We start from the raw sequence: 55853 nt of genomic DNA on the forward strand, positions 1-55853 counted from the left end.
CGGTCACCCCGACGCCCGGGCGCGGGCATCGATGGCGAAACTGCTGTGCAGCGACAACGCCATGTCGGTGACGACGGACGCCGTCCAGCTCTTCGGCGGCTACGGATTCACGCGCGACTACCCGGTCGAGCGCATGATGCGCGATGCGAAGATCACCCAGATCTACGAGGGGACCAACCAGATCCAGCGCCTGCTGGTGGCCAAGGCCGCGTATGCCCGGGCGGGTGTGGCGTGAGCCGCGCGCTCGAGGGCGTCCGGGTCGTCGAACTGTGCGAAGTCATGCAGGGGCCGCTCGCCGGACAGACGCTGGGCGATCTCGGCGCCGACGTCGTCAAGATCGAGCGCGGGCTCCGCGGCGACATGATGCGCACACTCGATCAGCAGGCGGCCGGTCAAGGCCGAATTTCGGCCTACTTCGTGGCCCTCAACCGCAACAAGCGCAGCATCAGTGTCGACTTGAAGTCCCCCGAAGGGATCAAGATCCTGCACCGGCTCCTCGCAAGAGCGGACGTGCTGGTGCACAACTACCGTCCCGCTGCGGTCCGCAGGCTCGGCCTGTCCTATGAGGACCTCGCCGACCGGTATCCACGGCTGGTGTACGCCAGCGCGTCAGGCTTCGGCGACACGGGGCCGTTGGCCCACAAACCCGGACAGGACATGCTCGCGCAGACGGTCAGCGGCCTGGCACGAGCGGTGGGCGACGCCCGGCTGAGCTCGTACCTCAACCCGACCGCCCAGGTCGACTACGCCTCGGGTGCCGGCCTGGTCCAGGGCGTTCTTGCGGCGCTTTTCGAGCGGGAACGTTCGGGCCGGGGCCAGCAGGTCAGCGTCAACCTCCTGGACACGGCGCTCGCCATGCAGATGATGGAGGCCGCAGCACACACCATGTACGGTGCCGAGCTCAACTGGGTCACCCAGTGGTACAGCGGCACTTTCGCCACCACCGACGGCGTCGTCACCGTGGTCGGCCTGTTCCGTGACAACGCCGTCCGCTTGCTGTGCGCTGCGTTGGACGTCGCCGACCTCAGTACCCGCCCGGAGCTGGCGACCACCGAGCTGCAGGCGCGAAACCGCGATGTCGCCAATGCCGTCCTGGCTCCCGTGGTCGCTGAGCTGAGCACGGACGAAGTGATGGCGCGTTTCGAAAGCGTCGACCTCCTGTGTGCACAGCAGCTGAGCCTGGCCGAAGCGTTGCAGCAGCCGCAGGTCGCGGCGAACGACCTGCTGGTGGAAGTCGCGGTCGCGGGAGAGAAGCCGGCACGAGTGGTCGGCTACCCCGTCAGGCTTTCACGAAGTCCGGGTGACGTGCGCCGTGAGGTCCCCGCGCTGGGACAGGACACCGGGGAAGTCCTCGCAGAAATCGGTTTCTCCACCGGTGAAATCGAGGCGTTGGTCGCGGACGGTGTGATCCACACGAGCGAGCCGCGCCGAGCCACTCATGAGGTCCACCACTGCGCGTCGGGATACCCGGAATGACCACTGGAACAGACAAGATCGCCACCGCTCGCGCACTCATGCTCGCGCGGTTGGAACAAACCCTCGATGCCCGGCTGCCGGGGCTGCCGCACTTCGCGGATCCGCGTACCGGGGAGTGGACCACCACACCGGACGGCGATTGGACCGGCGGTCACTTCGTCGGACAGTTGTGGCTCGCGGCCTCGCAGGACGAGCGGTTCCTGAACGCCGCCCGCGAGTACTCCGCGCGCCTCGACGGACGCGAGGACTCGCCGACTGTGTTCCGCGGCTTTCTCTTCCACTATGGCGCTTTGCTGGGCGGTCGGCTCCTTGGCGACGACGGCGCGTGGAAGCGCGCGATCCGCGGAGCGAAGGGTCTGATGACGGCGTACAACCCGGCGTCGGGCATCGTTCCGCTCGGAACGGCCGCGGAGGAAGCGCACAGCGTCGGCGACACGGAGACCAGCATCGACGCCGTCGGGGCGGTCGTTTCCCTGCTTGCCACGGTCGCCGATCGCATCGGCGACCCGGCGATGGCCGAAGCGGCCGTCTCGCACGCACTCCGGCACATCGAGATCTGTGTGCGTCCTGACGGTTCGGTCTGCCAGTCCGGGACTGTCGATGCCGGCACAGGTGCGGTCGTCCGGCGATACAGCCACAAGGGTTACTCAGCCGAAAGCACTTGGGCACGCGCCCAGGCGTGGGCGATGCTGGCCTTCACGATGGCAGCGCACCGCTTGCCCGGTCGGCCGGTGCTGTTGGACGCCGCGATCGTCGTCGCCGATTGGTGGATCGCGAAGATCCCGGACGACCTGGTGGCCTACTGGGACTTCGATGATCCGGCTATCCCCGGCACTCTCCGCGACACGTCGTCGACGGCGATCGCGGCGGCCGCACTGCTCAAGCTGGCCGGACTCGTACCCGACAGCGAGGCCTACCGCCTGTTCGCGCAGCGCACGGTGCACGCACTCGTCGACGGTTACGTGCGCCCGGTGCCGGTATTGCCCACCTCGATCGGGGTACTGGGGCATGGGTGTTACAACAAACTCATCGGGCTGGCCACCGACCACGAGCTGGTCTGGGGGGATTATTACTTGACCGAGGCGCTGTCCGTGCTGGCGGGCGAGCTGGACCCGCTCGCGGTATGACGCTGTTCTTCCTCGTGGCGGAGCCACGCGGCATAGCCGCCGAGGAGGTCGGACACATCGGGGTGGTCCGCGCGTCGCAGGACGCAGGCGGCGATCGAGGAGCGGTGTCCGCCCGCGCACTGCAGCACGACGGGACGGTCGTGCGGGATTTCGCCGGTACGGCCGGGCAACTCGGCCAACGGGATGTGTACCGAACCTTCGACCACAACACCACCACCGCGCCCGCGGTCAGCACCGCGATCACGGTCTCGGTCGGCCGCATAGTCTTCGACGACAACTCCCGCAACCGCACCACCCGCATCGGCGCGGCAGGCGCGGGAACGCCGATGGGAGGGGAGGGCGGAGTGGTGTTGTCGGTCATGCCCTCAACGTCGCCGAACCCAGCCAGGATGTTGCGGACCGCGCTCACGACACGGCTGTCAAACACTTACGAGTACATCCATGTGGTGCGTCATGGGAGCCTGTGAGCAGGGCTTTCTCGCGCCAGCAAAAGAATCTTGTCACTGGGGGTGTCCATTCGCTGGCCTACAGGACGATTCCTGGTTAATGGAGCTGCGGAGGGCGAAGGACCACGTCGGCCTGATCATGGACGGCAATCGGCGCTGGGCCCGGCAACAGGGCATGGCCAACCCCAGTCTCGGCCATCCCTGGGCATCCGCTACGTCACGGTCTTCCTGTGCTCCACCGAAAACCTGACCAACCGCGCCGACGGCGAAGTGGCGTTCCTCATGGACGTTGTCGAACGGCTGGCCACCGACCGGCTGGCCCGGCCGGGCGCACGGTGGCGAGTCCACGTGGCCGGTGCGGTCGACCTGCTGCCCGCCGGCACGGCACGTGCGCTGAAACACGCCGCCGAAGCCACGCGGGACTGCCCGACCGGCGCCCACGTCACCCTGGCGATCGGGTACGGCGGCCGCCAGGAGATCGTCGACGGCTTGCGCGACCTCCTCATCGAGCGCGCGACCTCCGGCAGCACGCTCGCCGAAGTTGCGGACACCCTGACCGTCGACGACGTCGCCGCGCACCTGTACGCGCCGGAGCACCCGGAACCCGGCCTGATCATCCACACCAGTGGCGAGCAGCGCCTGTCGAACTTCCTGCTCTGGCAAAGCGCCTACGCGAAACTGCACTTTTGCGACGCCTACTGGCCGACCTTCCGCGAGATCGACTTCCTCCGCGCCCTGCGCAACTACGCCGGGCGGCAACGCCGGCGGTGACCTGTCGTACCGCGGTACTACGCGCCGCGCCGGATTGCCTCCCGCGGTACCACGAAGCGGCCCGAGTCCCCTCCTATCGTTGAGGGAGAACGGGCCGGGGCGACCGGTCCGCGGATCCAGGGGATGAACGATGATCGAGGCACACCAGCTGACCAAGCGGTACGGGGAAAAGACAGCGGTCGACCACCTGGACTTCACCGTCCGGCCGGGCGCCGTCACCGGGTTCCTGGGGCCCAACGGCGCGGGCAAGTCCACCACAATGCGGATGATCGTCGGACTGGACGCGCCGACCAGCGGCTCGGTCAAGGTCAACGGCCGCCGCTACGCCGAGCACAGCTCGCCGCTGCGGGAGGTCGGGGTCCTGCTCGAAGCGAAGTCGGTCCACAGCGGACGGTCGGCGTTCGACCACCTGCTCGCCCAGGCCCAGACCCACGGGATCCCGCGGCGGCGGGTCGACGAAGTGATCGAAATGACCGGGCTGCAATCGGTGGCGAAGAAGCGCGCGGGGAGCTTCTCCCTCGGCATGGGCCAGCGGCTCGGGATCGCCGCGGCCCTGCTCGGCGACCCGGCCACCATCATGCTCGACGAGCCGGTCAACGGCCTGGACCCCGAAGGTGTCCTCTGGATCCGCAACCTGCTCAGCGGGCTCGCGGCCGACGGCCGCACCGTGTTCGTCTCGTCGCACCTGATGAGCGAGGTGGCGCTGGTCGCGGAGCACCTCATCGTCGTCGGCCGGGGCCGCCTGCTCGCCGACACCACCGTGCACGACCTCGTCCGGGACGCCGGCGGCGACACCGTCCAGGTAGCCACCGCGGACCCCGCGCGCCTGCGCGAGGTCCTGGCCGGTCCCGGCGTCGAGATTGCGGGCCGCACCGGTTCCGAGGAGCTGCAGGTGAAGGGCCTCTCGGCGCGCGCCATCGGTACCAAGGCCGCCGAACACGGCATCGCCCTGTTCGAGCTGTCCGCCCGGACTGTCTCCCTCGAAGAAGCCTTCATGGACCTGACCCGCGACGCCGTCGAATACCACGGCGTCACCACCGGCATCGACGCGCTCGGGAGGGCGGCATGACCACCTTGGCCCCGGAAGCCCCCGCCCGCACCGTCCGCCCGGTCTACCGGGTGACCGGGCGTCACGTCCTGCGCTCGGAGTGGACCAAACTGTGGTCCCTGCGCTCCACCTGGATCACCCTGGGCCTCGGCCTGGTGTTCCTGGTCGCCTTCGGGCTGATCTCCGCCGCGCGGTACAAGTCGAACATCAGCTCCGGCCAGCCGCTGGACCCGGACTTCGCGCAGGCGACCGCCCTGAGCCTGTCGCTGTTCGGCACGAACTTCGCGCAGCTGGCGCTGGGTGTGCTCGGCGTGCTGGTGACCGCCGGCGAGTACTCCACCGGCATGATCCGCTCGACCTTGACCGGCGTCCCGCGCCGGCTGCCGGTGCTGTGGTCCAAGTCGGCCGTGTTCGGCGTCGTCGCCCTGCTCGTCGGCACGGTCGGCGCGTTCCTCGCCTTCGTCTTCGGCAACGCCATCGTGGCCGGGACGCCCGCGGCGATGTCCCTTTCGGACCCGGGTGTGCTGCGCAGCCTGCTGGGCACCGGCCTCTACCTGGGCCTGGTCGGGGTGATCGGGGTGGCGCTCGGTGCGCTCCTGCGCTCGGTCGCCGGGGGCATCTCGGTCCTCGTCGGCGCGCTGATGCTGATCCCGGGCCTGGTCTCGCTGTTGCCGAAGTCGTGGCAGGGCGACCTCAGCCCGTACCTGCCCAGCAACGCCGGGCAGGCGATGTTCGCGCTGACCCACGACGCGACCACGCTGGCGCCGACGGCCGGGATGCTGGTCTTCGTCGGCTGGACGGTCCTCGTGCTGGGCGGCGCCGCCTACCGGCTCGCGCGGTCAGACGCCTGACGACGCCCTCCGCCGGCGCGGCCCCCTGGTGCCGCGCCGGCGGTTTCCGCAACGATGAGCAGGTGACGCCCGTGCCCGACGACCCAGCCGCGGTGCCGTCGTGGACCGGATCCCCGCTGGTCGCGCGCCTCACCTCGTACGGCCCGCGGTTGCGGCAGTCCGACCGGCGCCACCCGTGGGTTCTGGACCTGGCGGTGGTCGCCGCGCTGTTCCTGCTGTTCTGCGTGCCGGACCTGGTCCAGCACGACGACGGGCCCGGTCCCGACGAGCTGCGGCTCGCGTTCACCCAACTGCCGACGGCCGGCACCCTCGCGCTGCAGGCCGGTCTGCTGCTGCCGCTGTTCTGGCGGCGCCGGGCCCCCTCGGTCGCGCTGGCCCTGACCGCGGCGGTGTTCGTCGTCCAGTGGTCGCTCGGGGTCTTCCTGCGCGCCGACGTCGCCCTGCTCGTCGCGCTCTACAGCGTCACCCTGCACGGCCGGCTGCGGCACCTGCCGTGGGCGTGCACCGGGGTGGTCACGCTCCTGCTCCCCGTGGCGGCCCGGGTCTCCCGCGCAGTGTCGTTCTGGGAGGCGCTGTTCTTCCTGCTCACCGCCGTCACCGCGGCCGTCGCGCTCGGGCTGGCCGTCCGGATCCGCCGGGCCCAGCTGGCGAGCCTGCGCGATCGCGCGCGGCAGCTGGAGATCGAGCGGGACCAGCGCAGCCGGCTGGCCGCCGTCACCGAACGCACCCGGATGGCCCGCGAGATGCACGACATCATCGGCCACAACCTGTCGGTCATCATCACGCTGGCCGACGGCGGCGCCTACGCGGCCGACGTCACCCCCGAACGCAGCAAGCAGGCGCTCGAGCTGGTCGGCGACGCCGGGCGGCAGGCGCTGGGGGAGCTACGGCGCATGCTGGGTGTCCTGCGGGAGAAGGCGGACGCGCCGGAGCTGAACCCGCAACCGGGCATCGGCGACCTCGACGCATTGTGCACGAGGATCCGCGCCGCCGGACCGGAGATCGTCCTCCGGTCCGCCGGTGAGCTGGACACCCTCGATCGCGGGGTGCAGCTGATGACCTACCGGATCGTCCAGGAGGCGCTCACCAACACGCTCAAGCACGCCGGCCCGCGCACCCGCGTCGACGTCCTGATCGCCGTCGAGGGTCCGGCGCTGCGCATCCGCGTCCAGGACACCGGACCGCCCGACGCCGCTGCGCCGCTCGATCCACCCGCGGAGGAAGGGCACGGGATCGCCGGGATGCGGGAACGCGCGGCCCTGTACGGCGGCACGGTCACCGTCGGCCCCACCGCCGGCGGCGGGTGGGTCGTGCAGGCGATCCTGGATCTCACCCCGATCTCGGTGCCGCCCGGCGGTGCACTGTGACGACCGTGCTCATCGTCGACGACCAGCCCCTGCAACGGTTCGGCTTCCGGATGCTGCTCGACGCGACGCCGGACACCGAAGTCGTCGGGGAAGCCGCGCACGGGGCCGAAGCGGTGCGCCGGACCGCGGAACTGCGGCCCGACGTCGTCCTCATGGACATCCGCATGCCCGGCATGGACGGCATCGAAGCCACCCGGCAGATCCTCGCCACCGGCGGCCGGTCCCGCGTTCTGGTCCTGACCACTTTCGACCTGGACGAGTACGCCTACGCCGCGTTGCGCGCCGGAGCGAGCGGGTTCCTCCTCAAGGACGCCCACCCCGAAGAACTGCTCGCCGGCATCAGGGCGGTCGCGGGCGGCGACGCCGTCATCGCCCCGGCATTTACCCGGCGGCTCCTCGACACCTACGCCCAAAAGCTCCCGGACGCCAGCGCCGATCCGCCGTCCCGGACCGATCCCCGCTGGCTGAGCTTGACCGAACGCGAGCAGGAAATCCTGGTCGCCATCGGCAGCGGGTGGACCAACGGCGAGATCGCCGAACGTCTGGTGCTGTCGGAATCCACGGTCAAGACCCACGTCGGCCGGGTGCTGGCGAAGGTGGGCGCCAGGGACCGCGTCCAGGCGGTGATCTTCGCTTACGACCTCGGCTTGACCCGGCCGAATCCGCCGGGCTGACCCCTCGTCCCGCGGTCGATCCGAGCTGTAGGCCAACAAGAACGGCAGCTGAGAAGCAGGGAAAGGCGGGTACCATGCGGCCGTATCTCGTGTTCGTGGTCGTGGGCGCGCTCGCCCTGGCGGGGTGCTCGGCGGCGACCCCGGGGAGCGGCGCCCCACGACGTCGGCCGCACCACCGCCGAGCCCGCCGGATACGGCGTCCGCCTCGACTGCGAACCCGGACCCGGCGAAGTTCGCCCACAGGTCGTCGCGCGGGCCCGGGAGGCGGGCGTCGATCCGCAGCTGGTGCTGGCGATCCTCTACAACGAGGACTACAAACCGCACGACCCGCAGCTCGAGCGGGCTTGGCAGAACCTCAAGCCGGACGCGGCGTTCGGGGTGGCGAACATGCACCGCGCGACGTTCGACGAGACCCGCCGCGGACGGCCGTTCGCCTCCCGGCAGTGGACGGAGCTGCCCGACGACCCTGATCTCGCCATCGAAGCCGAAGCCTGGTACCTGCACGATCTGGCCGCCCAGTTGCCCGCGAAACACAGCGGTCAGTACACGACCGACGAGCTGCTGGCCCTGGGCTACAACGCCGGGCCCGGGAACATGAAGGCGTTCGCCCGCGGTACCAAGCCCAGCGCGCAGGTCCAGACCTACCTGGTGGACCTGCGCGCCGCTTGGGCGAAAGCCGGTTGGAGGTCGGCGCCGGGCCACGGGCTGGCGCTCAGCAGGACCGCGCCGCGGTTGCGGACCCGTCCGGCCAGCCGGCGCGCGAGCTGCGGCTGCACACCGTGGGGTGTGACGGGTCCGAGCACGACCAGGTCGAAGCCGTCGATCAGGGCCGAGAGGACTGCGGTGAGTTCGGCGCCCGGGTCGGGGATCAACGCGAGCTGGTCGAGTTTGACGCCGAGTTCCGCGGCGGCGGCGACACCGAGGTCAGGCATGCCGGTGACGGCGGCCCACGAGCCGGCTTGAGTCGCCTCAGTGAGCAGCGCGAGGACCAGCGCCGCCGACCCGGTGACCGCGATGGTGGTCCCGCGGCGCAGCCCGCCTGCCTGCAGCAGACCAGCCAGCGCGGGGGAGACCGGAAGCGTCCCGCCGAGCGCTTCGGGAGTGTCCGGGCTGGGGGCAGTCAGCTGGGCGGCCGTCCGGAAGCCGGGTATCGCGGTGAGCTCGGCCACCGCCTCTGATAGCGCCACGCTGCACCTCCCGCACTGATGGCGCTCTGCGAAGTGGGCCAGAGGCGCTTCCTGAAAATCCCCAGCCGAGGTCTGCAACCTAACCGTGTCAGCGACGGAGTGGGATCACTCCGTCGGGTGCAGCGGCTGGCATCTGTGGGCGGGCGGCTTCCGGGGTGGTGAGCAGAGCCACGATGGTGACCGGGCCGCCGCAATGCGGGCAGTCGCGTTGTGCGGCCGGCTGCGGCAGTGGCGCAGGTGGCGGTGCCAGAACGGCCATCGCTGGTGGCGGGCCGAACGGCCTGCTGGGGTGGCTGGTGCGTTCGACCTCGCGGCGGGCCGCGGCGGTGCGTTTGCACTGCCGCGAGCATAGAGGCGGGTCTTGGCTTGGCGGCCGTTTGCGGTGAAGGCTTCCCAGCAGATCGGGCAGGTCTTGCTGGTCGCGTTGTAGTTCGGATCGCGCGGGTCAGGAGACATGTGCGTTCACCGCCTTGCGCAGCTTGTCCGATGTGGACTGATGAGACCGCAGCCGGTAAGACGGACCGTCGTGCCGACCACCGTCGCCCGATGCAGCAACCGGTCCAGCATCGCCGCCGCGACGGTCGCGTCACCGAACGCTGTTGCCCAGTCAGCAATCCCGACGTTTGTCGTCAAGATCGTCGACGACTTCAGGTAGCGCTGATTGATCACCTGGAACAACGCCGACGCACCATCGCCCGGCAGCGGCAAGTAGCCAAGCTCATCGATCACCAGCAGCTTCGGTCCGGCGAAGAACCGCATGCAGGTCGCCCAGCGGCCTTCGACCGCGGCCTTGTGGCAGCGGGCGGCGAGGTCCGCGGCGGTGGTGAAGTAGACCCGGTGCCCGGACTCGGCCGCGCCGCGCGCCAGCGCGGTAGTCAGCATCGTTTTCCCGACTCCGGGCGGACCGACGAACAACACGTTTGATGCGTCGTCGAGGAAACGCAGTGTCGCGAGGTCCCGGATCAGTTTCTCGTCGACCCCGGGTTGCGCGGCGAAGTCGAAGTCCGACAGCGTCCAGGGATCCGGCAGGCAGGCGAACCGCAACCGGCCGGCGAGGCGGCGGGCTTCGGTGGCGTTGACCTCGATCTCCAGCAGCCGCTCGAGCGCGGCGGTCATGGACAGGTTCTCATGGCGGACTTCGTCGAGGACCCTTGGTAGGGCTTCGGCGGCGTTGTCGAGTTTGAGGTAGGAGAAGTGCGCGCGCAGTTGCTGGTAGCGGCGGGCTTCACTCATCTGTGGTGCGGATTTTCGTAGGAGATCCGGAGCGTCAGGTCGACCCCACGCTCGCCGGACTTGAGCTCGTCCAGCCGGCGTGACTCGTAGCTCATGCGGTCCACGAGGTACCTGATCGGCCAGCGCGGGCGGTTGCCGAGCCGGCTCAGGGCGATTCGCATCGCCAGCGGCAGGTGCCGCATAGTTCGACGAGTTCGGCCACCGCCTCGGCCTCCCTGCGTCGGCTGCCCAGCACTCTGGCGGCCATTGCGACGCCGTCCTCGCTGGTCATCGTGCCGAGCGACAGCCAGTGCGCGCCGTCCAGGTCGATCAGCCGCGCTCGGCTGGTGATCAGCACGAGCGCATCGGGGCTGAGCGGCAGCAGCGGCCAGACCTGACCGACGTCGGAAGCGTTGTTCCAGCAGGAGAACCAGCCGGCTCTCCGCTGTCGTCGTGCGCCAGAGCATGGTCCGCGCCTCGGCGTCGTCCAGCAGCTGGTCGGCCTCCACCCCGAGCATGCCCAGCAGGGCTTCCGTGGCGGTGCGGGGCGACAGTGGCTGTCCGCCCGCGGTGTAGCCGCGGAGGTTGAGGTACAACCGCCCGTCCGGGTAGCGGTCGGCGAGGGGTGCGGCGCGCACGGCCAACGACGTCTTCCCTACGCCGCCCATCCCGTCGATCGCGATGATCCGCGGTCCTCTGCCCTCGGGCTCGTCGAGCCGGCTCAGCAGGCTGTCCAGCTCGGGCTTGCGGCCGGTGAAGTCCGCGAGGTCGTACCGCAGCGTCCGGGCGACCGCCGCGGACGGCGGCTCGGCTGACGGCGGCTCCGCGGCCCGCCCGGGCGCCGACCCCGCCGGGTCCCGGAACGCGGGCGCCTCGAGCCGTTTTGGCCCATTGCTTTCCGAAATGGCATTGGTCACCCGAATTTCGGTGGGTCTCGGCGAATCTCGCGCGAATTTGATGCAACGTCCGCCAGCGTCAGGCACATGTGAAGAGCGAACGCGAGATTGCGTTTCCGCTTTACTTCGTCGCTCTTCCCCATCAGGAGGACAAGTGTCAAGAACCTTCGTCAGATCTGCCGTGCTCGGCGCGGCCTTGGTCGCCGCGATGGCGTGCATTCCGGTCGCTCAGGCGGCCGCCGATCCCCACGCCGTCACCTCACAGGTGCAGTCCTTGCGGGAGCAGGTGCGCAACGGGACGCTCCTCAAGTCACACAGCACCATCGAGTCCTGCGCTTTCTGCCAGGCCAAGGCGGTGACGACCGCACCAGGGTCGGAGACACTGCTTTCGACCACCGTTCCGGTCGGTTACGGCGCCGACGACCTCGCGGCCGCCTACCACCTTCCCGATGCCGGCTCCGGCGCCAAGGGCACCATCGCGATCATCGACGCCGGGGTGTACCCGAACCTCGAGGCCGACCTCGCCACCTACCGGACGCAGTACGGCCTGCCTCCGTGCACCGCGGCGAGCGGTTGCTTGAAGGTCGTGGACCAGCACGGCGGCCCCGCGCTGACGCCGGCCACCGAGATCCCGGGCGTCATCTACGAGGAGCACGTTGCCCTCGAAACCGCGCTCGACATGCAGATGGCCTCCGCGGCCTGTCCCACCTGCAACCTGATCGAACTGCAGGTGCCCATCGAGGACGCGATCGCCGGCGACGCGGCTCAGGACCACGCCGCGATGGCCGACTTCGGTGACGCGGTGAACACCGCGGCCCGGCTGGGCGCGAACGCGGTCAGCATCAGCTACCAGTTCCCCGGCTACTCCGACGTCGAGTTCGGAAAGCCGGGCCTGGACCTGTTCCACCCGGGTATGGCGATCCTGGCCTCCTCCGGTGACTCGGGCTACCAGGGCAACCAGCACACCGGCTGGCCGCAGAACCTGCCGTGGGTGGTTTCGGTCGGGGGCACGTCGCTGCTGCAAAGCGGCAGCAAGTACACCGACATCGTCTGGAGTGATGCCGGCAGCGGCTGCGAGACCGACCTGCCCGGCGCCATCGGCGCTCCGCCGGCGGTCAGCGCCAGTTGCGGCGGACACCGCGCTTCCTCCGACGTGTCCGCGGTCGCCGACGCCGCCACCGGCGTCGCCGTCTTCGACTCGTACTCACCCTTCAGCGGCCAGCCGTTCAACTGGCTCATCGTCGGGGGTACGAGTGCCTCGTCGCCGTTCGTCTCGGGGCTGTACGCCCGAGGTGGCCACACGTCTCAGGTGCTGGGGCCGAACACGCTGTACACCGCGCCGGCTGGGGCGTTCACCGACGTGACGCTGGGCCAGAACGCTCCGGCGCACGTCTGCCCGGCGGCCACGCCCGCGCTGTGCGTCGCGCAGCCGGGCTGGGACGCGCCGACCGGGGTCGGCGTGCCGAACGGCCTGTCCGGGTTCTGATCCGGTCCCGGGGAACGGGGCGGCCGGCGATCCGCCCCGTTCCCCGCTCAGCCAGGGTTCGCGTCTTCTGCGGTGGACAAACCAAGCCTGGCGAACCAGCCGCTCATCGCGTCTGTCGTCGCGGGCTTCGGCGCCGGCGCTGTCCGCCAAGATTCGGGCAAGCCGGCGGAAGCGGTGGACCAGCTGCTGCTCCGGCCTGCTCGGCCGGTGAGCGGTGACGGCTCGAGCGGGTTGGCCCGCCTATCCCGGCCGAACCGGATCGAAGGCGGCCCAGCTGTGCAGCTGATAGCTGTCCCCGGCCTTGCGCACCTCGGCGGCGCCCTGGCCGGGGAAGTGCGCGGGCACGACGAGCGCCCCGGTCCCGGCGGCCTCGTCGAGCAGCCGGATGCGCGTCGCCCGTGCTTCGGCCTGGTTTTCGCAGAAGCAGCTGTTGGCCGCCGGCTCGGCCACCTGGACCGGGCTGTGCAAGAGGTCTCCGACGAACAGCGCCCGGTCCGTGCCCGAGCTCAGCTTGAGGACCGACGATCCGGGCGTGTGTCCCGGTGCCGGGGCGAGGATCAGGTTGGCGTCGATCCGGTAGCTGTCCTCCCACATCGTCGCGATGCCGGACTCGAGGATCGGCGCGACGCTGTCGGCGAAGACCAGGTGGCTGCCCCGGCGGCGCAGGCGATCGGCGTCGGTGCGCGCCGGCGGGCGCCGGTGTTCGTTCTCCGGGTCGAAGTAGTCGCGGTCGACGCGGGGAATCAGGTAGCGGGGGTTGGGGAACGTCGGTGCTCACTCGTCGTTGTCCAGCCGACGTGGTCGTAGTGGACGTGGGTGTTCACCACCAGGTCGACTTCCTCGGGCTCGACGCCCGCCCGGCGAAGGTTCTCCAGGAACGGCGTCTCGAGGTGGTCGAACTGCGGGACCTGGGGACGGTCACGGTCGTTGCCCGCACCGGTGTCGATGACGATGGTGCGTCCTTCGCTGCGCAGCACCCAGCTCTGGATCGCGCAGTGGTACGCGCCGTCGTCCGGATTGCGGAACTCCGGGGCCAAGGCCGCGCGGCCCTCCGGCGAGAGGCGCACTTCGGGCCGCTACGCACCTTCGTCATCGCGGGATCGAACCATCCGAACCACCCGGTGCTGGCCCGGCGGCTGCACAACTATCTGCGATGGCGCAACGCCAACGCCCGACACCCCGACGTGCTCGCCGCCCAACGTCGTGAACGCGCACCAGTCCGCAGCGAGAAGGGCATCCGCTGGAGCGGGCAACGCCTCACCCCAGCCGCCTGACCAACCCGGCGAACCTACCTGGACAGAGCGCTAGTAGTGCTTTGTTAGGTGTGTCGTTGTGGCTGGTCAGGGTACTGGTGTGACCTGCTGTGGGAGTGAAACCGGAGGAGTTGGAGCAGGTCCGTCCGCGGCTGGCGGCGTTTGCCGGCGAGATGCTGGGTGGGTTGGCGCGGGCGGATCAGCGAGCGAAGGGTGAGCTGTATCTGCGTGGTCTGATGCTGGACGGCAAGCGGAAGTCGATGCAGCCGATGGCCAAGCGACTCGGGGTGGATCACCAGCAGCTTCAACAGTTCGTCACGTCCTCGACTTGGGACTATGTCGATGTCCGGCACCGGATCGCCAGCTGGCGTGACGGGCTCGTCGGGAACGAGGCCGTCCGCGTCGTCGGAGTCGGTCAGCAGGCTGGTCATAGCCGCCTTTCGGCTTCGGCATCGGCGTCGAACAAGCCGAACTGGATCACCTCGGCGCCTGGTTGCGCATCGAGCGCGGATGCGTCCACGGTTGCGGTCTCCGGCTCGGCGTCGGCGGCCGGCTCGGTCCGGTGGGCGGCCGCTGCAGTGCGGGTGCGCGCGACGACCCGGGCGCCGGCGCGGTCAGGTCCGTGCTCGGCGCGCGTCAGCAGCTCGTCCAGCGCGCGGGCGATGTCGGTCTCGCTGACCTCGTTCTCGCTGCGGCCGCGGGCGTGGCGCCAGGTGAAGTCGGCGAACGGCGCGGTGACCATTGCCTGGTGGGTCCAGGGCGCGGTGACCCAGCCGCCGGGAGTGCGGACGAAGACCCGGGACAGATCGTAGGGGTCGTAGGGGATTTCCCAGAGCCCGCGTTTGCCGCTCAGGCCGGAGTGCTGGCGGCGGTAGTCACCCAGCTCGGGGCAGTCGTAGGTGCGGTAGTCGATCCGGATGCCGTAGGTGTTGATCGCGCGCCACTTCACCGGCAGGAGTTCGAGGTAATCGGTGCCGCTGAGGGTGAGCGGCAGGTAGCCGGCGATCGCGACGAGCGCGGTGTAGCGGTCGTTCGGGGTGAGCTTGCGCCGTGGGGCGTGCGGGTCGCCCAGCGCGTCGTGTGTGGGCGGTGGGCCCAGCCGACGATCAGCCACTCGTCCAGTAGATCTTGCAACTCGTCCAGCGTCCACTCGGCGGCGACGGCGCGGCCGCGCTGCTGGGTGTTGGCGCCCTTGAACCCGGCGACGTGTTGTGCGAACAGGGTCTTGATCGCCGAGAATGTCGCCTCGACGACGGCCTTGTCGGTCGGGGTGTCTTTGCGGGCCGCTTGGATCGAGATGCCCAGCCGTTCGCAGGCGCGGCTGAAGGTGTCGGAGACGAACACCTTCCCGTGGTCGATGGCGACCTGCTCGGGGACGATGACCGGCCGCGCCGCCGCTTCGCGCATCCGGGCGTCGATGCTGACCAGTCGCTCGAACGGCAGCCGTGAGGCCGACATCCGTAAGGCGTTCGCCCATCCGGGTCGCATCGGTTCCGGGACCAGGCATCTTGGCCAGCAGGGCCGCGTCGACGGCCTTGGTGCCGACCGGGCGCAGTACCGCGGAGCAGATGGTGCGGGTGGCGACGTCGACGGCGATGGTGAGGTCGGCGCGGTCCTGGACGCCGTCGGCGGCCAGGACCATGATGTCGATCGGGGTGGAGTCGATCTGGACCTGCTCACCGGGCCGCGCGGTGGTCGTCGCGGTGAACGGCCCGGAGGGTCGGTTGGCGGTCTGGCGCCGGGTGACCGCCGAGCCGAACGCGTGCTGCCCGACCACCATCCGGTCCACCACCTGCCACTTGACCTCCAGTCGTCGAAGGTCCGGGGTGCGCGCGCAGAAATCGTCCTGCAGCTGCACGGCGAGCTGATCGGGACTGAGCGTGCGCGTGTGTGATGTTGACCGCCGTGGCGTGATTTGCCAGGTGGCGGCCAGCTCGCCCTTTCAGCGCGGCGGTCTGGCAGCCAGCCTGCCAGGCCAGGAACTTCAGGTTGGGGCCGTGCTCGTGGCCGGGCAGCGGCTTCCCGGCGGCGACGTAGGGGTCGAGAACCTGCTGGATTCGTGCGCCGACGCCGGTGTTGTCACCTTGGCGGTACACCACCTGACCGCGCGGTGGACGGGTTCTCCGGGCCCGTACACCGCGCCGCCGACCGTCAAGACGTGACGTGGGCGACGACCCGGCGGACGTATTCCGCACGATCCGCCAGCAGATCCACGCTGACCAGAACGTGGTGGCTCGTGGTGGGGTGGAAGAACGATCCCGTCACCGGCAGGGCCGTCACCTGGAGCCGGAAACCGCCGATGCGGATTCCGGCTCTCTTTTCGTGCTCGTGCACCGCATCGCGCATTCTCGGTGCATTGCGGAACGGATTGCTCACCTGCGCGACTTCGCGTTTGTGAGCCGAACTCCAGCGGTGCAGCGTCTGGAGGTTGTCTTCCACGATCGGGGCCAGCGGCTCAGCCGGAACAAGTGGTATCGACGGCGCGTCCTCCCGGGTGAGGAACAAAGTGGTTTCCCACCACTGCTGCCACAGATCAGGAACGTGCTCGCCGGTGACCTCCGGCAGCGTGGTCAGCGTCGGGTGCCGAACCGCGGGCGGGATTTCCTGCGCGCACGGGATGTCGAGCGCGTCGCGAACGGCCAGGGCGAACGCCAGCGGGTGCGAATACCCGAGAACGACTGTCCACGGCGCGCTCGACATCGAGACCACGTGCTGCCTTTCGGGCTCAGGCGGATGTCACTCAGACGATGTACTCGGTGTCGCCGGGGCCACCGCTCGTGCAGATGTCACCATCCCACAGCAGCGCGTCGCTCACCGGCGTGACGACGCCGGCGGTTTCCCACCCGGGGCCGCCGCCGTGCACGTCCCATTCACCCGTCCACGACGTGTCCAGTCCCAGGCCGCCGCCCCAGGAATTGCTGTCCGAGCCGTACGGGTCCGAGCGGTTGACCCGCCAGTAGAAGCCGATGGCGGCGTCGTCGAGGTCGAAGCCCGTTTCGATCTCCGAAACGTACCCCCCGACCGCGTGGATCCAGAGGTAGGAGTCCCCGCAGTCGCCCTCGACCACGTTGCGGGGGTGCTTCTTCGAGTAGTACGGAGTGCCGTCCGGGTTGATCGCTGCCGGCGTGGGCGCGGCGTGCTGCGTCCCGTCCGGCGCGGTCACCACCTTGAAGCCGTGCGACTCGGCCACCTGCCGGTTCACCCCGGACACCGTCATCTTGACCGTCCGGGCTCCCGCGGGCAGCACCCGGGCCGACCGGCCGGGCGTCGCGGGTGAGGCCTGCGCGAAACCGCTGCCGACGACGACCGCGGAAACGGCGGCGACGAATACGACCGCAGATCTAAAAATTCTCGATTTCATCGAATCCCCTCGAGTTTCCCATGACAGGGACGATCGGCACGGGGTGAAACGATGCCGGGGATTGTGGCACAGATGGCGCGACGTCCTTCTTGATGTCTTCTCCCCTTGCTCAGCAACCCCCTGGTACCCCATGCGTGAGCCCTGTCAGTGAATCAGGTGGCAAGTCACCGGCAATACCGCCATGCGAGGGTAAGAAAAACTCCATGCCGGATATAATCGGCCATAGCGGGCAAAATTCGTGAACTGCATGGTTGACTAATGACCGGGTTTCTTTTTCTTGTCACGCCACCTGGAAGTATACGAATACTTCGCCGGAATTGCTCGCCGAGGACGGTTTCCGCGGCTGAAGCAACTCGGTCGGCAGTGCACGGAGTTGGCGTGCCGGTGGATCGCCCCGGCAAGCACGATCGCGGCCACGCCGCGCGGACCGTCGAGCACGGTGATGAAGGGCGGGGCGGTCGTGCCGCCGGACCCAGTCAGCGGGTGAGGAAGCCGCCGTCGACGAAGAGGTCGTGGCCGTTCATCCCGCCGTTGCGGAGCAGGAAGTCCGTGGCGTCGGCGATCTCCGCCATGGTGACCAGGCGCCCGATCGGGGTGCGGTCGGCTTGCGTCCCCAGGTCGGCGTCGCGCCATCGGGGGCTGTCGCCGACCAGGCCCGGGTGCAGGGCGTTGACCCGGTGCGGTGCGAGCTCGACGGCCAGGGTCTTCACCAGGCCGGTGACGGCGCTGTTGATGGTGGTGACGACCGTGGAGCCCGGGTAGGGGCGTTCCTTGGCCAGGCCGCCGAAGAGGACGACCGACGCCTCCGGGGTGAAGCGCTCTCTCAGCACCCGGACGGCTTCGGTGTAACCGACCAGCTTGGTGGTCGCCGCGGTGATCGCGGCGGCGATGTCGAAGTCCTGCAGCGTGTTCGGACGCTGGTGGCTGGCGGTGATCACCAGGTGGTCGAGTGGCGGGACGCCCGCGGCCGAGGCGGCGATGGTCTCCGGATGGGCGAGGTCCAGGCCGAGGCCGGTCGCGGTGGGACCGATCTCCTTCGCGACCGCCTCGGCGCGGCCCGCGTCGCGGCCGGCGATCACCACCGTGCCGCCCTGGTCCGCGTGCCGCTCGGCGATGAAGCGGCCGAGCCCGTCGGTGCCGCCGATGATCATCGTGGTGCTCATGGTGGGTCTCCGTCTCCGTTTTGTTGACCACTTGGTCATTAACGAGCATAGATGCTTGCTGACCACTTGGTAAATTGGCCGGCATGACCCGACGTCCACACCGCCGTGACCCCGAGGGGCACCGCCAGGCCATCCTGGACGCTGCCCGCAGCTGCTTCGGCGAACGCGGGTTCGCCCGGGCGACGGTCCGGGAAATCGCGTCGCGTGCCGGCGTCACCCACGGCCTGGTCCTGCGACAGTTCGGGTCGAAGGAACAGCTATTCCTCGCCGCAGTGCCGGGGCACCGGGAGCTCGACGCGGTGATCGACGGCGACCCGGGCACGCTGCCCGAACGTGTCGCGCAGGCCTACGTCGAGCGGATGGAGACCGGCGCCGCCACCGACCCGCTGGTGGTCCTGCTGCGCAGTATCGCTTCGGACCAGCAGGCCGCGGCGAAGCTGTACAGCGCGATGGAGGAGAGCAGCATCCGGGCGTATCGCGAAGTCGTCGACGGCGAGGACATCGCCGTCCGCGTCGCGATGCTCGGGGCGCAGCTGATCGGCGTGACGGTCAACCGGTACATCGCCCGAACCGGGCCGCTCGCCGAGCTGTCCGCGGCCGCACTCACCGCCCACCTGGCCCGCGTCCTGCGGCACATCCTGCTCGACGCTTGAGACCTTCCGCCGCCTGCTGGCCGTGCTCAGGTCTCCGATCCGGCTGTGGTCCTGGGCAACCAGATGGGGATCGGTTCGCGTTAGTCACATTGCCCTGTCGGAAACCCAGCTTGGCTCGGCTGCACTCGGGTGGGCCGGACGTGCTGAAGTCCACTGCCGAGGCGGATGTTCGGCTACGGACGCAGATAGGGCATCGTCAGCCGGTCGCCGACAGGTCTCCGCGCCAGCACGTGGGATACCGCCCGGGCCAGCAGCGACCGCGCGGCCCACTGCCCAGGCTCGAGGTCACCCAGGCACAATTCGAGCAAGCTGGCCGGGTCCTGGTCCGCCAGTGCTGCCTCCGTCCGCGGACAGGTGAACCATGGCGGTCTCGCCGCCGGCCATATCGAACCGTCCGGCATCGTCCGCAGCGTGAGTTCGTTGCTTGCTCGGAGAGCTGCTTTGACCAGCGTTGCGCCCTGGGCGGGGTGAACGCGCGCTTCCAGCCGGGAGGTTACCGGCCTCAGCGTCGGCGGAGGGCGCGCAAGACCCAGGGGAGGACGAGGTCGAGGTCCTTCTCTTAGAGGCCTGTTTCAGCAGCTGCGGCGGGGACGACAGCGCGAACGTCATCCTGCAGCCCGGGTCCGTCCGGCCGGGCCCGTTGGCGAACGCGAAGCGGCCGGCGAGCAGGTGGGCACGGCGAGTGAGTCGAGGAAGGCCATCGAGGCCGACGCTCCACTGCCGAACGTGAGAGGACGGCAATGGACGTGGCCGACTCGCCATTGACCTGGTGGTGTCGGGCCCGAACGTCGCTCGGCTAGAAGACCTCGCCCCGCCCGAGCGGATCGAACCCGTTCTCGAGATAGGCGGTGCGGCCGGTGTCCACGCCGTCGAGGCAGACGGCGACGCGGCGTGCCATGTGCGGGCGGAGCATCCCCGCGTCTCGGTTCGGGTGGCAAACTTCGAGCGCTTCAGCTCACCAGTGGCCAGGCGCAGCGAGGCGATCTGGTCCTCGCCCAGGACGCCGCCGTCGAACAGGTTGTTTCACCGGACTAACCCGCGACTCCAGCGGACGGTGTCTTTTTCGACTCTGGCTGGGGCCAGGCCCCGAGTGGCCGTCTATTGATTTTGTCCGCAAGTTGTGACCGCACTTGTTCGTGGGCTCTGACCGCACATTGATGTTCCCCGCGATCAAGTGAGGCCACTACTCGACACACATGCAGGTCGTTGGTCCTTCGCGTCACTCCGGGCGCTCCGCGTGTGTCGCTTACCTCGTGTGGGAACCACACACGTTGCCGGTGCTGGGACGCCTGACAGCTGTCCAAAGTGAAACAGGTTATCGCGCGGCAGTTGATGAGCGCTGCGTTCCTGACTGTGCGCCCAGCGGCAGAAGCGGACGTTTGGGCAGTTGTCGCCGCTCGCTGGTTATAGGAGAGACGAAGGTCAGCGAACGGCAGTTGGTTGAGCCGTCGCCGAAGGTATCCGGTCTTGCTCCGCTGGAAATCGGTATCAGCACGCCTCAGCCTCACTGACACGCCCGATGGTAAGTTGGTCGACTACGAGTATTGGGCCATTTCGTTCGATGGATCATGCGTTGGAGTCGGATAAAATCCGTGTTCATTTTCTCGGCTTGCCCTTGGATTCTTTGACTTTGACTTTGACTTTGACTGGCGACCTGCCAACTATCGTGGTCATCGATCCTGATCTATATTATGATGAAATGTTCAAAAATGCGGTAGACACCAATGATGAGGGTACCGTTCCGGCTAAGGGTTTGCCATTTGAGGAAAGTACGATTAGACGCCTCCAGGAAATCAAGCAACTGTCTCCGGGAGCATCGGCGGCGATCCACCTGGCATGGAAGCACCGCGAGATGCCGCTACAGAGGTAACTGGCCATGTGATGTCACGTCCCCTTGATGAACAGGGAAGACGCTGGACCAGAGGACAGCGTGCGAGGCGCTCTCGCAGGCCGCTGAGATGGCCGTACAGCGCCCCCCCCAGGCTCGGGAACCGAGGAGGGTCTCAGCGAAAGGCGGGGAGTTTCCCACAGAGCGCCCAGTTCGCTGTTTTCGAAGGGGTTTCGGGTTCCGGGAGGTGCTGCCTCCCCGTCCTCCCCATTTCCAGGTCTGTCCTGGTCCCGGGCGGGTAGGGCGGGCGGGGAGGAGCGCGGGGAGAACTCCCCGCGGTTCCGCTGCCTCCCCGCGTGCCTAAAGGTCCGTAAGCCCTCACTACATAATGTGCGCTTGCTCATGCGTGACGGTGCCGCCCTTGCCGCCGACGTATACTTACCAACCGGAACTGGAACCGGTCCAGGCACGCAGTCGTCGTTACACACCAACAATAAGGACTTCGACCAAGGTATCACCTACACCAACTATCTGAACTACTTCGCTCACCATGACTACGCTGCCGTCATCGTCAGGTTTCCGCGGCATAGGTGACTCCGAGAGAATCAAGTCTGACGCGATGCAAGCCATCGAATCTAACGACACGTACGACAGCATCGAGCGGATCGCGAACCAACCGTGGTATAACGGCGACTTCGGCATCTGAGGCGTGACCCAACCACACCGGATCATCACGATCATGGGCCGCTGCTATAGCATCCAAGACATTGCATCAGCGGCCGTGTAAAGTCACGATTGACGGTCACATGGTGGCGCAGAGGCATTCCGCCACCGGCTGGCCTCATCGTGACGCGTCCGGCAACAGCCATTCATACAAGCACGCACCCCTCTGACAGGAGCCGCCCGCTGATGCACGAGTACACGCCCGCTGCCGACCAAGTAGTCCGCGCACTAGCCGACCTGTCCCGACGTCGGCTTGCCGAACCGCGGTCGCTGGGGAGAATCCCCAGCGCTACAGAGCTGCAGCAAAGCTTGGGATCAACGATCACTCCGGAAGGTGTGGGCGCCCTCCACGCGACCGAACTCTGGACCGAGGTCATCGAGCCTGCCTGTTTGTCCCTGGACCACTCACGCTTCTTCGCGTTCATGCCGAACTGTCCAACGATCTACGCTGCCGCGTTCGACGGGCTCGTCGGCGCCTCGAGCATTTACGCCGGCGCATGGCTCGAAGGCGCTGGTGCGATCCACGCCGAGAACCAGGTTCTGCGCTGGATCGCAGACCTCGCAGGCTTCCCGGCATCAGCTGGAGGAACATTCGTCTCTGGCGGCACCACCGGCAACCTGTCCGCGCTCGTCGCGGCACGCCACAGCACCCGCTCGACAGATGAACGGCGCTCTGTCGCGGGCGCCGCTGTCTGCATTAGCGAGAACACGCACTCCTCCATCCGGTACCTGCTCGAATCCGTGATGGGTGTTGACGTGATCGCGGTGCCCCCGGATGACCGAGGACGCCTGACCGGGAAACAGCTGCGCAACTACACGCAGTCGATCGGTGCGGACAAGCGGGCGGAGATCTTCGCGGTTGTCGCAACGGCCGGTTCGACGAACGCTGGCACGGTCGATGACCTTGAAGGTGTCGCCGGCGTTGCCAAGGAGTTCGGCTGGTGGCTACACGTCGACGGCGCCTACGGCGGCGCCGGTCTGCTCGCACCCGAGCTCGAGGACCTGTATCGAGGCATCGAACACGCCGACTCGTTTATCATCGATCCCCATAAATGGCTGTTCGGTCCATATGACTCGTGCGTGCTCATATACCGAGACCGTGGGCTCGCACAAGCGGCCCACACCCAACACGCCGCTTATCTAGACCCTCTCGCCGATGCGAGCGAGATGAACCCGTCCGACCTCGGGACCCATCTCACGCGCCGGGCCCGCGGCTTGCCCTTGTGGTTCTCGCTCGCCGCGCACGGCACCAACGCCTACCGGGCGGCTATCGAACAGACTCTGCATGTCGCCCGCGCGGGTGCCGACCTCATCCGGGCCGATGAGCACCTGAAACTGCTAGTGGAGCCCGATCTGTCGGTATTGCTGTTCGAACGGACCGGTTGGGCCGGTTCTGATTACTCGGCCTGGAGTTCCAGATTGCTACGAGACCAGGTCGCATTCGTGACACCCACGGAGCACAAGGGATACCCGTGCATCCGGCTTGCGATCTTGAACCCAACAACGACCGTCGACGATCTTCTAGCGATCTTCGAGTCGACGCACTAATACCTCTTCAAAGAAATGCACGCAGTGCGTTTGAAGCAGTCATTCAACATCGCGGTCGGCATCGAAGCGGCTTGGGCCGTTCTAGATGAGTAAGTCCAAGGGGCAAGCGCCTGGAGACGTGACGCGAGGATGTCAATGATCGGGTTGTGACGACCGACATTGACATCCTCGCGACCGCACTCTACGTCAGAACCGACGACCTGCTCACGGCCGCGCCGCACCTAGCACCAGGGCGACCCCGCGTCGGCATCCGGCCCCGACTGGCCGACGCGGAGCTGGATTACCTTGGCGGTGATGCAGGCCCTGCTCGGGTTCACCTCCGAGGCCTGTTTCCTGCGTCACGCCCGCGTCTATCTCGGGCATGTGCTCCGCTACCTGCCCGGCCAATCCGACTACAACAAACGCCTGCGCAACGCCGCCAGCCTGGTCAAAGCCGTGATCCGCCTGCTGGCGTTGACACCACGCTGTGGGCCGATGAGGTATGGCTGGTCGACTCCACCCCGGCGGAATGCGTTCGGTCGCGAGAAACCAAGAAACGCTCGGATCTGGCCGGACAGGCTGGTGAGAGGCGGCGAGTCGGCAGCACGGCGAACCCGTGGTGCCATCGCCCGCGGGGATCGGGCACGATAACAACGGAACTTCTGGTGGGACGGCGCTTCGACACCGTCCGATCTACCAGGAGTTCCCCCATGTCCGCACCAAAGCCTCCGGCTGCCCCTCAGCTCGGAAACAGATACTTAGATGACTGCTCAGACGTGAAGCTCAGCCCTAAGGGATGTCTCGTAACTGCGGGTGTGGTTGGTGGGGCTGGTGTTGCGGTCAGCTTTCGAGGAGGATGTTGTGCAGGTTCGCCACTCCGGACACTGTGTCGGCGAGCGTGCTGGCGGCTCGGCGGTAGTCGCGCGGGATCTTGAAGTTCTTCGTCCGGGACAGGACGTGCTCGACGCGGGCGCGGACTTTGCGGTGGGTGGCGTTGAGGTCTTCCTTCCACTCCGGCATTTCGCTGCCTTCTCGAGGTTTGCGATAAGGCATGACAACCCCGGGATTGCCTTGGTAACCGCCATCGGCCATGACTGGCTGGCCGGCGAGCACCTCGGCGATACCGGAGTCGCGGTAGACGGTGCAGTCGTTGCGGCTGCCCGGTTGCGGATCTCCGGTGGCGATCACCAGCCGGGTCTCGGCGTCGATCGCGACCTGCACATTTGCCGAGTAGCGGTAGTTCTTCGACGGAGTGGCCAGCCGGTGATCCCGGGTCGGGACCAGGGTGCCGTCCACGATCGCGACCGCATTGGCCCGGCGTTTACGGACCGGGGCCAGCGTCAGCAACGGGCCGATCGTGTCGATCACCCGGTGCGCCGCGGAATGCGACACCCCGAACAGTGGCCCGATCTGGCGCATCGTCAGGTTCGTCCGCCAATACGTCGCGACCAGCAACACCCGGTCGGCCAGCGGCAACGCCCACTGCCGGCCCGGACGGCCGTCCGCGATCTCATCCCCGCCCCGCTTCGCCACCAGCCGCACCAGCTTCCGGAACTGGCCCGGCTCCAGCCCGGTGAACGGGGCAATCCACTCCGGCCGCGACGCCGTGATCACCTGCACCACACCAATATGATCACCCACCGCACCACCCAGCCCGACACCGGGTTACGAGACATCCTTTAGTACGGCAGCAGCACTTAGATGATCTTGGCTGGCGAGGGCCTCGGCGAGGCCTCGTTGATCATGAGGGCAGTCGCCTCGCGATGATCATGTTATGACGCAAGAAAACCGTGAGGCGGCTGCGGCTGCCATCGTAGAGGGTGAGCGGGCGGTGTCGAATCTGGCCGAGTTGCACGGCCGGTTGGAGCCGTGTTTCGGCAGGGCGGAGCCGTTTGCGCAGGCCCGCAATTACATCGCCGCGTTGATGAGCGATCTGCCGCGGAAGGACGGGTGGACGATCGCGGAACACGCCGGAGACTCAACGCCGAACCGGACGCAGCGACTGCTCAACCACGCCGTGTGGGACACCGAGAAGGCGACGTCGGTGGTGCGGGCGTTCGTGGCCGGGCACCTGGAGGACGAGGAGCTGGTGGTCGGCGCGCTGGACGAGTCGGGGCAGCAGAAGCAGGGCGGTGCGACGGCGGCTGTGAAACGTCAGTACATGGGGTGGAACTTGTTCTCTGGGTGGATCACCTGCTGTTGGCGGTCGCCGACTGGCAACATGGTGGTCCCGCAACCGGTGCCAACCACACCACCTGGGACTGCACGCTCGCAACAGCCAAGGGTGGCAAGGATCAAGGAGAAGCGGGAGTGTGTCGCCTCTCGAGCCAAGGATCGGGCGCGCGGTCGGATCTCACGAACACGAGCCTCTCCACCGAATCGGGTGCGGTCGGTTGTCACAGAGGAACGCGGTCGCATCTGACGGACAACCAGCCCTATCCAGGGGCGGCGCTTCCCGGTCGCCGAAGGAGCGGGCCCGTTCGGTAGTTTCCTCGGCCATGACCCCGGTTCAGCCTTCGCCAGCCGCCCCAGACGACTACTACTCCTCCCGCCCGCAGCACCTAGCCAGCGGCGGTGTCATCTTCCGCGACAGAGCCGGACGTGTGCTGTTGGTGCGCCCCACCTATGTCGATGCGAAATATCGGGACGACGAAAAGTGGGAGATCCCTGGCGGCGGCGCTGAGCACGGTGACTATCCGCTCGACGCCGCGCGCCGCGAGATCAAGGAAGAACTCGGCCTCGACATCACACTCGGCCGGCTGCTGGTCGTCGACTGCGTCCCCGCCCGCCAAGGTCGACGACCGCTGATCAACTTTCTCTTCGACGGAGGAATGTTGACGACCGAGCAGGAACAGGCCATCAAGCTCCAGGACGGCGAACTGTCTCGATGGGACTACTGCGACCGCGACGACTACGTCGCTCGCCTCGACGACCATATGAGCCGACGTGTCGATGCCTGCCTGGACGCATTGCGCACTGGAACGACCGGATATCTCCACCACGGCTACCACGCCGATCGCTAGGCGCTGGACCAGATCAGGCACTACTTCCGTTCGAGTCCTCGGGTCACGACGTGGTGATGGTCGGTAGGCCGAGGCTGACTGGGCCACCGGGTTTCCGCGCGAGCATGCGGTCCAAGCTGACCAGCTTCCGCTTCGCAGCCTCCAGACTGGTCTGTAGACCTTCGACTTCACCCAACCAGCCATTCGCCTTGGCTTCACCGATACGGTCGCCGAGGTTCCTGGCGATCTCCAGAAGCCGGCCGCGGGCGTTCGGGTCGACGCGCAAGCTGGGACAGCGGATGCAAGCGTGCTCGTGTTTGCAGGGTGTGCCATAGGGACGGCCGCAGGTTCCGAGTTCAAGTTTTCGAAGCTCGAAGTGCTGTTGAAACTCGTTCCACTCCTGGTCGGTGGGTTCGCGATATTCGGTAGAGGGGCGGACTGCACGGCGTTGGTCGAGAAACGTTCGATAGCTTTGGATCAGGTCTTCCTGGAAGACCGCGAGGTAGGCCTGCGTGGTGGAGAGCGAGGCGTGGCCGAGTAGCCGGGCTGCGATATGGATGGGCAACCCGCCGGCGACGGCCTCGCTGGCGAAATTCTTCGGAAGTCGTGCGGGGTGTAGTGCAGCGGCTGACCGGCGGCATCGGTGACGCTGGCGAGCTCCAGCGTTTGCTTGAGCATCTTGTAGACCGTGGTGCCGCTCAGAACCGTTGGCCGCCAGGCGAGCTTGTGCTGGAAAAGATGGGGAAGTGGTGCCTCGACAAGCCGCTCGGTCGTGTCGTAGCGGGCCGCGAGCGGGATGGTGCCACCGTTGTCAGCGCGGAGCCTTGTGACGATGCTGGCGAAGACGCTGGCCAGCTCGGGGCTCACGACCAGGAGGCGTTCTTCGTTGCTCTTGGAAGGCACGATCTGTAAGAGCGGAACGACTTCGCCGGTCGCCGGGACCCGGTAGGACACCAGCGCCAGGTGCGTGATTCCCAGCAGCTCTTCGAGCCGGACGCCGGTGTGGCGGAGCGTCTCGATGATCGCCCAGGCGTAGAACGCCTCCAGCTCTCGGCGGACGATGTCGACCTGGGTGCCCGTGGCGACCTCTCTGATCACGACGCGGTCCGCCGAATTCTTGATGTGGACTCGGATGTACTCGGCGTTGTCGTGCAGGAACGTCGCCCCGACAGGCGTCGCCTTCGCGACGTTAAGGAGCGCGGCTTGCTCGGACTTGTCCCTTTCAGCAGCTTCGACCAGCTGAAGAAGATGAGGGAGGCGGTCCCGCACCCGCTGGTGCATCGTCGCGATTGTCTTCTTCCTGGCCTTCACCTGGCCGTCGGTCTCGCCCGCTCGAATCGGGCAGGGAACGGCGTGCGGCACCCAACTCGGGTCCTCGGTGGCCCATTCCTGGATGTCGAGATAGAAGCTCCTGACCTGCGTGTAGATGTGAAGAAGACTGCGGCGGGCCCGTGGCGGTTGCCCCGGTTTGGTGATGAGAGCCAGTCGTACTTTCCAATCGGCGGCGACATCGTTGGGCAGGTGCAGGCTTTCGATGCCGGGGTGATGCCGTTCGACATCCGCCCAGAACAGGCCCGCGAGGATGCTGGCCAGGTTCCGCAGGGAGCCGTAGTCGAGGCCCGGACGTCGTTCGTCGAGGTAGCGCACTAAAGCGTCACGGACATGCTCACACTGGATCGCGTGGCGGTCCACCAACTCTGTGGTGGGCCACTGCCCTTTGAGCAGCACCTCCTTCAGCGAAGGCTCATTGCGGAAGATGTCCGCGTCCCGTAGGAGATCCCAGGCCGCGTATTCACCCTTCTGGCATCGTCCTGCCCTGCTGCGGTCCCACGTTCGATACGCCACGATGTCGTCGCCGACCAACTCCTCGGGCGGTCGCCCGGTGCGAAGGACCACCTTGGTGATAACCACAAGGCCTTGGCGGACGCTCTTGGCTGGCATCCCGCACCGAATCCCGGCCCGCTCAATCCGGTCGAAGACCTCGGGCGTCACCACTACGCGAGTGTCGCTGAGCAGCGACCGTGAGCAGTAGGCCGCGAGGAAGTCGAGTTCGCTATCACCACTCGGCGGAGCAGCAGGCAGCGAAGCCCTGCCATCACTTCCTCGAGCGCAGTCGTCTCCTGGCGGGGGTCGTCTTGGATCAACGTGCGGAGCCAGTGCTTGCCCGCCTCGGCGCCGGACGCCAACCAGCGATCTTGCCAACCGCTCCCGGGACGCTGCTGCAACCACTCCAAGATCAGCCGGGCTCCGCGCAGCGGCTTGCCGGGTTTCCCTTGGCCCGGCGGAGGAAAGCCCGGCAACTCCTGAATCTGTTGCAGAACTTCCTCGATGCCGAGCTGATCCAGATCGCCGACAGGAGACTCGGTCTGGCGTGGTGGCCGGCGGGGGCCGGAATCTGACTTGCCCAGTGGGGCGGTCGTCATCGCGGTCATCCGGCACCTCCGCTGAACAGTACGGTCAGGTCGGCCGGGTCGTAGCCGTTCGACGGGGGCGGCGTCGGCTCGCGCGCTTGCCGTTCGCGAGTTGTGAAGTGCTCGTGAACACGGCGGATGACTTCGGCTTCGTCCTCGACCAGGTAGATGTCGGCGGTGGTGCTGAGGTGCAGGTGTCCGAGAATGATCTGGACGTCGCGCATCGACAACGAGCTGTTGCGAGCCATGCGCAGGGCCGCGGTGTGTCGAAGGTCGTGCATCGTCCAGTTCGTACCGAGGGCGACGTTGGCCCTGCGCAGCACGGCGCGCAAGGCTTCGTAGTTCACGGGTTGGCGGCGGAGGCCTTCGCCGCGGTCGCGGCGCCGCAACGTCCACCACAGCGGCTCGTTCGGATCGAGCGGTTCACCGAGTTCCGCGACGTAGAGCCGGATCCAGACAAACGCGTCGGGACTGGCCGGAAGCCACTGCTCGGCTGTGGTGCCCTTGCGCACTACCCGGACGAGTTGGTCGCCCCAGTCCACATCCATGCCCCGGACTCCGAGCAGCTCAGCGGAGCGATTCGCGCTGCTGACGGTCAGCGTCAACATCGCGCGGTCCCGGTTCGAACGTAGTGCGCCGAACAGCTCGATCCAGCGATCGTCTTCGATCATGCGAGGCCGGCGCTTCGGGACCTTGGGGTTGTAACGGAGCTTGCCCTCGTTCCGGAAGGGTTCCAGCGGGTTGTGATGCGCGTGGGGGCGCTGGCCGCGCCGGGCGAGCGCGACGGGGTTGCTTAGACCGACCCCCTCGCCCAGCCAGAACTCGTAAAAAGTGCGCAACACCGCTTGCTGTGCCGGACGGTGCGGGGCTCGTATTTGTCGCCGAGATAGCGCTTGCGGGTGATCGGATTGATCGTCCCTGCGGTCGTCGCCGACTTCGTGCGTGCGGCGTTACGAGGCTTTTCGGTCTCCTTGAGCCACAGCACGAGGTCCCGCACCTCGGCTGAGCTTGCTCGATCCCACTCGACTTCGACCGCCCTTAACCACCTCCACCAGCGCAGCAGGTCGTAGGCATAGCTGCGAAGCGACGTCGGCCTCATGCCTTGTGCGGCGAAGTCGACCAGGAACCGGCGGATCGGCTCGACCGGAGCTCCGTCCGGATCCACCACCAGCCAGGCCGCCGCGCCCTCCGCCGCGACAACGCGCCCCCATCGGGGGAGCTGGATCGCCCCGATATCTCGCTGCACATACTCCGGCATCCTCGGCCACCCTCCGTTGTTGAAGGTGACGAGATCTACAGAGCGGGCCGTGCCGACGGCCGATATCTGGTCGGCGTGTCGCTCCGTAGTCCGGTCAACAGTCCTGTTCGACGGCGGTGTCCTCAATGATGCCCAGATCGCAGCGCTGCGCCTGGCCGAGGGCGAGCTGAAGCGCTCGAAGTTCGCCACCCGAGCCGAAGCCGCGGGGATGCTTCGGCCGCACATGGCGCGCCGCGTCGCCGTGTGCCTCGACGTCGTGCACACCGAACGGACCGCCTACCTCGAGAACGGGTTCGATCCGCTCGGACACGGAAACCTCTCCTAGCCGAGTTCGCGGCCACAGACGACCCGTGCCGCAAGGGGCCCGGCCTGGCGGTCGGTGAAACCGATTTCACCGACACCCGCGGTCGAGGCACGTGCGGCTGCGACCGACCGGACGACCATGGCGCCGGCGCCGTGTCCAACGCCCTGTCCACCTTGGACCTAGCCGACAGCCTCACCCCACACGGCACACAGGTCCCTCCGAACGGTGTCACCGACCAACAGCGGTCGGTGGCGAAGGTGCTCGAGGACGTCGCGTTGCTGCCCTCGGCGCGCGAGCATGTTGATAAAACCGGAATTCGATCGTCCGGAGATCCGGTCGGTGTGCGGAAGATTCGGGCGATTAGCATTGTGTGATGCCGATCATGTGGTCGCGACTCCATGCGGAGTTGGGCTTGTCTCCGACTCCGCTGACTCATGCCATGGTCGTGCGGGCGGTCGAGGCTGGGATGGCTGAGGCCGACGACCTCGACTGGAAGCAGGCGCTGCCGCCCGAGGTCGAGAAGAAGCGACTGGAGTTCGCCAAGGACATCGCGGCGATGGCCAACACCCGTGGCGGGCTGATCGTCCACGGGGTCCGTGAGGAGAACGAGCGTGCTGTCGGGCTGACCGGCGTACCGAATGGTGAGCGGGACCGGCAAGCCCTGCGGTCGTTTGCCAACCGATATGTGCGGCCGTTGGTCGACGGCCTGCAGATAGAGGCGCTCGACGGCGAGGCCGGGGAGCCTGGCCTGGTCGCCGTGTTCGTGCCCCCGAGCCCGGACACGCCCCACGTGATCGGTGAGAAGAACGAGATGGGTGTTCCGTATCGCTACGGAACAGACACGAACTGGATGTCGGAGAGCCAACTCGAGCGCGCCTATCGTGATCGGTTCACCCGGCGGGGCGACGATCGTGCGGCGCTGGACGCGCTGATCGACGGCTTGATTCCTGAGATCGACCTGAAGCAGGGCGTCTGGGTGGCGGTTGTGGCTCGGCCAGTCGCACCGTTGCCTCTGCTGAGCGGGCGTCCGGAACGCGAGGGGGTGACCTCGACGATGTTGAACGCACTGGAGCTGGTCTCCGAGGTGTTCGGGAAGTCGCAAGGCCGGGTGCCGGTGCTGAACGAGCTGCTGTCGGATGGTCCGATCATCAACCCGCGGAATGGTCTGCGCCGCTGGGTCATCCGGTCGAATCACTACTCGACCGATCCCCATGAGCTGGTCGATTGTGCCTTGGTGGAGTTGCATCACGACGGCTCCGTCGCGCTGGCGATGGGTTGTTCGAGTTCCTGCGTGGTGCCCGCCTCTCCGACCGGGTCACCGATGTTCGGCCGGTGCCTGTGAGACTTGTCGATGCCGTGATTGCGGAGGCGATTGCGTTGGCGTCGTCTCACGTGCGCGGACTTGGTGGGGTCGGGACGATCGTGACCCGTGCGACTTTGCTGTGGGACGACCTTCCGAGAAGTCTCCCCTTGATGGCGATCGACAACCGAATGTTCGGAGGGCCACCGAACTCTCAATATCACCCCGTCCAGCAGGCGCGTGGGGTCCGGAACCTGCTGCCCGTGGAGGCGTCGTTCTCCGCCGATGACGACGCTGCAGCCCTGCGAGAGGTGGCCCGCCAACTCGCGGATGATCTCAGCCAGCAGTTCGGGATGCCCGGTTCGAGCATTCCCGGGTGAGTCTCCTGCAGCTCTCGCGGCCGCTGGACTGGTGGCCAGGGCGGTCTACGAGCCTCTCACCAGCGGCGGGCCTGGGGCCCGCCGGGCAGACTCGGTCGGTACTTCGTTCAAATCGTGGACGGGTGAGTAACCATGGACCAAGCCAGGTCGGGCGAGGATCTTGTCGACATCGAGGACCTCTCGGAGGCTCGCCGGGACTACCTGCTGCGTTTCTACACCGTCAAGTGGGGATACGAGCCCGAGCAGGTAGCGCAGCTTGTCCGCGCCAGCACGGGTAGGAGTTGCCGGCTCGCCGAGTCGCAGGGAGCCGCCGCGACGGCTTAGTGCCGCGGATCTTTCGGCCACCGCACACAAGCTTGCCATCCATAGTGAGGTAAAAACGGCCGTCGTCGGCCAGGATCGCGGGCGCAGCACCATCGGGTTCTCTCGGATCGCGGCGCCGAGCTGCTGCTGCGCGAGGTTGGGATTGGTGAAGTGCAGGTAGCCGGCCTTCTGCTCGCGGACCCAGCCGCGCAGCGCGGGGTCGGTGAGGCCGTTGATCGCGTTTTGCAGCCGGTCGGCAGCTGGGACGTCTGTCCGGCGACGGCGAGGTCGAACGCCTCGCGGGCAGCGATCGCTTCCGGCCGGACGGCGCCGACGTTGCGGTAGCGCACCGAGGCCAGCGCGAGCCGGCTGCGCTGGACCCACTCGGGGTGGCGGTCCAGGCAGACTGACAGGGCGCTACGGACACCATCGACGCCCTGACCGTAGAGCTGGATGGCGACGTCGCGGCTGAGCACCAGCTGTGCGCGGGTGGCGGGGGAGAACTGATCCAGCCAGGCATTGTCGTGCACCGCGATGGCCAGCCCAGCACTGAGCAGCAGAACTGCGCAGTGGTCCTGGACGTCGCGGACACCGCGGCCCATGCCTTGTTCGATGCGCTGGGCGTCGCGGGCCCGGCGGGTGGGGCTGTCGATCAGCGCAGCGGCTTCACGGCGATCGGCGGCCGACATCGGCCGGGGGATGCCGTCGATGACCAACATCTCGCACGCGGTGCCGGGCAGGTCGATGCCGTCGTACTTGTTGACCAGGACCACCAGGCCGACGTGCCCGGCGCGCAGCTCTGCGACGCCGGCTTCCAAGTCGCCGACATAGTGGACGCGGTCGGCCAGGCCACGCCAGAGCGCGGCCTGCGCGCTGCTGGAGCCGGTCAAGCACCGCGAGCGCATGCTCGCGCTCCTTCGGGCCTTTGGCAGCGAGCGCGGCTCTGCAGGCAGCGCGACGGTCGCACGCCATCATCCACCAGGCAACCGCGTTGGCCAGCCGGTCGGCATTCTTCACGATAAGCCCGAGCCCCATGATCACCAGCGCGATCGCGAGCGCGCACCCGGTGGGCTGGGCGGCGTCGATCAGTCCTCGCAGGACACTCCCGGACATCGGGAACGTCTCCTTGCCACTTGAGTCGAGGAAGCGTCCGGCCACTGGACCTGCATCGTCCGAGGGCTGCTCATTGCGCCGCCCGACGCCAGCGCTCGTAGTCCTCGACGACCTGCTCCAGCCGCCGCACCGCTTGGGCTGCGTGCGCGTCGAGACCGTCGGGGAAGTTGCGCGCCTCGTCCAGGACCGCTTGGACGGCCGCGACGAGTTCCGCATCAGAAATCCGATCCTCTCCGGCCGCGGGCGCGCTCTGGGCCTGTGCGTGCGCCGCCCGGAGGGCGACCTGCTGGAACGCGCCGTCGACCGCGTCGTTCCCGATAGCCGCATGGACCACCTGAGTCAGGGCCTGACGGAGGGGGGTCTGGCCGTTGCCGAACAGCAGGTCCATCACCTCGTTGGTCACCCGCACCCGCCGCTCGGTCCCGTCGGCCAGCCGGACCTGGACCGAGTAGAAGGAGACGTCCTGGTCGCGGGGGCCGATGCGGACCCGCAGCACCTGGCCGGCGAACCTGTTGTCCTGCGGGTTGGCCGGATTGAACGGCAGCATCGCGGTGACGACGCTGCTGGCCCCACGTTCGCCCCAAACTGGCCGGGTCGGGTATGACTGCCCCAGATCTGCCCCACGATCGGGACTCCGGAGCAGGTCAGCGGCTGCACGTCCCGAACATGCAGGACATGCAGTTCGTCGTCACCGACGGCAGCAGCTTCGTGGACGTGGAGCGCGACGCCACGAACCACGTCGTGACCATGCCCGACGAGAAAGCCCTGCAGTACACCGTCACCAACACCGCCAAGAGCGGGAAGTACCGCATCACCACCGACTACGTCACCGACCCGGCCCGCGCCACGCTCGTCCGGAACACGCGGTTCCAGTCCCTCGACGGCGGCAGCTACCGGCTCTATCTCCTGGCCAACCCGTCGATGGCCGGCGGCGGCGCCAACGACAACGCCTGGTGGGACGGCAGCGGCCTCCTCGCCGGCGGCACCGAGACGCTGTTCGGCGGCACCGCCACCACGGTCGTGTCCGCGCTGCGCGTCTCGACCGGCTTCACCGCCCACGACAACGGCTACAGCGGCGCGGGCAGCGACTGCCTGGTGGACCTGCGTGCCGACAAGAACCTGAACAACCAGTTCGACAACATCTCCGGTACGGGCAACGTCGTCCAATGTGGACAGATCCCGGTCGGCACGGACACCACGTTCACCGTCGCGCTCGGCTACGGCGGCACCGCCGCGGCGGCCACGTCCGCCGCGAGCGGCTCACTGAGCAGCGGGTTCTCGGCCCTGTCAAGCTCCTACCGCAGCGGCTGGAACTTTTATGCGGGTGGTCTGAAACCCGCGCCCGCCAGCGTTTCCGGGGACACGCAACGGCGTCGCGCCTACTACGTCGCGGCGATGGCGCTCAAGACCGCCGAGGACAAGCAGCACCCGGGCGCGAGCGTCGCGGGCCTCGCGACGCCGTGGGGCAACTTCGCAGGCGGCGACCAGCTCAACGACGGCTACCACCGCGTCTGGGGCCGCGACCTCTACCAGCAGGCGACCGGCCTCCTGGCCGCCGGCGACAGCGCGCAGGCCAAGCGGATGGCCCAGTTCCTGTGGAACTCGCAGTGGATCGGCAGCCCGACCGCGGGCGACGGCATGACGTACCCGGCGGGATCTTTCCCGCGCTACAGCCCGGTTTCCGGCGTCGCCGGCGCCAGCGCCCAGCAGCTCGGCTGCTGCGAGCAGCTCGACCAGGACGCCGACGCGATCCTGCTGGCCTGGCTGACCGGCCTCACCGACGCCTCGACGTACGCCAAGGTCAAGACGACGGCGAACCACATCACGGCGACCGGCCCGGACACCACCGAGCGGTGGGAAGAGCAGTACGGCAAGTCGCCGTCGTCGGTGGCCGCCGAGATCGCCGGGCTGATCGCCGCGGGCGCCATCGCCCGGGCGAACGGCGACACCGCGAGCGCGACGTCGTGGGAGTCCACAGCGGACTCGTGGCGCAACTCCCTGGCCGGCTGGACGGTGACGACGTCCGGTTACTGGGGCGGGCACACCTACTACGAACGCCTCGACCGCGCCGGGAACCCCAACGACGGAGCGACGCTCTGCTTCGACGAAGGCTGCTTCTACGAACACGACGTCACCGACTTCGGCTTCCTCGACCTGGTGCGGCTCGGCATCCGCCCGGCGAACGACACGACGATCGCGAACTCGGTCGCGCCGACGGCGGCGGCGTCCGACGGCAACTCGGCGATGCAGGTGACGCTGCCCGACGGCGACGTCTACTTCCACCGCTACCCGCACGACAACTACGGCGAGAGCACCGCGACGTGCAACGGCTGGCCCGCGGGTGGGAGTCAGCGGTTCGGGCGGCTGTGGCCGGTGCTGTCGGGGGAGCGGGGGCAGTACGAACTCGCCAACGGCCGCTCGGCGGCGGTGTACCTGAAGTCCATGGCGGACTCGGCCAACGACGGGTACTTCGTGCCCGAGCAGGTCTGGGACCGCGCGGACGTCGGCTGCTTCGGCCTGGGCCGCCCCACGGGCAGCGCGGGTCCGCTGATGTGGGCCGAGGGGCAGTACCTGCGGCTCGCGCAGAGCATGGACGCGGGGCACAACCTCGACACGCCGTCGATCGTCAAGACCCGCTACGGCACCTGAGCGGCCAGCTTGCGGGTCCGGGTCAGCAGCTTTTCGACCCGGGCCCGCAGCTCGGGGGTTTCCCGGTCGAGATCCGGCAGCAGGTTCGTGTAGTCGGACACGAGGGTCCGGTAGTCCCGGGCGAACCTGCTCTTGCCCGTCTGCCGGGCGTAGCGCTTGTCCAGGTCGATGATCTCCTGGGCCAGCACGGCCGCGGCCCCCGCCAGCTCGGTCCGCTCGTCCGCTTCCGCGTCCCGGCGTTCGCGCCGTGCCACCGAAGTCCGGCCGGCCCGGCGGGCGGCGAGGTAGAGCGCCGGCGAGCCCAGGACCACCGTGCCGACCGCGGCCGCGGCGACCAGGTACCGCGGCAGCGACGGGCTGACCGTGCGGCCGCCGTCGGGAATCGCGCCGGAGCGCACCAGCAGGTCGTAGTTGACGACCATCACCTTCAGCGCCTCGACGGGCCGGTCGGCGAAGGCGTCGATGCCGTTGCCGATCATCGACTCCGCGACGAACGCCTTGCCGAAGTTCTCGTCGTCACCGCCGGGAAGCCGGGAACAGCCGTACTTCTCGTAGTCGTCGCCGTCGCGGCTGAGCATCACGGCGAGGGTGCCGTCGGCCGCGCCGCCCAGCCTGTCGCACGCGTCGCTCAGGTCCGCGCCCGGCTCGAGGAACGCCACCACCAGCCGCCGGTTGCCGATCACGCGTTCGGCGGCGGGCCGGTCGAGCGTGACCCCGGGTGCGACGTACACCGACGCCGACCGCAGCTGCCGGGCGACGGCTGAGTCGAATACCCCCGCCGACCACACCGCCCAGCCCGCCAGCACGAGGCAGCCGAGCACCGCGATCCCGAACGCGGAGCCGAAGAAGCGTTTCACGCGAGCCTCCCCTGCAAGAACGCGGCGGGCCGGTAGTCCGGGCGGCCGAGCAGTTCGGCGGTGGTGTCCAAATCGGACTCGGCCGCGTCGAGCAGCCCGTGGACGTGCCGGTCCGGGAGTTTCTCGGTGAACGCCTCCCGGGCCGCCGTCAGCTGGGTGATCCCGCGGGTCAGTGCCGCGGCCGACGCGCCGTCGGTGAGTCCCGAGATCTCGACGGCGAGCGCGGTCAGCCCGGCCAGGCGCGCCGGCACGCCCGCGCCGGTGGGCCGGCCCGGTCGCGCCACCCGGCGGGCCGAGAGGACGAGGAACCCGGCCGCGCAGGCGGCGAACAGCCAGGGCAGCGCGGGCAGTGCGACTCGGAGCGGGTCGAACGGGGTGTAGGGGAGCGGACGGTCGAACAGCCCGGCGTAGCGGATGGCCGTGACGCGGTCGAGCCACGCGCCCAGCACGTTGCCCTGCGGGTAGGCGTAGGTGCTGAGCCGATCGGCGAACTGGCCGTAGAAGCTCGCCGTCACGACCTCGGAGAAGGCGGCGGCCGACGGGCCGTCGTACTCCACCCACTGGCCGTACACCGCCACGATCGGCCGGCCGGGGAACTCCTTCGCCAACGCCGGTCCGAAGTGGACGAGCGGCTGACCGATCGGCTGCTGCGGCAGGGCGACGTACAACGGCTGCGCGCCGGGGAAGGCCGCGGTGGTGGCGGGAGCGTCCTTCAGCGTCGCGCCCGGGGCGATGAACCGGCCGGTGCCGCGAAGCGCCGTGGTGGTGGCGGCCAGCTCCTCCGCTGTCGGGTCACGCCGGGCGATCGTAGCCTGGTCCGGCGGCTCGGGCTGGTGGTTCAAGTGCGCGACGAGAGTGGTCAGCGACTCGGTGACGTCGCCGGTGGCGAACTCGCGGATCCACTCCGACGCGCGGTCGGGCGAGGCCTGGAGGATTCCGCCACTGACCTCGGTGCCGACGACCCGGACGGTCGCGGCGTCGACGTCGTGCACCCGGGTGCTGTCCGCCTTCTTCAGCCCGGGTGGCGCGACGAGGACCCGGTATCCGGTGCCGCCGGCCGCGGCTTTCACGGCCTGGTCGTCCCAGGTCGCGATCGCGCCCGGCAGCCGCACGACCGCGGAGGCCTTGACCATCGCCGTCATCTGCTCGGTCGAAGGGACGGTCGCGCCGCTCAGCTCGCCGGCGGAACCTTCGGGGATCGGGTCCTTGGCCCCCGGCGCCTGGCCGTAGCTGACGTCGGTGCTCTGCTTCTGCACGAGGAGGAACGTCACCAGTACGGCGACGGCCACGGCCAGCAGAGCCCAGCGAATCCGGTCAACCACGGGCGGCCGCCCGCCAGAGCGCGTCGGCGCGGCGCGCGTGCTCCTCGGCCGTGTGGGCCGCCCGCTCGCCACCGTGCGCGCCCGCGAGAGCCTCTGCCCGGGTCAGCAGCTGCTCGGCTTCCGGCAGGGGAGCGGCCGCGGCGTCCCGGCTCACGGACGCGCTGTCGATCGCCGCCCGCGCGGCCGACCACGCCGTCCGCCGGCGCAGGTCGAGCTCCCGCAGGCGGGGCAACGCGACCACGCCGAACCCGGCGGCGGCGATCACCACCGCGCCGAGCACCCACACAAGCCACGTCATCCGGCCACCTTCGCACCTCGATCTTCGGCGAGGAGGTCATTCTGGCGGCCGAAGCCCGGAAATGTGACGACGTTGCCGCATTGTGTCCCAGTCGCTCACCGGACCAAGCGGACAGTCTTCGCGGCGGGGACGAACGTCGCCGTCTGGCCGCGGGTGAGGGCGACCTTGTCGGCTTCGAGGCCGTCGCCGAACGCGACCAGGCGGTCGGATTCGACCTCGACCGTCAGCGGCATCGACGTCAGATCCCCTTCCGTGCACGTGGTTCCGGTCGTCGGCGAGGGCCACGCCTCGCGCACGAACCAGACCAGCCGGGCCTCGCCGGGCGCGGGCAGCCGGAGGCCGCTCCCACGCTCCCGCCAGACCGACCCGCACCAGCCGGTCGCCCCGGTGCCCGTCCCGACCAGGACTCCCGACGACGCCTGGCGTTCCGCCGGCCCGCCACCGACCCGCAGCCGGTAGCGGGCCGTCTGGTGCCCGGCGTGGCCCAGGTAGATCTCGTTCAGCGCCAGCAGCCGCTGGCCGTCGTCCGCGGTGAGCTCGGCCATCGTGCGGTGCTCGACGTCGCCGGTGGACCGCACCAGGTCCGCGACGGCGGCGGCGGGGTGGTGCACCAGCACGCCGGGCGCGCCGGGGGCGACGCCGATCACCGGCTGGCCGTCGAGGTACTTGGCGACGTTGGCGATCAGCCCGTCCTGGCCCACCACGACGACGACGTCTTCCGGGGTGAACAGGAACCGGTCGAGGTCCGCCCGTTCGACCTCGCCGCGGCGCCAATCGAGGGGGATCGCCGCCGACGCCGTGGCGAGCGCCGCGCGCACGGCGGCGTCCGCCTCGGTCACCTCCGCCAGGTCACGCCCGCGCGTGCGCAGGAAGAGCTCCGCCTGGCCGCGGGTGCCGTGCCGGGCGAGCAGCTCGTCCAGTTCGGTGCGCCGGTGCACCAGCACGACGCGCGGGGCGAGGCTCACGACCGCACGCCCAGCTTCGTCAGCAGCGGCGTGAGCAGATCCGGTGTCACGACCAGGCTGTCGATCCGCGGCAGGTTGCCGGCCAGCTCCTTCAGTGCCAACCCGGTCAGCACGCCCTCGGGCAGGTCGCGGTACGCCGCCAGCCGTGCCGCTTCACCGGCCGCTTCCGCCTCCCCGAGCGCCCGCTTGCCGTCGGCTTCCACGAGCGTCAGGCGTTCGTTGCGCGACGCCTGCGCTTCGGTCTCGATCCGGCTCGCCGCCGCGGCCTCTTCGGCCTGGCGACGGGCGTTCGCGCCGAAGCTGACCGAAGTCCCCGGCTCGCGGGCCGGGCGGGCACGCCGGCTCGCCCGGTAAGCGTGGCTCGCCGGGCGGGCACGCCGGGCGGGCAGGCCAGCTCGGCACGTTCGCCGGGTGAGCCCATCGGCCTGGCACGCCAGCTCGGCACGTTCGCCGAGTGGGCACGTCGGGTGGGCACATCGGCCTGGCGCGCCAGCTCGGCACGTTCGCAGGGTGGCCACGGTTCGCCGGACCAGCGCGGCGCACCGGCCCGGCTCAGCCGGTGCGCGGGCCGCGGCGGCGGGTTCCACCGGCGCGGTTCAGCCCGTGGCGGGCCCGGACCAGCAAGACCTGACCTGAGCGCCCCAAGGTGGCCTTGGTTGCGTTCAACGCACCCAAGGGGCCCTTCGGTGCGTTGAACGCACCGAAGGCCACCTTGGGGCGCTTGTCCCGGGTCAGGCGGCGCGGGCGGGCACCAGCCGTCGCGCGGCCGTGACCAGCGGCAGCAGCCGCGTGCCGAAGTTGCGGGCCGCCAGGCCGCCGCGCGTCGCCGGGATCAGCAGGGCCGCGGCCGTGGAGACAGTGCGCTGCTTGGATTCCACCAGCCTCCGGTGCGCGCTCTCGTACCGGCGGAAGGCCGACGCCGCGTCGCCCGGGGTCCGGCCCAGCTCCTCGGCCAGGGTGTACGCGCCGGCCATCGCCAGCGTCGAGCCGTCGCCGAACAGCGACACGCACGACGCCGCGTCGCCGGCCAGCGCGATCCGCCCCGACGCCCAGGCGTCCATCCGCACCCGGCTCACCGAGTCCAGGTACAGGTCGTCCGCCTCGCGCACGCGCTCCAGCAGCTCCGGCACGCGCCAGCCCGCACCCTCGTACGCCTCGGCGAGCATCCGCTTGTGCAGTGCCGAATCGCGGTGGTCGAACCCCGGCACGGCGTCGCCGCGGAACATGAACGCCGCGATCCCGTTGCCGCGCGCCGGGTGCACCGCGACCGCCCGGCCGGGCGAGTTGTACATCACCAGCTCCGTGCGGTCGGCCGGCGGCTCGGCCAGCGGCAGCGTCGCGATGTAGACGCCCATGTGCTCGACGAACGCGTGCTCCGGCCCGAACGCCAGCCGCCGCACGGCCGAGTGCAGGCCGTCCGCGCCGAGCACCAGGTCGAAGCGCCGCGGGGCACCTCGCTCGAACGTGACGTCGACGCCGCCGTCGTCCTGGTGGAGCTCGGTGATCGAGTCGTGGAAGACGAACTCGGTGTCCGTCCGGGCGGCTTCGTGCAGGATCGCCGCGAGGTCGGTGCGGGGCAGCTCGATGCCGCCGTCGCCGCCCATCGTGACGCGCCCGGTCCGGCGGCCCGCGTCGTCGACGAACTTCAGCGACGTCACGGTGGTGGCCGCTTCGCGCAGCTTCGCGGTGATGCCCATCCGCTCGGCGACGTGCCTGGCCGGCCCGCGGACGTCGACGGGGCTGCCGCTCGAGCGCAGCCCGGCGGCGCGTTCGACCACGGTCGGCCGGAAGCCCGCGCGGGCCAGCCAGTACGCCAGTGTCGGCCCGGCGACGCCCGCGCCGGAGATCAGTACGGTCTGCTCGGTCATGGTGATACCCCCATCAAGGTCCTGACCATCGGTCAGTCCCGACCGTACGCTCCTGTCCATCGGTCAGGCAAGCGGCTAGGCTCGGGCGATGACCGACGACACCCGCGCCCGGATCCTGCGCGCCGCGCTCGAGGAGTTCTCCGAGCGCGGCTTCCACGCGACGTCGGTCCGGGAGCTGGCCGAACGCGTCGGCGTCACCAAGACTGCGGTGCTGTACCACTTCCCCGGCAAGGCCGACATCGTGACGGCGCTGGCCGAACCGCTCCTGGCCGACCTCGAGACGGCCATGACGAAGGCCGCGGACGCCGCCGATCCCCGGGCGGCGGCGATCGAAGGCCTCCTCGACGTGTGGCTCGGCCACCGCTACCTGCTGCGGATGAACCTGCGGGATCTCGGGCTGACCGCGTCGAAGGCGGTGTTCGAGCGTTTCCGCGACGGCATGCTCAAGGCGAACCACCTGGTGGCGGGCCCGGACGCGGACCTGGCCGGCCAGGTCCGCGCGGCGCAGGCGATCGCGATGCTCAGCGACCCGGTGGTGCTGTTCGCCGACGCTCCACCGGACGAGTTGCGCGCCGCGGTCCTCGACGGCGTCGACCGGCTGTACGCGGTGCCGGAACCCGAGGTCAAGCTACGCGCCCGCCGCGGCCGGCCGACGGTGATGAGCCCGGAGACGATCGAAGGCGCTCGCCGCCTCTACGACGCGGGCCACGCCCCGGCCGACATCGCGACGGCCCTCGGCGTCTCCCGGGCGACGATCTACCGGCACCTTCCTGGCGTCGAATAATGAGACGCATTAATGAGACTTACTGAGACGCGACTTCGATGTCGGGCAAGGCCGCGAGCTGGGCGGGAGTCAGCTTGGAAGCCGCCTCGAACACCTTCGCCTGGTGCTCCTTGATGCGCTCGTCCACCAGGCGGCTCAGCTCGAAGGCCAGCCGCCCGGTCTGCCGGACCGTGACGTCGTCCACCAGCGGCTGAACCGCCGAGGTGATGACCATTCCCGCGGCCTCGCCGGTCGAGGATTGTGAGACGCCCACCGAGTAGGTCTCGCGCGGGTTGACCGGCCCGTCGATCGAGAAGTCGCGGATCCGGACGAGCAGCGCGTGCCACTCGGCGACCTCGCCCGGCACCTCGGTGGCCTTGACGTCGGCGATGGTCAAGCCCATGCCGCGGTCGCCGGTGCGGAAGCAGCGCGCGTACGAGTTGAGCGCCGACACCCACAGTGCCTCGACGACCACCGCGTCGACCCGCGGGTGGGCCAGCTCGGCCACCAGCCGTTCGCAGCACTTGAGGGTGAACTGGAGGTCGTCGAAGATCGCGACGAGGTCGGCCAAGCCCAGCGCGCTGGGTGTCGCCAGCTGCCGGGCGCTCGAAGGCGTCGTCGTGGAAGGGGTCATCCGGGATGCTCCTGTCCTGCGGCCGTCCGGACCTTCAACGACACCGCATCCGGGAGCGTCCAGGGGTCTCAATTTGCGACACACCCGCCACGGGCCGCAGGAACAGGGTGAACGACGTCTTCTGCGGCACCAGCCGGTACCGCGGCAGCACCCCGGGCCCGCAGGCCGCCGTCCCGAGGCCGTGGTGCGCGACGTCCAGCGTCAGGTGCACCAGCTCGCCGGACTCCAGTTCGTCCGTGTGCCGTGCCGCCTCCAGGGCCGCCGCCGTCCAGCGGCGGGCCGTGAAGTCGAACGTCGGGTCGCCGTCGATGCGGAGGCCCGTGCCGTCCGGGTCCGTCAGGCGGGCCCAGCGCACGGCCGTGCGGTTGCCGTTCTCCTGGGGGAAGACGTACGGCGTCTGCAGGCCGTCGACACTGCTCGAGAATCGCCCGATCCGCACCGCCTGGCCGCTGTCCGGGTACGCCTCGCCGGGGCCGCCGCCGAACCACTCCGCCGTGCCGAAGGTGCCAGGGACCGCCATCGCCAGGCCGAGCCGGGGGAGCGTGCCGGGGAACTCGCCGTCGGGGGTCACGTCCACGCGCAGCCGCAGGCCGCCGTCGAAGGCCGTCCACGTGTAGTCCGCGAACAGCCCGAACGGCTTCGCCGGCGGGGCGACGCGGGTGCGCACCACCAGTTCGTCCCCGTCGGCGTCGACGGCGAGCACGCGGTGCTGCATCCGGTGCAGGCCCGCTTCGAGCCACTGCGACGCCTCGGACGGTCCGGGCGACGACCCGCGGTCGTTGTCGGTCGTCGCGCGCCAGACGTCGAGCCGGGGGCCCCGCACCGCGTGCCCGCCGAGTGACGTCAGCGTGCCCGTCACGGCGTCGAAGTCGCCGGTACCGAGGATGAGCTGCCCGGACGTGCGGAACACCGGCCCGCGCGCCGGCGGCAACGGCCGGGCAGGCGCCGCCGACACCGATAGCTGCCCCCAGCCGACCACGTGCCCGGCGGGCGCCCACGGGGCCGGGGAGATCAGCGACGCCGAAACGGTCAACCACGACTCGCCGCTGGTGGGTGGCAGTGAAGGGAGCGGGAGAGAAGCGCTCTGTCCGGAGTGGACGGCCGGGACGTCGAGGACACCGTCCGCGACGGCGGTTCCGTCGTCCTCGAGCACCCACGTGAATCTCAGGTGCCCGGTGTCGACGAAGTCGTAGTGGTTCTCGATCCGGACACCGGACGGGTCCGCGGAGATCCGGACCGGCTCGATGATCTTCGCGAGCTCCGTCAACCCCGGCGACGGTGTCCGGTCCGGGAAGAGCAGCCCGTCGATGACGAAGTTGCCGTCGTGGATGGGCTCGCCGAAGTCGCCGCCGTACGCGAAGTGGCCCGGAACGGCGATCCCGTGGTCGATCCACTCCCAGACGAACCCGCCCTGGCAGTTCGGGTACCGCTCGAACAGCTCGCGGTATTCCAGCAGCCCGCCGGGCCCGTTGCCCATCGCGTGCGCGTACTCGCAGAGGATGAACGGCAGGTTCCGGCGTCGCTCGTTCGTGTCCTCCCGGAGGCCGACCTGCTCCACTTCGGACGGCGAGGCGTACATGCGACTGTGGACGTCCACATAGGAGCAGTCTTGGTCGCCTTCGTAGTGCACCGGCCGCGTCGGGTCGCGGTGGCGCGCCCACTCCGCCATCCGCGCCAGGTTGTCCCCGGTGTGGCTTTCGTTGCCGAGCGACCAGAGGATGACGCTGGGCCGGTTCTTGTCCCGCTCGACCGTGCGCCGCATCCGGTCCAGGTAGGCGTCCGTCCACATCGGCTCGGAGCTCGGGTTGCGATCCCACCCGAGCGGCCCGAAGCCGTGGGTCTCCAGGTCGCACTCGTCGACCACCCACAGGCCGTATTCGTCGCACAGCTCGAGGAACGCCGGGTCCGGCGGGTAGTGGCTGGTCCGGACCGCGTTGACGTGGTGCCGCTTCATGAGCAGGACGTCGGCCAGCGCGGTTTCGCGCGAGACGACACGCCCGGTGCGCGGGTCGTGCTCGTGCCGGTTCACCCCACGCAGCAACAGCCGCCGCCCGTTGACCTTGAGCTGTCCGTCCTCGATCGTCACCGTCCGGAAGCCGATCCGCACCGGCACCCGTTCGGCCACGGTGGACAGCGTCACGTCGTACAGGCGCGGTGTCTCGGCGCTCCAGGGCTCGACCGGCAGCTCCAGCGGCTCACCGGCCGGATGCCCCGTGACGCCCAGCGAGGGGATGTCCAGCACGACATCCGCGCCGGTCTCGACCCGGACCGTGCCCCGCCCGGTCGTGTGATCGTAGTCCGCGCGGACCCCGTAGTCGCCGATGCCGCCGGTCGGCCGCGCCAGCAGCGTCACCGCCCGGAAGATCCCGGACAGCCACCACATGTCCTGGTCCTCGAGGTAGCTGCCGGCCGACCACTGGTGCACGCGGACCACGAGGACGTTGTCCCGCGGCTTGAGCAGCGGCCCGACCTCGAACTCCGTCGGCAGCCGGCTGCCCTTCGTCACGCCGAGTTCCGTGCCGTTGAGCCAGATCCGGCCGCACGAGTCGATCCCGTCGAACCGCAGCAGCGCGGACCCGGACGGCCAGCCGGCGGGCAGGTCGAACCGCAGCCGGTGGTCGCCGGTCGGGTTCTCCGACGGCACGTGCGGCGGATCGACCGGAAAGGGGTAGTGCACGTTCGTATAGGCGGGCTTGCCGTGGCCGTGCAGCTGCCACAGCGACGGCACCGGCAGCTCGTCCCAGGTGGAGTCGTCGGCTTCGACCGGGTCCGGGGCGGCCGCGACGCTCGCCGAGAGCCGGAACCGCCAGGTGCCGTTCAGCGACATCGACGGGGCGTCGGAGGTGAAAGCCGCGCGCGGGGGCGCCGATCCGTGGCCGGGGCCTGGATCTTCGACGTACGACATGGAGTCCTCTCAGCCCTTGAGGGCACCGGCGGCGATGTTGCGGACGAAGTGGCGGGCCCCGAAGGCGAAGACGACGATCAGCGGCACGATCGCCACCAGCGTGCCCGCCATGACGACGCTGTAGTCCTTGACGTAGAGGCCGTTCAGTTGCGAGAGCGCGACCTGGAGCGTCACGTGGTTCGAGTCGATCAGCACGACCAGCGGCCAGAGGTAGTCGTTCCAGGCGTTGACGAACGTGAAGATGCCGAGGAACGCCAGCGCCGGGCGCAGCACCGGCAGGCCCACGGTCAGGTAGGTGCGGAAGAAGCCGCAGCCGTCGATCCGGGCGGCTTCGAGGAGCTCGTCCGGGATCGCCGTCTGGGCGTACTGCCGCATCCAGAAGATGCCGAACGCGTTCGCCGCGGCCGGCACGATCAGCGCCTTGAGGTCGCCGACCCAGCCGAGGTGCGCCATGGTCGTGAACTGCGGGATCGCCGAGAGCTGCGTCGGCACGACGAACGTCGCGAGCACCACGCCGAACAACAGGTTCCCGCCGGGGAAGCGGTACTTGGCGAAGGTGAACGCGGCCAGCGAGTCGAAGAACAGCACGAGCAGCGTCGTCACGATCGCGACGACCAGCGTGTTGAGCAGCGAGCCGAAGAAGTCGATCTTCGCGAACACCTGGCCGATGTTGTGGACGAACTCGCCGCCGAACGTCCACGTCGGCGGCGACGAGTAGATGTCCGCGGTCGTGTTGGACGCCATCACGACGAGCCAGTAGTAGGGGAACAGCGTGACGAGCGCGCCGATCGTCAGCGCCGTGTAGGTGACGATCCGGCCGGCTCGCGTCGCGGTCATCGGCCCGCCTTCAGGAAACCGGGGCGCTGGACGATCCGCCAGTTGAGGATCGCGAACAGGACCACGACGACGAAGATGCCCCACGCGATCGCGGCGCCGTAGCCGAAGTCGCTGTTGACGAAGGCGTTGTCGTAGAAGTACAGGACCATCGTCATCCCCGCCTCGTCCGGGCCGCCGCGGTTGCCGAGCAGGATCTGCGACTCGGTGAAGATCTGCAGCCCGCTGATCGCCGACATCACCACCGAGAACAGCAGCACCGGGCGCAGCAGCGGGAGCGTGATGCGGAAGAACGTCCGCACCGGGTCGGCGCCGTCGACGCGCGCGGCTTCGTACACATCGGACGGCAGCGCTTGCAGCCCGGCCAGGAAGATGATCGCGTTGTAGCCGACCCACCGCCAGACGATCATGATCGAGATCGCGCCGCGGATCGCCCACGGGTCGGTCAGCCACGGGACCGGGTCGATGCCGGCCAGGCCGAGGAACCAGTTGAGGATGCCGAACTCGCTGCTGAAGATCGAGCCGAACACCAGCGACATCGCCACGATCGAGGTCACGTTCGGCAGGAAGTAGGCGATCCGGAACGCGCCCTTGAACCGGATCGACGAGTGCAGCCCGACGGCGATCAGCAGGGCCAGGGCGGTCATCGGCACGGTCGACAGCACCCAGATGACCAGCGTGTTGCCGATCGAGTCCCAGAACACCGGATCGGTCACCAGGAACCGGAAGTTGCCGAGACCGACGAACTTCATCGGCCCGACACCGTCCCAGCGTTGCAGCGCGAGGTACAGCGAGTAGAGGACGGGATAGAGGCCGAAGACGGCGAAGAGGAGGAAGAAGGGCGAGATCGCCAGGTACTGCGGGAGGTACTTGAGACGTCTGCGCCTCGGGGGAGTCGTGACGCGCGCCGGCGCTTCGGGACGGGTGAGCGTCGCCATCAGAGCACCCCCTGCCGGGCCAGCAGCCGTTCGACGCTCCGGCGGGCGTCGTCCCACGCCTGGCCGGGGTCCTTCCCGGCGAGTTCGACGTTGGTGAGTTCGTCGGTGTAGGTGTCGCTGATCGCGATGTCCCACGGGCTGAAGTAGGCGGGCTTGACTTCCCGGGCCGCTTGGCCGAGCACGGACATCGTGGCCTGGCCGCCGAAGAACGGCTCGGGAGCGAGCAGCCGCGGGTCGGTGAACGCGGCCGGACTGGTCGGGAACAGGCCCGCTTCGAGGTAGGAGCGAGGCTGGTTCTCCGGTGCGAGCAGCCAGCGGACGACCTCGAACGCCCGGTCCGGACGCGGGCAGTACTTCGTGATCGCCAGGAACGACCCGCCCTGGTTGCCGGCGCCACCGGGAGCGCGGCAGACCCGCCACTTCCCGGCGGTGCCCGGCGCCGACTTCTTCAGCTCGCCGACGATCCACGACGCGTTGACGAAGCTCAGCTCCTTGCCGGAGTTCCAGGCGGCGTGCCGTTCGACCGAGCTGCCCGGGTCCTGCGAACCGGCGTAGCCCGCGGTCAGCCCGGCCCGGAACGCGGTGAGCGCGCGGTCCCAGGCGCGACGGACCTGCGGCGCGTCGCCGAGGTAGGCGTTGTCGCGGGTGAAGTACTTCTCCGGCTCCTGCGCCATCGAGTACGTGTAGACGGTCTTCGTGTCGGTGATCAGGTGCCGGCCGGGCAGCTTCTCCTGCAGGCGGCGGCCGAAGTCGAAGTAGGCGTCCCAGGTCGGCACGGCGGCGGCGACGTCGTCCGGTTCGCTGGGGAAGCCGGCCTGCGCGAACAGGTCGTGCCGGTAGTAAAGGGCGGCCGGGCCGATGTCGATCGGGAAGCCGAGCCGGAAGCCGTCCGGGCTCGTGCCGGCCTGCCACTTCCACGGCAGGTACTGGCCTTTCAGGGCGTCCGCGCCGAGCGACCGGAGATCGGTGAAGTGGGCGGTGTCGGCGAAGTAGGACGCGATGTCGTCGCCGAGCATCGTGATGTCCGGCAGGTACGCCTCACCGGCGAGCGCGGCCAGCAGCCGCTGCTTGAGCTGGCCGCTGACCTGGGACGGGTACAGCTCGCCGAACCGCTTCTCGGCGTCGGCGACGACGGAGTCCGCGAGGCCGCCGCTGGTGTACCAGAGCGTGAGCTTGCCGGGGTTGGCGGTCGTCGGGCTGGTGCAGGAAGCGGCGGAGCCGAGCGCGGCCACGCCCAGCCCCGCCGCCGTCAGGAAGCTGCGTCGAGTCAGCGTCATCGAGGACCCTCCGAGCGCGTGCCGTGAACGCTCCCGTGAACGTTCACGGATTGCCCGGAAGTGTGCTTCGCGACGGGTCGGGGTGTCAAGGGATCAGGCGGATTCGCGCAGGTGGAGCGCGGCACGGACGATCAGCTCGGCGGGTTCGAGGGGCGCGGCCCCGGTCACGAGCCGGGCCGCCTGGTCGACGGCCAGCGTGCCCAGCGCGCGGGTGTCGATGGCGACGCTCGAGAGTTCGGGTTCGACGAGGGTGCCCAGCGCCAGACCGTCGAAGCCGATCACGGCGAGGTCGTCGGGCACGCGCAGGCCGAACCGGCGCGCCTCGCGCAGGGCGCCGATGGCGATGACGTCGTTGAAGGCGAACACCGCGGTGACGTCGGGGTGGGCGGCGAGCAGGGTGGCCAGCGCCGCGCCACCGCCGTCGACGGTCTGGGCGGCGCGCGTGATCCACCCGGGCGCGACGGCGAGGCCGTGTTCGGCGGCGGCCCGGAGGAACCAGGTCTGCCGGATGCTGGGCTCGGGCCGGCGGTCGTGGTCGAGCATCCCGATCCGCCGGTGGCCGCGCTCGACGAGGTGGGCGACGGCCTCGCGGACGCCGTCCTCGCCGTCGATCGAGATGCCGCTGAACCGCGGGGTGCGGGGTTCGCGGCCGATCAGGACCACGGGGATGCCCTGGGTGAAACGGTCGAGGTCTTCGTCGGACCGGCTGAAGTAGCCGACGACGGCGTCGACCTGGCTGCCGATCACGCGCAGGGTGGCGAGCTCCTGCTCGACGTCGTCGGCGGTGTCGTAGACGACGACGTGCCAGCCGCGGGCCCGGGCCGCCTGCAGCGCGCCGGAAGCGACCTCGGTGAAGAAGGGGTTGAGCAGGTCCGGCACGACGAGCCCGATGGTGGTGGTGTCCTGCCGGACGAGCCCGCGCGCGAAGCGGCTCGGCCGGTACCCGAGCTCCCGGGCGGCGTCGAGGACGCGCTGCTTGGTCGAGCCGTCGATCTCGGCCTTGTCGTTCAGCGCGCGCGACACGGTCTGCCGCGAGACCCCGGCCGAGCGGGCGACGTCGTGGATCGTCACCCGCCGGGGTTCCGTGCTCGAGGACACCGTCCACCTCCTGCTCCGGTGGTCGAGTATGCCCGCCCGCGGCCCGGGCGCTACCCGGGCGGGTGCGTCAGAAGATCGACCAGCCGGTGAGCGTCGTGAAGCGGTCCAGCGCCGACACGCCCGCCACCGAATTCCCGCGCGCGTCCAAGCCCGGGCTCCACACGCACACCGCGCACCGGCCCGGGACCACCGCGACGATCCCGCCGCCGACGCCGCTCTTGCCCGGCAGCCCGACCCGGTAGGCGAACTCGCCCGCCGCGTCGTACGTGCCGCACGTCAGCATCACCGCGTTGATCCGCTTCGCTGCACTGAGGCCCAGCAGGCGGGTGCCGTCGTTGCGGATGCCGTGGCGGGCCAGGAACAACGCCGAGCGCGCGACGTCCGCGCAGCTCATCGCGATCGAGCACTGGCGGACGTACTGGTCGAGCACCGACGGCACGGGGTGGCGCATGTTGCCGTAGGACGCCATGAAGTACGCGAGCGCGCGGTTGCGGTCGGCGTGACCGGCTTCCGACGCGGCCACCTCGGGGTCGACGCCGATGTCCGGCCGGCCGCTCTCCTCGCGCAGGAAGGCCAGCAGTGCGTCGACCGCGTCGCCGTGGCGGGCCAGCTCGTCGGTCACCACCAGCGCGCCCGCGTTGATGAACGGGTTGCGCGGGATGCCGTCCTCGTGTTCCAGCTGCACCAGCGAATTGAACGGGTCGCCGGACGGCTCACGCCCGACGCGCGTCCACACGCCATCGCCGCGGGAGAGCACCAGCGCCAGAGTGAACACTTTGGACATGCTCTGCACCGAGAACGGCCGCTCCCAGTCGCCGACTCCGTGCAGCCCACCGTCCACTTCGGCCACTGCCATGCCGAACCGGCGGGGCTCGATCCGGGCCAGGGCGGGGATGTAGTCCGCGACGGCGCCGCGGCCGACCTCGGGCGCGACGTCATCGGCGATCCGGTCCAGCAGCGCCGCGAGGTCCACCGCCGTAGCCTAGAAGCCGGGCCTGGCCGGACGCGCGGCGCCCCTGTCGAATCGGCCCTGTCGCCTCCGGCTGGATGTACTGGGTGAACTGGGCGATGACCGGGATCGCGGAGATCACCGCGGTCGCGATCTACGTCCACAAGTGGCTGCCGGACGTGCCGCAGTGGATCACCGCGCTGGTCGCCCTCGGCGTCCTGCTCGCGGTGAACCTGGTGAGCGTCAAGCTGTTCGGCGAGCTGGAGTTCTGGTTCTCGGTGGTCAAGGTGCTGGCCATCGTCATCTTCCTGATCACCGCGCTCGGCCTGGTGTTCACCAGCGCCGACATCGGCGGCACACCCGCCGGCGTGCACAACCTGACCGACCACAGTGGATTCTTCCCGGCGGGCATCGGCATCGCGCTGATGACGCTGCAGGCGGTCGTCTTCGCCTACTCGGCCATCGAGGTCGTCGGCATCGCGGCCGGCGAAACGAAGGACGCCCGCAAGGTCCTGCCGAAGGCGATCAACGGCGTGGTGTGGCGGATCGGCGTGTTCTACGTCGGCTCGGTGCTGATGCTGGCGATGCTGCTGCCGTGGCCGTTCTACAACGGCGACGAGAGCCCGTTCGTGACGGTGTTCAGCCGGCTCGGCATCCCAGGCATCGGCGACGTCATGAACGCGGTCGTGCTGACCGCGGCGCTCTCCAGCGTCAACTCCGGTCTCTACTCCACGGGCCGGATCCTGCGCTCGCTGGCCGAAAAGGGCGAAGCGCCGTCGTTCGTCAGCCGGATGAGCAGCCGGCACGTGCCCTACGGCGGCATCCTGTTCACCTCGGTCGCCTACCTGCTCGGCGTGGTGCTCAACTACCTCGTGCCGAGCGAAGCCTTCGACATCGCGATCGCGATCGCCTCGCTCGGCGTGATCACCACCTGGGCGACGCTCGTCTTTTGCCAGATGCGCCTGCGCCAGGCCGCGCTGCGCGGCGAACTGGAGCGGCCGTCGTACTGGATGCCGTGGGCGCCGTACTCGGGCTGGGCGACGCTGGGATTCCTGGCCCTGGTGGTCGTCCTGATGGGCTTCTCGGACGGCGCGGAGAAGATCGCGTTCTACTCGATCCCGGTGCTGGCCCTCGTGCTGGCGGTCGGTTGGCGCGTGATCTCGAAGCGCCGCTCCGCTCAACGCAGGTAGTTGTAGACACTGGCGCGCGAGATCCCGAGCAGGTCGGTCAGCGTCGGCACCGCGTTCTTCACCTCCAGGAACCCGCGCTCCTTCAACGTCCGCACCAGATCCTTCTTCCCGGTCGCCGGCAGGCTGCGCGGAGTGTGGCCGCGCTCGGTCGCGTAGTCCTCGACCAGCGCGCGCAGCTCGCCGGCCGTGCGGGCGCGCAGCGACTCGCTCAGCGGGGCCGGTTCGTCGGCGCGGGCGAGCCGGGTCAGGGCGCGGGCGGCGGAGCCGAGCAGGGAGACGTCGAGGTTGAGGCACAGCGCCGCGACGTACTCGCCGCCGGAGTTGCGGAGGCCGATCGACGTGCTCTTCGCGGGCCGTCCGTCGGGGAAGCGGTTCGGGTAGTTCTGCAGCACGTCCGGGAAGCCGGGGTCGGCGATCCGGGCCAGGCCCAGCTCGGTCGCCGGGTCGCCGACGGCGCGCCCGGACAGCCCGCCTTCGATCGCGCGGACGGCGTGGGCCGGGTCGCGCAGGTCGTGCAGCACGACCTCGCACAGCCCGGGGAACATCCGGGCGACGGCTTGCGCGATCTTCCCGGCCTCGCGCAGGAGGAGCTCGTCCTCGGTCATCCGATCAGCTCCCGCAGCTTGTCGGGCGCCTTCAGCCCGGAGCCGGTGAGGACGACGACGGTGGTCTCGCCCGGCCGGATCGCGCCGCGTTCGCGGAAGACGTCGATCGCCGCGGCGGCGGTCGCGCTGGTCGGCTCCGCGTAGAGGCCGAGCGACGCCAGCCGGCGGGCGGCCGCGGCGATGGCGGCTTCCCCGATCGCCGCGGTGTCGCCGCCCGAACGGCGGATCGCCGCGACGACCTCCGGGAGCCGGACCGGGTGCCGGATGGCCGTCCCCTCGGCGACGGTCGGGGCGAACTCCGGCGCCGGCCGGTCGTGGACGGCCGCGTCGATGGGAGAGCAGTTGCGCGGCTGCGCGACCAGCAGGCGCGGGCGCCGCGTGATCGACCCGGCGGCCAGGAGCTCGCCGAACCCGAGGTCGCAGCCCAGCACGATGCTCCCCGCGCCGGCCACCGTGACGACGGCGTCCGGCGCGCGGAAGCCCAGGTCCTCCCACAGCTCGTAGGCCAGCGTCTTGGTGCCCTGCAGGAAGAAGGGGTGCCAGTTGTGACTGGCGTAGGTCATACGCGACGAGCGGCGGACGGCCTCCGCCGCGGTGTCGTCGCGCGTGCCGGGCACCAGTTCGACCTGCGCGCCGTACGCGCGGGCCTGCAGGACCTTCGCCGGTGACGTTCCTTCGGGGGCCAGCACGGTCGCCGCGATCCCGGCGGCGGCGCTGTAGGCCGCGACCGACGAACCGCCGTTGCCGGAGCTGTCCTCCAGGAGTTCCGTCACTCCGGCGCCGGCCAGCGCCGAGATCATGACGCTGGAGCCGCGGTCCTTGAAGCTGCCGGTCGGGCTGAACCACTCGAGCTTGAACCGCACGTCGCCCTCGCTCCAGGGCCGGGGGACCAGTGGCGTACAGCCCTCGCCGAGCGAGACCGGCCGCAGGTCGCCGGGCAGCGCGGCCCGATACCGCCAGAGCGACCGAACCCCGGTGTCGACGTCGCCGGGAGCGAGCCCGGCCGGCGGAACGACGGACAGCGGAGCGCCGTCGTCGCCCCGCCACCGCAGCGGGTCACCCGGGTAGCGCGTCCCCGAACGCTCGTCGACGTACCAGTACTCCACGACCACCTCCACGGCTGGACAGACAGTCCAAGGATAGACGATGTGTCTATAGTTACCGACTGGTACGCGAAACGCTTTCAGCTTTCTCTAAGGAAAATCTGTCACCGGAGTGTGGAAAATCCCTGACGAAGATCGCCGCGGGAGACTGGAGGTACTGATGGTGCCCGGCCGAATACCCGGAGTCGTGCTGGTCGCGATGGGTGTCTCCGTGGGCCGGGACGTCCGGGGCTCGGAGCCGCCGTGGGCCGTTTGAGCACGCGGAACCCGGGGCGCGAGGGAGTCCACAGTGGACTCGTGCGATCCCGGCAGGGTAATCGCGGGAGTTTCGGGTACGACTTTCGACTGTGGGTAAAACTGCCGGGGAAATAGTCGCCCGACAATCGGGAATTCTGCCGTTTCCGCGTCGCGGGCGATCGGTGAGTCGTGACCGGTTTTATCGTCACGACAGTTTGTGGTGGGCGACCGGGAACCATTCGGACCGCCGAACGGCGTGGTCCGGTGTGGTCAGTCGCACTGCGTCCACCGGGTGAGAAGGCTTGCCCCATCTGGGGGTGTGTGCCACGCGAGGCGCAGGTCCGGCCGCTGTGGCCGGCCGTTGTCCGCCGCACAACGGCAATCCGGCGCCCCTTCCCGGCGCGCGGAACGTGACGGCGGCGTTAAATTCTTGCGTCCTCCGGCTGGTCCATCCCGAATTTTCTGAACCATCACGACGAATTCGTGGTGGGTTGTTGACGGAACCCGTGGGAACCCGCTTAAGTACTCCCCGTTACCCATCACCCATTCGTGCGTAGCGGGAGTGCCCATGCGTGTCCCGAAAGCCGACCTGGTCGTCGCCGTGTCGCCCGTGCGGTGGCCGTCGGCGCGCGGGGTCGCGGCCGCCGCGCGGGCGGGCGGGCTCGGTGTGCTCGACCTCACCGGCGCGGCCGCCGCGGACGAGCTCGCGCTGCTGGGCGAATGGGGCGTCCCGGCTTACGGAGTCCGGCTGACCGATCCGGTCGCCGACCTGCCGGAAGCCGCGACCACCGTCCTGCTGACCGAGGACTCGTCGTGCACCGCGCGGGACTTCCCGGATCGCCGGGTGCTGGCCGAGGTGACCAGCCGGGCGTCGGCCGCGCGGGCCGTCGCCGGCGGCGCCCACGGCCTGATCGCCCGCGGTCACGAATGCGGCGGCCGGACCGGGGAGCTGAGCACGTTCGTGCTGCTCCAGGCCCTGCTCGCAACCCTCGACGTCCCGGTGTGGGCCGCGGGCGGGATCGGCCCGCACACCGCGGCAGCCGCGATCGCGGGTGGCGCGGCCGGCGTGGTCGTCGACACCCAGCTCGCCCTGCTCCCGGAGGCGGAACTCCCGTCGGCGCTCACCCGCGCGCTGACCGGGCCGGACGGTTCCGAAACGACGGTCGCCGACGGCGTCCGCCGCCTCGCCCGGCACGGGTTCGAACCGGTCGAAGCCGGCCAGGACGTCTTCCTCGCCACCCGCTTCCGCGACCGGTGGGGCACCGTGACCGCGGCCGTGCGCGGCCTGGCCGACGCCATCGGTGACGCCCTGCGCGTCGAGACCCCGGTGCTGGGGCCCGGCAGCGCGGGCAGCCGCGCGCTCGGCACGGTGCTCCCGATCGCGCAGGGACCGATGACGCGGGTCAGTGACCAGCCCGCGTTCGCCGCCGAGGTCGCTGCCGCTGGGGCGTTGCCGTTCATCGCGCTGGCCCTGTCCGGCCCGGAGCAGACTCGCGAAGTCCTGGAACGGACGCGCGAATCCGTCGGTGACGCGCCCTGGGGCGTCGGTGTCCTCGGGTTCGCCGCCGAAGACGTCAAGGCCGCACAGCTCGAGGTGATCCGCGAGCTGCGGCCGACGCACGCGATCATCGCCGGCGGCCGCCCCGCGCAGGCCGCGGCGCTGGAGGGCGCCGGGATCTCGACGTTCCTGCACGTGCCGTCGCCGGGACTGCTGAAGCAGTTCCTCGAAGCCGGGGCCCGCAAGTTCGTCTTCGAAGGCTCTGAATGCGGGGGTCACGTCGGGCCCCGCACCAGTTTCCCGTTGTGGGAAGCGCAGCTCGGCGTCCTCGACGACTTCCTCCTGACCACTGCGGCCGCGGCCGGTGACCTGCAGCTGTTGTTCGCGGGCGGGATCCACGACGAGCGGTCGGCCGCGATGGTCGCCGCGCTCGCCGCGCCGGTGGCCGCCCGCGGTGCCGCGATCGGCGTGCTGATGGGCACCGCCTACCTCTTCACGCGCGAAGCCGTCGACGCCGGTGCCGTCCTCCCGCTGTTCCAGCGCGAGCTGCTCGACGCCGAGCACACCGACCTGCTCGAAACCGCGCCGGGTCACGCCACCCGGTGCGTCCGCAGCCCGTTCACGACGGAGTACGCGGCGATCAAGGCCGAGCTCGCCGAGCGGGGCGTGCCGAGCCGCGACGCCTGGGAGCGGCTGGAACAGCTGAACGTCGGCCGGCTTCGCCTGGCCAGCAAGGGCATCGA

Annotated in this window: 57 protein-coding genes and 2 pseudogenes (2 of these 59 running past the window's edge); 26 read left to right on the forward strand and 33 right to left on the reverse strand. The window is 69.3% G+C overall.

All coding sequences use genetic code 11. The features are described from left to right. The 3 genes in view from AB0N03_RS04965 to AB0N03_RS04975 are tightly spaced (each overlapping or abutting the next) and all read left to right on the forward strand, a layout consistent with a single transcriptional unit that may run on beyond the window. On the forward strand, positions 1-235 hold the final stretch of the coding sequence (locus AB0N03_RS04965; RefSeq protein WP_364365538.1) for an acyl-CoA dehydrogenase family protein. Its footprint begins 908 nt before the window's first position; the window shows 235 of its 1143 coding nt (coding positions 909-1143); the start codon falls outside the window, past its left edge; it ends in the stop codon at positions 233-235. Beyond that, positions 232-1476, forward strand: a complete 1245-nt coding sequence (locus AB0N03_RS04970; protein ID WP_364365541.1) for a CaiB/BaiF CoA-transferase family protein — start codon at positions 232-234, stop codon at positions 1474-1476. Before AB0N03_RS04965 ends, AB0N03_RS04970 begins: the two co-directional genes overlap by 4 nt. Then, a complete protein-coding gene (locus AB0N03_RS04975) occupies positions 1473-2603 on the forward strand; it encodes a glucuronyl hydrolase (protein ID WP_364365544.1) in 1131 nt (376 codons plus the stop codon). The genes AB0N03_RS04970 and AB0N03_RS04975 overlap by 4 nt, the downstream gene beginning before the upstream one ends. Here AB0N03_RS04975 and AB0N03_RS04980 read toward each other — a convergent pair. Continuing rightward, positions 2546-2809 (reverse strand): rhodanese-like domain-containing protein, encoded by a 264-nt coding sequence (locus AB0N03_RS04980; protein WP_364365547.1) that lies wholly within the window; start codon positions 2807-2809, stop codon positions 2546-2548. The two genes, AB0N03_RS04975 and AB0N03_RS04980, sit on opposite strands and share 58 nt — an antisense overlap. A gap of 303 nt (positions 2810-3112) precedes the next feature. Between AB0N03_RS04980 and uppS the strand changes: the two genes are divergently transcribed. The 7 genes from uppS (at position 3113) to AB0N03_RS05015 (ending at position 8938) form a co-directional block, all read left to right on the forward strand. Continuing rightward, on the forward strand, positions 3113-3820 hold the full coding sequence (uppS, locus tag AB0N03_RS04985) for a polyprenyl diphosphate synthase (protein WP_364365550.1): 708 nt from the start codon (positions 3113-3115) through the stop codon (positions 3818-3820). 130 nt (positions 3821-3950) lie between these two features. Next, positions 3951-4889, forward strand: a complete 939-nt coding sequence (locus AB0N03_RS04990) for an ATP-binding cassette domain-containing protein (RefSeq protein ID WP_364365552.1) — start codon at positions 3951-3953, stop codon at positions 4887-4889. Beyond that, positions 4886-5719 (forward strand): ABC transporter permease, encoded by an 834-nt coding sequence (locus tag AB0N03_RS04995; RefSeq protein WP_364365555.1) that lies wholly within the window; start codon positions 4886-4888, stop codon positions 5717-5719. Before AB0N03_RS04990 ends, AB0N03_RS04995 begins: the two co-directional genes overlap by 4 nt. A gap of 71 nt (positions 5720-5790) precedes the next feature. Further along, positions 5791-7086 (forward strand): histidine kinase, encoded by a 1296-nt coding sequence (locus AB0N03_RS05000; protein WP_364365558.1) that lies wholly within the window; start codon positions 5791-5793, stop codon positions 7084-7086. Then, positions 7083-7760: a response regulator transcription factor gene (locus AB0N03_RS05005; RefSeq protein ID WP_364365561.1), complete on the forward strand. Its 678-nt coding sequence runs from the start codon at positions 7083-7085 to the stop codon at positions 7758-7760. The genes AB0N03_RS05000 and AB0N03_RS05005 overlap by 4 nt, the downstream gene beginning before the upstream one ends. 285 nt (positions 7761-8045) lie before the next feature. Next, entirely contained in the window at positions 8046-8723 is a 678-nt protein-coding gene (locus tag AB0N03_RS05010; RefSeq protein ID WP_364365563.1) for a hypothetical protein, read from the forward strand. Further along, entirely contained in the window at positions 8720-8938 is a 219-nt protein-coding gene (locus AB0N03_RS05015; RefSeq protein ID WP_364365565.1) for a hypothetical protein, read from the forward strand. The genes AB0N03_RS05010 and AB0N03_RS05015 overlap by 4 nt, the downstream gene beginning before the upstream one ends. Positions 8939-9409: 471 nt before the next feature. Here the strand turns inward: AB0N03_RS05015 and istB are convergent, their stop codons facing one another. Both istB and AB0N03_RS05025 read right to left on the reverse strand, forming a co-directional pair. Beyond that, complete coding sequence (gene istB / locus AB0N03_RS05020; protein ID WP_364365568.1) at positions 9410-10180, reverse strand: IS21-like element helper ATPase IstB; 771 nt, start codon at positions 10178-10180, stop codon at positions 9410-9412. Then, a complete protein-coding gene (locus AB0N03_RS05025; RefSeq protein WP_364365571.1) occupies positions 10177-11076 on the reverse strand; it encodes a hypothetical protein in 900 nt (299 codons plus the stop codon). Before AB0N03_RS05025 ends, istB begins: the two co-directional genes overlap by 4 nt. 133 nt (positions 11077-11209) lie before the next feature. Here AB0N03_RS05025 and AB0N03_RS05030 point away from each other — a divergent pair, with 133 nt between their 5' ends. Beyond that, a complete protein-coding gene (locus AB0N03_RS05030; RefSeq protein ID WP_364365574.1) occupies positions 11210-12541 on the forward strand; it encodes a peptidase S8 in 1332 nt (443 codons plus the stop codon). Between the two features lie 240 nt (positions 12542-12781). Here the strand turns inward: AB0N03_RS05030 and AB0N03_RS05035 are convergent, their stop codons facing one another. Next, positions 12782-13288, reverse strand: coding sequence for an MBL fold metallo-hydrolase (locus AB0N03_RS05035; protein ID WP_364366279.1), 507 nt, complete (start codon positions 13286-13288; stop codon positions 12782-12784). Further along, positions 13285-13608: an MBL fold metallo-hydrolase gene (locus AB0N03_RS05040; protein WP_364365577.1), complete on the reverse strand. Its 324-nt coding sequence runs from the start codon at positions 13606-13608 to the stop codon at positions 13285-13287. The genes AB0N03_RS05035 and AB0N03_RS05040 overlap by 4 nt, the downstream gene beginning before the upstream one ends. 359 nt (positions 13609-13967) lie before the next feature. Here AB0N03_RS05040 and AB0N03_RS05045 point away from each other — a divergent pair, with 359 nt between their 5' ends. Then, entirely contained in the window at positions 13968-14606 is a 639-nt protein-coding gene (locus AB0N03_RS05045) for a transposase (protein ID WP_364366282.1), read from the forward strand. Here AB0N03_RS05045 and AB0N03_RS05050 read toward each other — a convergent pair. Then, positions 14579-14944 (reverse strand): annotated as a pseudogene (locus tag AB0N03_RS05050) (Mu transposase C-terminal domain-containing protein); the annotation flags it as partial. The gene AB0N03_RS05045 and the pseudogene AB0N03_RS05050 sit on opposite strands and share 28 nt — an antisense overlap. A 75-nt stretch (positions 14945-15019) precedes the next feature. Between AB0N03_RS05050 and AB0N03_RS05055 the strand changes: the two are divergent. Both AB0N03_RS05055 and AB0N03_RS05060 read left to right on the forward strand, forming a co-directional pair. Next, entirely contained in the window at positions 15020-15688 is a 669-nt protein-coding gene (locus tag AB0N03_RS05055; RefSeq protein ID WP_364365580.1) for a hypothetical protein, read from the forward strand. A 103-nt stretch (positions 15689-15791) separates the two neighbouring features. Then, positions 15792-15956, forward strand: coding sequence for a hypothetical protein (locus AB0N03_RS05060; protein ID WP_364365582.1), 165 nt, complete (start codon positions 15792-15794; stop codon positions 15954-15956). Here the strand turns inward: AB0N03_RS05060 and AB0N03_RS05065 are convergent. The 3 genes from AB0N03_RS05065 to AB0N03_RS05075 all read right to left on the reverse strand — a co-directional run bounded on the left by AB0N03_RS05065 (position 15946) and on the right by AB0N03_RS05075 (position 18318). Continuing rightward, a complete protein-coding gene (locus tag AB0N03_RS05065) occupies positions 15946-16494 on the reverse strand; it encodes a hypothetical protein (protein ID WP_364365584.1) in 549 nt (182 codons plus the stop codon). The genes AB0N03_RS05060 and AB0N03_RS05065 overlap by 11 nt on opposite strands. Before the next feature lie 40 nt (positions 16495-16534). After that, a complete protein-coding gene (locus AB0N03_RS05070) occupies positions 16535-17155 on the reverse strand; it encodes a hypothetical protein (RefSeq protein ID WP_364365587.1) in 621 nt (206 codons plus the stop codon). 476 nt (positions 17156-17631) lie between these two features. Further along, entirely contained in the window at positions 17632-18318 is a 687-nt protein-coding gene (locus tag AB0N03_RS05075) for an SDR family oxidoreductase (protein ID WP_364365590.1), read from the reverse strand. 83 nt (positions 18319-18401) lie between these two features. Between AB0N03_RS05075 and AB0N03_RS05080 the strand changes: the two genes are divergently transcribed. The 4 genes from AB0N03_RS05080 to AB0N03_RS05095 all read left to right on the forward strand — a co-directional run bounded on the left by AB0N03_RS05080 (position 18402) and on the right by AB0N03_RS05095 (position 23700). Then, on the forward strand, positions 18402-18971 hold the full coding sequence (locus AB0N03_RS05080) for a TetR family transcriptional regulator (RefSeq protein WP_364365592.1): 570 nt from the start codon (positions 18402-18404) through the stop codon (positions 18969-18971). Between the two features lie 1561 nt (positions 18972-20532). Then, complete coding sequence (locus AB0N03_RS05085; protein ID WP_364365595.1) at positions 20533-20841, forward strand: hypothetical protein; 309 nt, start codon at positions 20533-20535, stop codon at positions 20839-20841. Between the two features lie 867 nt (positions 20842-21708). Next, positions 21709-23070: an aminotransferase class V-fold PLP-dependent enzyme gene (locus tag AB0N03_RS05090; RefSeq protein WP_364365599.1), complete on the forward strand. Its 1362-nt coding sequence runs from the start codon at positions 21709-21711 to the stop codon at positions 23068-23070. Between the two features lie 294 nt (positions 23071-23364). Beyond that, positions 23365-23700 carry a hypothetical protein gene (locus AB0N03_RS05095; RefSeq protein WP_364365602.1) on the forward strand — a complete coding sequence of 112 codons (336 nt, stop codon included), beginning with the start codon at positions 23365-23367 and terminating at the stop codon, positions 23698-23700. Positions 23701-23889: 189 nt separating this feature from the next. On the opposite strand, the gene AB0N03_RS05100 is transcribed toward AB0N03_RS05095, so the two are convergent. After that, entirely contained in the window at positions 23890-24669 is a 780-nt protein-coding gene (locus AB0N03_RS05100; RefSeq protein ID WP_364366285.1) for a transposase family protein, read from the reverse strand. A gap of 154 nt (positions 24670-24823) precedes the next feature. Between AB0N03_RS05100 and AB0N03_RS05105 the strand changes: the two genes are divergently transcribed. Beyond that, positions 24824-25471 (forward strand): transposase, encoded by a 648-nt coding sequence (locus tag AB0N03_RS05105; protein ID WP_364365605.1) that lies wholly within the window; start codon positions 24824-24826, stop codon positions 25469-25471. Positions 25472-25547: 76 nt separating this feature from the next. Continuing rightward, a complete protein-coding gene (locus tag AB0N03_RS05110; protein ID WP_364365608.1) occupies positions 25548-26072 on the forward strand; it encodes an NUDIX hydrolase in 525 nt (174 codons plus the stop codon). Between the two features lie 43 nt (positions 26073-26115). On the opposite strand, the gene AB0N03_RS05115 is transcribed toward AB0N03_RS05110, so the two are convergent. From AB0N03_RS05115 to AB0N03_RS05140, 6 genes are all read right to left on the reverse strand, one after another. Beyond that, positions 26116-26616 carry a hypothetical protein gene (locus AB0N03_RS05115; protein WP_364365611.1) on the reverse strand — a complete coding sequence of 167 codons (501 nt, stop codon included), beginning with the start codon at positions 26614-26616 and terminating at the stop codon, positions 26116-26118. Beyond that, positions 26529-28046 (reverse strand): hypothetical protein, encoded by a 1518-nt coding sequence (locus tag AB0N03_RS05120; RefSeq protein WP_364365614.1) that lies wholly within the window; start codon positions 28044-28046, stop codon positions 26529-26531. The genes AB0N03_RS05115 and AB0N03_RS05120 overlap by 88 nt, the downstream gene beginning before the upstream one ends. Next, positions 28046-28483, reverse strand: coding sequence for a hypothetical protein (locus tag AB0N03_RS05125; protein WP_364365617.1), 438 nt, complete (start codon positions 28481-28483; stop codon positions 28046-28048). Before AB0N03_RS05125 ends, AB0N03_RS05120 begins: the two co-directional genes overlap by 1 nt. After that, complete coding sequence (locus AB0N03_RS05130; protein WP_364365620.1) at positions 28480-29301, reverse strand: site-specific integrase; 822 nt, start codon at positions 29299-29301, stop codon at positions 28480-28482. The genes AB0N03_RS05125 and AB0N03_RS05130 overlap by 4 nt, the downstream gene beginning before the upstream one ends. After that, a complete protein-coding gene (locus AB0N03_RS05135; RefSeq protein ID WP_364365623.1) occupies positions 29256-29720 on the reverse strand; it encodes a site-specific integrase in 465 nt (154 codons plus the stop codon). Before AB0N03_RS05135 ends, AB0N03_RS05130 begins: the two co-directional genes overlap by 46 nt. 94 nt (positions 29721-29814) lie before the next feature. Continuing rightward, positions 29815-30030 (reverse strand): hypothetical protein, encoded by a 216-nt coding sequence (locus AB0N03_RS05140; protein ID WP_364365626.1) that lies wholly within the window; start codon positions 30028-30030, stop codon positions 29815-29817. A 367-nt stretch (positions 30031-30397) separates the two neighbouring features. On the opposite strand from AB0N03_RS05140, the gene AB0N03_RS05145 reads away from it, so the two are divergent. Then, complete coding sequence (locus AB0N03_RS05145) at positions 30398-31366, forward strand: ATP-binding protein (RefSeq protein WP_364365629.1); 969 nt, start codon at positions 30398-30400, stop codon at positions 31364-31366. A gap of 131 nt (positions 31367-31497) precedes the next feature. After that, entirely contained in the window at positions 31498-31704 is a 207-nt protein-coding gene (locus tag AB0N03_RS05150) for a hypothetical protein (protein WP_364365632.1), read from the forward strand. Between the two features lie 320 nt (positions 31705-32024). Here AB0N03_RS05150 and AB0N03_RS05155 read toward each other — a convergent pair whose 3' ends face one another. Continuing rightward, positions 32025-32897: a hypothetical protein gene (locus tag AB0N03_RS05155; RefSeq protein ID WP_364365634.1), complete on the reverse strand. Its 873-nt coding sequence runs from the start codon at positions 32895-32897 to the stop codon at positions 32025-32027. Positions 32898-33190: 293 nt separating this feature from the next. Then, positions 33191-33667 (reverse strand): hypothetical protein, encoded by a 477-nt coding sequence (locus tag AB0N03_RS05160; RefSeq protein WP_364365637.1) that lies wholly within the window; start codon positions 33665-33667, stop codon positions 33191-33193. A 53-nt stretch (positions 33668-33720) separates the two neighbouring features. Here AB0N03_RS05160 and AB0N03_RS05165 point away from each other — a divergent pair, with 53 nt between their 5' ends. Continuing rightward, a complete protein-coding gene (locus tag AB0N03_RS05165; RefSeq protein ID WP_364365640.1) occupies positions 33721-35769 on the forward strand; it encodes a glycoside hydrolase family 15 protein in 2049 nt (682 codons plus the stop codon). On the opposite strand, the gene AB0N03_RS05170 is transcribed toward AB0N03_RS05165, so the two are convergent. From AB0N03_RS05170 to AB0N03_RS05195, 6 genes are all read right to left on the reverse strand, one after another. After that, positions 35757-36626: a hypothetical protein gene (locus tag AB0N03_RS05170; RefSeq protein WP_364365643.1), complete on the reverse strand. Its 870-nt coding sequence runs from the start codon at positions 36624-36626 to the stop codon at positions 35757-35759. The two genes, AB0N03_RS05165 and AB0N03_RS05170, sit on opposite strands and share 13 nt — an antisense overlap. Next, positions 36623-37948, reverse strand: coding sequence for a hypothetical protein (locus tag AB0N03_RS05175; protein ID WP_364365646.1), 1326 nt, complete (start codon positions 37946-37948; stop codon positions 36623-36625). Before AB0N03_RS05175 ends, AB0N03_RS05170 begins: the two co-directional genes overlap by 4 nt. Continuing rightward, positions 37941-38246 carry a DUF6403 family protein gene (locus tag AB0N03_RS05180; protein ID WP_364365649.1) on the reverse strand — a complete coding sequence of 102 codons (306 nt, stop codon included), beginning with the start codon at positions 38244-38246 and terminating at the stop codon, positions 37941-37943. Before AB0N03_RS05180 ends, AB0N03_RS05175 begins: the two co-directional genes overlap by 8 nt. A 95-nt stretch (positions 38247-38341) precedes the next feature. Further along, positions 38342-39211 carry a hypothetical protein gene (locus AB0N03_RS05185; RefSeq protein ID WP_364365652.1) on the reverse strand — a complete coding sequence of 290 codons (870 nt, stop codon included), beginning with the start codon at positions 39209-39211 and terminating at the stop codon, positions 38342-38344. Next, on the reverse strand, positions 39208-39798 hold the full coding sequence (locus AB0N03_RS05190; RefSeq protein WP_364365654.1) for a hypothetical protein: 591 nt from the start codon (positions 39796-39798) through the stop codon (positions 39208-39210). The genes AB0N03_RS05185 and AB0N03_RS05190 overlap by 4 nt, the downstream gene beginning before the upstream one ends. Positions 39799-39942: 144 nt before the next feature. Continuing rightward, positions 39943-41079, reverse strand: a complete 1137-nt coding sequence (locus tag AB0N03_RS05195; RefSeq protein WP_364365657.1) for an FAD-dependent monooxygenase — start codon at positions 41077-41079, stop codon at positions 39943-39945. A gap of 88 nt (positions 41080-41167) precedes the next feature. On the opposite strand from AB0N03_RS05195, the gene AB0N03_RS05200 reads away from it, so the two are divergent. Continuing rightward, the gene (locus AB0N03_RS05200; RefSeq protein ID WP_364365660.1) at positions 41168-41863 is read left to right on the forward strand and encodes a TetR family transcriptional regulator; all 696 of its coding nucleotides are present in this window, start codon (positions 41168-41170) and stop codon (positions 41861-41863) included. 19 nt (positions 41864-41882) lie between these two features. Here the strand turns inward: AB0N03_RS05200 and AB0N03_RS05205 are convergent, their stop codons facing one another. The 7 genes from AB0N03_RS05205 to AB0N03_RS05235 all read right to left on the reverse strand — a co-directional run bounded on the left by AB0N03_RS05205 (position 41883) and on the right by AB0N03_RS05235 (position 50501). After that, positions 41883-42476: a hypothetical protein gene (locus AB0N03_RS05205; protein ID WP_364365663.1), complete on the reverse strand. Its 594-nt coding sequence runs from the start codon at positions 42474-42476 to the stop codon at positions 41883-41885. Between the two features lie 34 nt (positions 42477-42510). Beyond that, positions 42511-45381, reverse strand: a complete 2871-nt coding sequence (locus AB0N03_RS05210; RefSeq protein WP_364365666.1) for a glycoside hydrolase family 2 TIM barrel-domain containing protein — start codon at positions 45379-45381, stop codon at positions 42511-42513. Between the two features lie 9 nt (positions 45382-45390). After that, a complete protein-coding gene (locus tag AB0N03_RS05215; protein WP_364365669.1) occupies positions 45391-46218 on the reverse strand; it encodes a carbohydrate ABC transporter permease in 828 nt (275 codons plus the stop codon). Further along, complete coding sequence (locus AB0N03_RS05220; RefSeq protein ID WP_364365672.1) at positions 46215-47153, reverse strand: sugar ABC transporter permease; 939 nt, start codon at positions 47151-47153, stop codon at positions 46215-46217. Before AB0N03_RS05220 ends, AB0N03_RS05215 begins: the two co-directional genes overlap by 4 nt. Next, positions 47153-48430 (reverse strand): ABC transporter substrate-binding protein, encoded by a 1278-nt coding sequence (locus AB0N03_RS05225; protein ID WP_364365675.1) that lies wholly within the window; start codon positions 48428-48430, stop codon positions 47153-47155. The genes AB0N03_RS05220 and AB0N03_RS05225 overlap by 1 nt, the downstream gene beginning before the upstream one ends. 93 nt (positions 48431-48523) lie before the next feature. Continuing rightward, positions 48524-49528, reverse strand: coding sequence for a LacI family DNA-binding transcriptional regulator (locus AB0N03_RS05230; RefSeq protein WP_364365677.1), 1005 nt, complete (start codon positions 49526-49528; stop codon positions 48524-48526). A gap of 67 nt (positions 49529-49595) precedes the next feature. Further along, positions 49596-50501: a glutaminase gene (locus AB0N03_RS05235; RefSeq protein WP_364365680.1), complete on the reverse strand. Its 906-nt coding sequence runs from the start codon at positions 50499-50501 to the stop codon at positions 49596-49598. 62 nt (positions 50502-50563) lie between these two features. Between AB0N03_RS05235 and AB0N03_RS05240 the strand changes: the two are divergent. Then, a pseudogene (locus tag AB0N03_RS05240) lies at positions 50564-51667 on the forward strand (amino acid permease); the annotation flags it as partial. On the opposite strand, the gene AB0N03_RS05245 reads toward AB0N03_RS05240, so the two are convergent. Both AB0N03_RS05245 and AB0N03_RS05250 read right to left on the reverse strand, forming a co-directional pair. Beyond that, positions 51655-52272, reverse strand: coding sequence for a PAS domain-containing protein (locus AB0N03_RS05245; protein ID WP_364365683.1), 618 nt, complete (start codon positions 52270-52272; stop codon positions 51655-51657). The pseudogene AB0N03_RS05240 and the gene AB0N03_RS05245 overlap by 13 nt on opposite strands. Beyond that, complete coding sequence (locus AB0N03_RS05250) at positions 52269-53378, reverse strand: pyridoxal-phosphate dependent enzyme (protein WP_364365686.1); 1110 nt, start codon at positions 53376-53378, stop codon at positions 52269-52271. Before AB0N03_RS05250 ends, AB0N03_RS05245 begins: the two co-directional genes overlap by 4 nt. A gap of 802 nt (positions 53379-54180) precedes the next feature. Between AB0N03_RS05250 and AB0N03_RS05255 the strand changes: the two genes are divergently transcribed. Beyond that, positions 54181-55853, forward strand: partial view of an SDR family NAD(P)-dependent oxidoreductase gene (locus AB0N03_RS05255; RefSeq protein WP_364365689.1) — the start only. The gene runs 5104 nt beyond the window's last position; only the first 1673 of its 6777 coding nucleotides appear in the window; its start codon is at positions 54181-54183; its stop codon lies beyond the right edge, outside the window.

Origin of the sequence: Amycolatopsis sp. NPDC051061 (assembly GCF_040682935.1) — a bacterium.
Taxonomy (GTDB): domain Bacteria; phylum Actinomycetota; class Actinomycetes; order Mycobacteriales; family Pseudonocardiaceae; genus Amycolatopsis.

What these genes read in the sequence shown, in the direction of transcription:
- AB0N03_RS04975 (WP_364365544.1), top strand. Translation starts at nt 1,473, where the DNA reads ATGACCACTGGAACAGACAAGATCGCCACCGCTCGCGCACTCATGCTC.
- AB0N03_RS04990 (WP_364365552.1), top strand. Translation starts at nt 3,951, where the DNA reads ATGATCGAGGCACACCAGCTGACCAAGCGGTACGGGGAAAAGACAGCG.
- AB0N03_RS04995 (WP_364365555.1), top strand. Translation starts at nt 4,886, where the DNA reads ATGACCACCTTGGCCCCGGAAGCCCCCGCCCGCACCGTCCGCCCGGTC.
- istB (WP_364365568.1), bottom strand. Translation starts at nt 10,180, where the DNA reads ATGAGTGAAGCCCGCCGCTACCAGCAACTGCGCGCGCACTTCTCCTAC.
- AB0N03_RS05045 (WP_364366282.1), top strand. Translation starts at nt 13,968, where the DNA reads ATGCTGGGTGGGTTGGCGCGGGCGGATCAGCGAGCGAAGGGTGAGCTG.
- AB0N03_RS05065 (WP_364365584.1), bottom strand. Translation starts at nt 16,494, where the DNA reads ATGTCGAGCGCGCCGTGGACAGTCGTTCTCGGGTATTCGCACCCGCTG.
- AB0N03_RS05070 (WP_364365587.1), bottom strand. Translation starts at nt 17,155, where the DNA reads ATGAAATCGAGAATTTTTAGATCTGCGGTCGTATTCGTCGCCGCCGTT.
- AB0N03_RS05075 (WP_364365590.1), bottom strand. Translation starts at nt 18,318, where the DNA reads ATGAGCACCACGATGATCATCGGCGGCACCGACGGGCTCGGCCGCTTC.
- AB0N03_RS05080 (WP_364365592.1), top strand. Translation starts at nt 18,402, where the DNA reads ATGACCCGACGTCCACACCGCCGTGACCCCGAGGGGCACCGCCAGGCC.
- AB0N03_RS05085 (WP_364365595.1), top strand. Translation starts at nt 20,533, where the DNA reads ATGGATCATGCGTTGGAGTCGGATAAAATCCGTGTTCATTTTCTCGGC.
- AB0N03_RS05090 (WP_364365599.1), top strand. Translation starts at nt 21,709, where the DNA reads ATGCACGAGTACACGCCCGCTGCCGACCAAGTAGTCCGCGCACTAGCC.
- AB0N03_RS05095 (WP_364365602.1), top strand. Translation starts at nt 23,365, where the DNA reads ATGCAGGCCCTGCTCGGGTTCACCTCCGAGGCCTGTTTCCTGCGTCAC.
- AB0N03_RS05105 (WP_364365605.1), top strand. Translation starts at nt 24,824, where the DNA reads ATGACGCAAGAAAACCGTGAGGCGGCTGCGGCTGCCATCGTAGAGGGT.
- AB0N03_RS05110 (WP_364365608.1), top strand. Translation starts at nt 25,548, where the DNA reads ATGACCCCGGTTCAGCCTTCGCCAGCCGCCCCAGACGACTACTACTCC.
- AB0N03_RS05125 (WP_364365617.1), bottom strand. Translation starts at nt 28,483, where the DNA reads ATGACCGCGATGACGACCGCCCCACTGGGCAAGTCAGATTCCGGCCCC.
- AB0N03_RS05135 (WP_364365623.1), bottom strand. Translation starts at nt 29,720, where the DNA reads ATGCCGGAGTATGTGCAGCGAGATATCGGGGCGATCCAGCTCCCCCGA.
- AB0N03_RS05145 (WP_364365629.1), top strand. Translation starts at nt 30,398, where the DNA reads ATGCCGATCATGTGGTCGCGACTCCATGCGGAGTTGGGCTTGTCTCCG.
- AB0N03_RS05150 (WP_364365632.1), top strand. Translation starts at nt 31,498, where the DNA reads ATGGCGATCGACAACCGAATGTTCGGAGGGCCACCGAACTCTCAATAT.
- AB0N03_RS05160 (WP_364365637.1), bottom strand. Translation starts at nt 33,667, where the DNA reads ATGCTGCCGTTCAATCCGGCCAACCCGCAGGACAACAGGTTCGCCGGC.
- AB0N03_RS05165 (WP_364365640.1), top strand. Translation starts at nt 33,721, where the DNA reads ATGACTGCCCCAGATCTGCCCCACGATCGGGACTCCGGAGCAGGTCAG.
- AB0N03_RS05180 (WP_364365649.1), bottom strand. Translation starts at nt 38,246, where the DNA reads ATGACGTGGCTTGTGTGGGTGCTCGGCGCGGTGGTGATCGCCGCCGCC.
- AB0N03_RS05195 (WP_364365657.1), bottom strand. Translation starts at nt 41,079, where the DNA reads ATGACCGAGCAGACCGTACTGATCTCCGGCGCGGGCGTCGCCGGGCCG.
- AB0N03_RS05200 (WP_364365660.1), top strand. Translation starts at nt 41,168, where the DNA reads ATGACCGACGACACCCGCGCCCGGATCCTGCGCGCCGCGCTCGAGGAG.
- AB0N03_RS05205 (WP_364365663.1), bottom strand. Translation starts at nt 42,476, where the DNA reads ATGACCCCTTCCACGACGACGCCTTCGAGCGCCCGGCAGCTGGCGACA.
- AB0N03_RS05210 (WP_364365666.1), bottom strand. Translation starts at nt 45,381, where the DNA reads ATGTCGTACGTCGAAGATCCAGGCCCCGGCCACGGATCGGCGCCCCCG.
- AB0N03_RS05215 (WP_364365669.1), bottom strand. Translation starts at nt 46,218, where the DNA reads ATGACCGCGACGCGAGCCGGCCGGATCGTCACCTACACGGCGCTGACG.
- AB0N03_RS05220 (WP_364365672.1), bottom strand. Translation starts at nt 47,153, where the DNA reads ATGGCGACGCTCACCCGTCCCGAAGCGCCGGCGCGCGTCACGACTCCC.
- AB0N03_RS05225 (WP_364365675.1), bottom strand. Translation starts at nt 48,430, where the DNA reads ATGACGCTGACTCGACGCAGCTTCCTGACGGCGGCGGGGCTGGGCGTG.
- AB0N03_RS05245 (WP_364365683.1), bottom strand. Translation starts at nt 52,272, where the DNA reads ATGACCGAGGACGAGCTCCTCCTGCGCGAGGCCGGGAAGATCGCGCAA.